The 49,384-nt window shown below is 58.7% G+C and carries 34 protein-coding genes; 5 read left to right on the top strand and 29 right to left on the bottom strand.

Annotated elements, in window-relative coordinates:
* Nucleotides 1-341: 341 nt before the first annotated feature.
* The 9 genes from rpoD to ABHR75_RS02780 all read right to left on the bottom strand — a co-directional run bounded on the left by rpoD (nt 342) and on the right by ABHR75_RS02780 (nt 11,874).
* Nucleotides 342-1,682 carry an RNA polymerase sigma factor RpoD gene (gene rpoD / locus ABHR75_RS02820; protein WP_271759519.1) on the bottom strand — a complete coding sequence of 447 codons (1,341 nt, stop codon included), beginning with the start codon at nt 1,680-1,682 and terminating at the stop codon, nt 342-344.
* A gap of 110 nt (nt 1,683-1,792) precedes the next feature.
* Entirely contained in the window at nt 1,793-3,922 is a 2,130-nt protein-coding gene (gene dnaG / locus ABHR75_RS02815; RefSeq protein WP_346963561.1) for a DNA primase, read from the bottom strand.
* Nucleotides 3,915-4,922 (bottom strand): riboflavin biosynthesis protein RibF, encoded by a 1,008-nt coding sequence (gene ribF, locus ABHR75_RS02810; protein WP_346963560.1) that lies wholly within the window; start codon nt 4,920-4,922, stop codon nt 3,915-3,917. The genes dnaG and ribF overlap by 8 nt, the downstream gene beginning before the upstream one ends.
* Nucleotides 4,919-5,851, bottom strand: a complete 933-nt coding sequence (truB, locus tag ABHR75_RS02805) for a tRNA pseudouridine(55) synthase TruB (protein ID WP_346963559.1) — start codon at nt 5,849-5,851, stop codon at nt 4,919-4,921. Before truB ends, ribF begins: the two co-directional genes overlap by 4 nt.
* 15 nt (nt 5,852-5,866) lie before the next feature.
* Nucleotides 5,867-6,910: a DHH family phosphoesterase gene (locus ABHR75_RS02800; RefSeq protein WP_346963558.1), complete on the bottom strand. Its 1,044-nt coding sequence runs from the start codon at nt 6,908-6,910 to the stop codon at nt 5,867-5,869.
* Nucleotides 6,903-7,313: a 30S ribosome-binding factor RbfA gene (rbfA, locus tag ABHR75_RS02795; protein WP_346963557.1), complete on the bottom strand. Its 411-nt coding sequence runs from the start codon at nt 7,311-7,313 to the stop codon at nt 6,903-6,905. The genes ABHR75_RS02800 and rbfA overlap by 8 nt, the downstream gene beginning before the upstream one ends.
* 11 nt (nt 7,314-7,324) lie before the next feature.
* Nucleotides 7,325-10,039, bottom strand: coding sequence for a translation initiation factor IF-2 (gene infB, locus ABHR75_RS02790; protein WP_346963556.1), 2,715 nt, complete (start codon nt 10,037-10,039; stop codon nt 7,325-7,327).
* A gap of 91 nt (nt 10,040-10,130) precedes the next feature.
* Nucleotides 10,131-11,378 (bottom strand): transcription termination factor NusA, encoded by a 1,248-nt coding sequence (gene nusA / locus ABHR75_RS02785; protein WP_022094169.1) that lies wholly within the window; start codon nt 11,376-11,378, stop codon nt 10,131-10,133.
* Nucleotide 11,379: 1 nt separating this feature from the next.
* Complete coding sequence (locus ABHR75_RS02780; RefSeq protein WP_346963555.1) at nt 11,380-11,874, bottom strand: ribosome maturation factor RimP; 495 nt, start codon at nt 11,872-11,874, stop codon at nt 11,380-11,382.
* A gap of 367 nt (nt 11,875-12,241) precedes the next feature.
* Between ABHR75_RS02780 and ABHR75_RS02775 the strand changes: the two genes are divergently transcribed.
* Nucleotides 12,242-12,814 (top strand): hypothetical protein, encoded by a 573-nt coding sequence (locus ABHR75_RS02775; RefSeq protein ID WP_195568049.1) that lies wholly within the window; start codon nt 12,242-12,244, stop codon nt 12,812-12,814.
* Between the two features lie 104 nt (nt 12,815-12,918).
* On the opposite strand, the gene leuS is transcribed toward ABHR75_RS02775, so the two are convergent.
* Both leuS and ABHR75_RS02765 read right to left on the bottom strand, forming a co-directional pair.
* A complete protein-coding gene (gene leuS / locus ABHR75_RS02770; protein WP_195568047.1) occupies nt 12,919-15,495 on the bottom strand; it encodes a leucine--tRNA ligase in 2,577 nt (858 codons plus the stop codon).
* Between the two features lie 370 nt (nt 15,496-15,865).
* The gene (locus ABHR75_RS02765) at nt 15,866-17,377 is read right to left on the bottom strand and encodes an IMP dehydrogenase (RefSeq protein ID WP_195568045.1); all 1,512 of its coding nucleotides are present in this window, start codon (nt 17,375-17,377) and stop codon (nt 15,866-15,868) included.
* 193 nt (nt 17,378-17,570) lie between these two features.
* Here ABHR75_RS02765 and ABHR75_RS02760 point away from each other — a divergent pair, with 193 nt between their 5' ends.
* Nucleotides 17,571-17,915: a winged helix-turn-helix domain-containing protein gene (locus tag ABHR75_RS02760; RefSeq protein WP_195568043.1), complete on the top strand. Its 345-nt coding sequence runs from the start codon at nt 17,571-17,573 to the stop codon at nt 17,913-17,915.
* A 132-nt stretch (nt 17,916-18,047) separates the two neighbouring features.
* On the opposite strand, the gene ABHR75_RS02755 is transcribed toward ABHR75_RS02760, so the two are convergent.
* The 12 genes from ABHR75_RS02755 to ABHR75_RS02700 form a co-directional block, all read right to left on the bottom strand.
* Entirely contained in the window at nt 18,048-19,040 is a 993-nt protein-coding gene (locus tag ABHR75_RS02755; protein ID WP_346963554.1) for a PLP-dependent transferase, read from the bottom strand.
* A gap of 95 nt (nt 19,041-19,135) precedes the next feature.
* Nucleotides 19,136-20,677: a glycoside hydrolase family 32 protein gene (locus ABHR75_RS02750; protein WP_346963553.1), complete on the bottom strand. Its 1,542-nt coding sequence runs from the start codon at nt 20,675-20,677 to the stop codon at nt 19,136-19,138.
* A gap of 107 nt (nt 20,678-20,784) precedes the next feature.
* Nucleotides 20,785-22,185, bottom strand: coding sequence for a PTS transporter subunit EIIC (locus ABHR75_RS02745; RefSeq protein WP_195568037.1), 1,401 nt, complete (start codon nt 22,183-22,185; stop codon nt 20,785-20,787).
* 183 nt (nt 22,186-22,368) lie between these two features.
* Nucleotides 22,369-23,340 (bottom strand): LacI family DNA-binding transcriptional regulator, encoded by a 972-nt coding sequence (locus ABHR75_RS02740; RefSeq protein ID WP_229066751.1) that lies wholly within the window; start codon nt 23,338-23,340, stop codon nt 22,369-22,371.
* Between the two features lie 272 nt (nt 23,341-23,612).
* Complete coding sequence (locus tag ABHR75_RS02735) at nt 23,613-24,278, bottom strand: DUF4956 domain-containing protein (RefSeq protein ID WP_346963552.1); 666 nt, start codon at nt 24,276-24,278, stop codon at nt 23,613-23,615.
* Nucleotides 24,279-24,281: 3 nt separating this feature from the next.
* On the bottom strand, nt 24,282-25,073 hold the full coding sequence (locus ABHR75_RS02730) for a polyphosphate polymerase domain-containing protein (protein ID WP_195568031.1): 792 nt from the start codon (nt 25,071-25,073) through the stop codon (nt 24,282-24,284).
* On the bottom strand, nt 25,060-26,829 hold the full coding sequence (locus ABHR75_RS02725) for a CotH kinase family protein (RefSeq protein WP_346963551.1): 1,770 nt from the start codon (nt 26,827-26,829) through the stop codon (nt 25,060-25,062). The genes ABHR75_RS02730 and ABHR75_RS02725 overlap by 14 nt, the downstream gene beginning before the upstream one ends.
* Nucleotides 26,819-28,363, bottom strand: coding sequence for an exopolysaccharide Pel transporter PelG (gene pelG, locus ABHR75_RS02720; RefSeq protein WP_346963550.1), 1,545 nt, complete (start codon nt 28,361-28,363; stop codon nt 26,819-26,821). The genes ABHR75_RS02725 and pelG overlap by 11 nt, the downstream gene beginning before the upstream one ends.
* A gap of 3 nt (nt 28,364-28,366) precedes the next feature.
* Nucleotides 28,367-29,794 (bottom strand): GT4 family glycosyltransferase PelF, encoded by a 1,428-nt coding sequence (pelF, locus tag ABHR75_RS02715; protein ID WP_346963549.1) that lies wholly within the window; start codon nt 29,792-29,794, stop codon nt 28,367-28,369.
* Nucleotides 29,791-31,671, bottom strand: coding sequence for a DUF2194 domain-containing protein (locus ABHR75_RS02710; RefSeq protein WP_346963548.1), 1,881 nt, complete (start codon nt 31,669-31,671; stop codon nt 29,791-29,793). The genes pelF and ABHR75_RS02710 overlap by 4 nt, the downstream gene beginning before the upstream one ends.
* Entirely contained in the window at nt 31,668-32,573 is a 906-nt protein-coding gene (locus ABHR75_RS02705) for a hypothetical protein (RefSeq protein WP_346963547.1), read from the bottom strand. Before ABHR75_RS02705 ends, ABHR75_RS02710 begins: the two co-directional genes overlap by 4 nt.
* The gene (locus ABHR75_RS02700; RefSeq protein WP_346963546.1) at nt 32,570-34,744 is read right to left on the bottom strand and encodes a DUF4118 domain-containing protein; all 2,175 of its coding nucleotides are present in this window, start codon (nt 34,742-34,744) and stop codon (nt 32,570-32,572) included. Before ABHR75_RS02700 ends, ABHR75_RS02705 begins: the two co-directional genes overlap by 4 nt.
* Before the next feature lie 606 nt (nt 34,745-35,350).
* On the opposite strand from ABHR75_RS02700, the gene ABHR75_RS02695 reads away from it, so the two are divergent.
* The gene (locus ABHR75_RS02695; protein ID WP_117840058.1) at nt 35,351-36,733 is read left to right on the top strand and encodes an RNA/DNA-binding domain-containing protein; all 1,383 of its coding nucleotides are present in this window, start codon (nt 35,351-35,353) and stop codon (nt 36,731-36,733) included.
* A gap of 937 nt (nt 36,734-37,670) precedes the next feature.
* On the top strand, nt 37,671-38,999 hold the full coding sequence (locus ABHR75_RS02690; RefSeq protein ID WP_117840059.1) for a hypothetical protein: 1,329 nt from the start codon (nt 37,671-37,673) through the stop codon (nt 38,997-38,999).
* A gap of 186 nt (nt 39,000-39,185) precedes the next feature.
* Here ABHR75_RS02690 and ABHR75_RS02685 read toward each other — a convergent pair whose 3' ends face one another.
* The 6 genes from ABHR75_RS02685 to ABHR75_RS02660 form a co-directional block, all read right to left on the bottom strand.
* Nucleotides 39,186-39,890, bottom strand: a complete 705-nt coding sequence (locus ABHR75_RS02685; protein WP_346963545.1) for a hypothetical protein — start codon at nt 39,888-39,890, stop codon at nt 39,186-39,188.
* Between the two features lie 74 nt (nt 39,891-39,964).
* Nucleotides 39,965-40,300 carry a hypothetical protein gene (locus tag ABHR75_RS02680; RefSeq protein WP_117840060.1) on the bottom strand — a complete coding sequence of 112 codons (336 nt, stop codon included), beginning with the start codon at nt 40,298-40,300 and terminating at the stop codon, nt 39,965-39,967.
* A gap of 93 nt (nt 40,301-40,393) precedes the next feature.
* The gene (locus tag ABHR75_RS02675; RefSeq protein ID WP_346963544.1) at nt 40,394-44,050 is read right to left on the bottom strand and encodes a P-loop NTPase; all 3,657 of its coding nucleotides are present in this window, start codon (nt 44,048-44,050) and stop codon (nt 40,394-40,396) included.
* A 325-nt stretch (nt 44,051-44,375) separates the two neighbouring features.
* Complete coding sequence (locus ABHR75_RS02670; protein WP_158558625.1) at nt 44,376-46,211, bottom strand: P-loop NTPase fold protein; 1,836 nt, start codon at nt 46,209-46,211, stop codon at nt 44,376-44,378.
* Nucleotides 46,212-46,379: 168 nt separating this feature from the next.
* Complete coding sequence (locus ABHR75_RS02665) at nt 46,380-48,029, bottom strand: DUF262 domain-containing protein (RefSeq protein ID WP_117820302.1); 1,650 nt, start codon at nt 48,027-48,029, stop codon at nt 46,380-46,382.
* A complete protein-coding gene (locus ABHR75_RS02660) occupies nt 48,019-48,150 on the bottom strand; it encodes a hypothetical protein (protein WP_255413097.1) in 132 nt (43 codons plus the stop codon). Before ABHR75_RS02660 ends, ABHR75_RS02665 begins: the two co-directional genes overlap by 11 nt.
* Nucleotides 48,151-48,598: 448 nt before the next feature.
* Between ABHR75_RS02660 and ABHR75_RS02655 the strand changes: the two genes are divergently transcribed.
* A complete protein-coding gene (locus ABHR75_RS02655; RefSeq protein WP_346963543.1) occupies nt 48,599-49,312 on the top strand; it encodes a hypothetical protein in 714 nt (237 codons plus the stop codon).
* Nucleotides 49,313-49,384: the final 72 nt, after the last annotated feature.

Raw genomic sequence — 49,384 nt, 5'->3', positions numbered from 1 at the left:
ATAGGTGCGTGCTCTCAAGCAACGAAGTTTATTATACGGACGATTGAGCGAAGGGCAAGAACTTTTTTAAGAAATTTTCCGACCTAGTCATTGGGGACGTTCTTAAACGACTAGTCATTCAAGAACGTCCCAACGACTAATCAACCAGATGCCCAGGGTAGTCTTTTTGGGACGGGGCTTTTTTAGCTACCCAATCTGAAACCTTTAAAGCTTGAGCCGCTCATTGAGATAGGGTAGCTAAAAAAGCCCCGTCCCAAAAAGACTACCCATGTCCCAACTGCCGGCCCTTGTTACATGAAAGCGCCCCCAGGCAGATGTGCTTGAGGGCGCCTCTTGCTTGACTAGCTTTCGATGTAGTCCTTCAGCTTGCTCGAGCGGCTCGGGTGGCGGAGCTTGGCCAGGGTCTTGGACTCGATCTGGCGGATACGCTCACGCGTGACGCCAAACTCGCGACCGACTTCCTCGAGCGTGCGGGGATGTCCGTCGACGAGACCAAAGCGCAGCTCGATAACCTTGCGCTCGCGATCGGCAAGCGAATCGAGCACCTGGGTGAGCTGCTCCTGCAGCATGGAGAAGCTGGCGGCATCGGGCGGAACGATAGCCTGGGAGTCCTCGATGAAGTCGCCCAGCTGGGAATCCTCTTCCTCACCGATCGGGGTCTCGAGCGACACGGGCTCCTGCGAAATCTTCTGGATCTCGCGGACGCGGTCGGCGCTCATGTCCATCTCAGCACCGATCTCCTCAGGGGTCGGGTCGCGACCCAGATCCTGGAGGAGCTGGCGTTGCACGCGGACGAGCTTGTTGATGGTCTCGACCATGTGCACGGGAATACGGATGGTACGGGCCTGGTCGGCAATAGCGCGCGTAATGGCCTGACGGATCCACCACGTGGCGTACGTGGAGAACTTAAAGCCCTTCTGGTAGTCGAACTTCTCGACGGCACGGATCAGACCGAGGTTACCCTCCTGGATCAGATCCAGGAACAGCATGCCACGGCCGACATAGCGCTTGGCGATGGAGACGACCAGACGCAGGTTTGCGCTAATGAGCGCCTGCTTGGCCTCAAGACCAACGTTCTCGATACGCGTAAGACGACGCATCTCGGAGCGTGTGAGTTCAATCTCGCCCGCATCAGCAGCCTCGAGCTTCTCGGTAGCCTCGAGACCGGCCTCGATCTTCATGGCCAAATCGACCTCTTCAGATGCGGTCAGCAGGTCGACCTTACCGATCTCCTTGAGGTACATACGAACCGGGTCGCCGGTCAGCATCACCGTGGAGGCATCGATGCCGCGCACGCGCGAACGCGAACGAGACGTGCGCACGGTGCGCTTCTTCTTGCTCTTGGAAGAGCCCATCTCGGCGTCGGCCTGGCGGGCCATCTTAAGCTCGTGATCGTCGAGCGAGCCGGAATCGTGCTCGTCATCGTCGAAATCGTCGGTATCGTTATCGTCATCGTCGACGGCCATCGGGGCGTCGTCGTTTCCGCTCGCGGAGATAATCTGGATGCCGCTGTTGCGCAGCGCGGAATACACCGCGTTGAGCTGCTCATCAGAAACATCGATATCCTTCAGGGCGACCTGAATCTCGTCCTCGGTTACCGAAGTCCTGTTTGAGCCGTTGCCCATGAGCTTTGCAACGTAGGATTCCAGCCCAGTACCCGTGCTCTCAGTCTTTTTTGGCACAGATTCTCCCTTCGTAGTCCACAGGACTCAATACTTTAGCACACACGTAGACCTCTATACCCAAAATAAAGACAGGATATAGGCGAGAATACGCTGGTTGACCACAACATCTAGGCCTGATCGGCACCTGCGGTCTCCAAACCGATCAAACGGAACGGGTCGGCCACGCCACCGATCGACTTTTGGAGCTCGCGCTGGCGCTGTGAATCTTGCACCGCCTGCATCGTCAGCACGCGACGAGCCTCATCGTCGAGTGAACGGTCCTGACGCAACTTGGCCTGCGCGGCTCGCATGCGACGTTTGATGGTGTAGAGCTCGAGCGTATCGAGCATAAAGACGATGTTCGTCTCGGTCGGGTGCTTGCTCGTCGCCGAGATGCGCCCGGCGCTGACAAGCGACGCCGCCTCGGGACACACCGCCCGCGCCGCATCCATGCATGCCGCAGGATCGGTTCCCGGCGGCGTTGCCAGCACGGCCCACGCAATGGACTCGTGACGCGGGTCGACCCACTCGATAGAACAAATGCGATCGGCATACGTGCGGAACAGATCGGGGTAGCTCGTGAGCATCGTCAGCAGCTCGCGCTCCCCCGCCAGGGATTTCCGCTCCAAATCGGTCAAAACAACCGGCATCGACGGAGCTGCCGCCGCGCTTGAACTATCGGCAACGGACGCAGCGCTTTCCACCCCCGCTGGCACATCGATTGGCGGCAGATCCTCGTCGGCCTCCACCGGCGCGGCCCCATAGGCATCAAGCGGAACGTAGTCGTACGGGTCCTCCTCGACCGGTGCGGACACCGGCGGCGTCGCACCCGCGGCCCAGGCACCGCGACCGGCACTGCGCGCACCAGCCGCACCGCCGCCCGAGCTTCGTCCCTGCGAACCGCCCGCGCGCTCAGCTTGCGCGCGTTGACGCTCGTAGCTCTGCTCACGACGTCGCTCCGCATCCTCACGCTTGGCGACATCGCGAAACACACGGCCCGAACTCGCGCGCACGGTCTCCAGGTCCAAACCCAGCAGATCGGCAATCTGGATAAAGTACGTGTCGATCATATAGCTGTTGCGCAGCGGATAGATGAGCGTCAGCGCATCCTCGAGCGCTTTAGCGCGACCGCCCGGTGTGGTAATGTCGCTCGACTCCTGCAGCGAACGGTACACAAAGTCCATGAGGGGCTCGGCGGCATCGATGCGCGCCTGAAGTGCCTCGCCGCCATGTGCCGTGATGAACTCCATGGGGTCGTTGCCGTCGGGCAGCACCACGCAGCGCAGGTCCATCGAATCCTGTTCAATAAACTGAATCGCGCGGCGAGCGGCCTTTTGACCGGCGGCGTCGCCATCGAACATATACACAATGCGCTTGGCAAAGCGGGTTAGCGTCTTTACGTGATGCTCCGTGAGCGCCGTGCCCAGCGTGGCGACGACGTTTTTGATCCCCGCCTCCCAGCAGGCGATGCAATCGGTATAGCCCTCCACCACGATGGCGGTATCCTGCGCGACGATAAACTCCTTGGCCCAGTTAAAGCCGTAGAGGTTTCGCTTTTTATGAAACACGCTCGTCTCGGCGGTGTTGAGGTACTTAGGCTGACCATCGCCCATGATGCGCCCGCCAAAAGCGATGTTATGACCCTGCTCGTCAAAAATGGGAAACATCACACGGTCGTAAAAACGGTCGGCGAGCTGTCCGCGCCCACGGCTCACGGCCACGTTGGCGTCGATCATCTCCTGCGGGGTAAAGCCCGCTTGAGACAGATGAGAAACCAGCGCGTTGCGACCCGGCGCAAAACCCAGGCAGTAGCGTCGACAGACATCGCCACCCATACCGCGGCTGGCAAAGTACTCGCGTGGACGGCTGTCCTTACCGCGCATAAGCATGGTGTGGTAGAACTGGGCCGTCTCGGCGCACAGGTCATAGATGCGGGCACGCTTGGTGCCGCGATCGCGCTGCGCACCGGTATCGTGCAGTTCAATGCCCGCACGATCAGCCAAATAGCGGATCGACTCGGGAAAACTCAGGTTCTCGCGCTTCATGATATAGGTGAAGACGTCGCCGCCCTCGCCGCAGCCAAAGCAGTGCCACACCTGCGTAGCAGGGATAATGTGAAACGATGGGGTCTTTTCGCCATGAAACGGACAGCAGCCCCAAAACTCATGGCCGCGGGGCTTGAGCTCAACCGTTTCCTGCACGATGGCAACCAAGTCTGACGCCGCGCGTACCTGATCTTTTTCCTCATCGCTAATCACGGATACTCACCCCCTGCTCACCCAAGTTATGACGGATATCGTCGATATTACCCTCGACGGTCGCGATCAACTCGTCCAGGGAATCGAACACGCGAGACGGACGCAGCCAGCGCGTAAACGCCAGCGACACGGAAGCGCCATACAGGTCGCCCGCATAGCCGATCAAGTTGGCCTCGAGATGCGCCGAGGCGGCATCATCGGCATAGGTCGGCGGCAGGCCGACGTTAACGGCAGCAGGCCATACGGTATCGTCGACCAGCACCAGACCCTCATAGACGCCATCGGCAGGCACTTGGATGCCGTCGGGCACCTGGATGTTTGCCGTGGGAAAGCCCATGTCGGAGCCCTCGTGACGGCCAGCCGCCACAACGCCGCGCAGCATATAGGGACGGCCGAGAAGCTCGGCAGCCAGCTCCACATGACCCTGACCCAGCTCATGGCGGATGCGCGTGGCGCAGACGGTCTGCCCGTTAACGCAGAGCAGGTCGTGACCGTAAACGTCAACCCCACGCTCAGCGCCCCAGGCGCGCATCTCGGCAACGCCCGAAGCGCCGCCGCAGCCGAGCCTAAAGTCGCCGCCTACGCGAATGGAGCGAATATCGACAACGCGCGACAACAGCGCCAGAAACCCGACATGGTCGAGTGCCGCCACGGCGGGCGTAAAGGGAACGGCCACCACCGCATCGACCCCGGTTTGAGCCAGGGCATGCAGGCGGTCGGCCGTCGTCATCAATTTTTGAGCGGGCGACGGACTCACCACGACGTCCGGATCGGGATCGAAGGTGACGACGACCGCTTTGCTACCGTGATCATGTGCATCGCGAATAACCGCGTCGATCAGCTCTTGGTGCCCACGATGCACGCCATCAAACACGCCAATGGCGATCGACGCGGCACCGAGGAACTCGCACCCATCAAATGCATCGGCAGAAACGATACGGGCCTCATCCAACTCACCCGCGAAAAAGACACGCGCGAGCTCGTGGGGCGCCAGCATCATCGAACACCGCCGATCGCCTGCGGAAAGACGTGCTCCATCACAAAGCGGCCGCCTTCGATTCGGGCAAGCGCCTTCAATCCCCCATCGAGTACGAGCGCGAACGGCGCCTTCGCCGTATCGAAGTCCGCAAGCGCGCGTTCAACGGGAATGCGGCGGCCACAAAGCAGGTCGTCTGCAAGATTACCCGGCAAATCGACTCGCGTGGCACCAAGAGCGGCGATGGGATCCAGAGCGAAACCGGCAGCGGTCTCGGCAGAGAGCTCCTCTACCGCATGACAAGCGCCAATGGAAACCACGCCGGAGGCCGTACGGCGCAGCGCGGAAATATGTGCAGCACTATCGCAGGCACGACCCAGATCGCGAGCGAGCGCGCGAATGTAGGTGCCTTTGCTTACCGAAAACGCCACGGTCCAGACGCACGTATCGCCCTCGCCGCTCACGGCGATCAGGTCGGCGGCATAGACCTCGACGGGGCGCGGGGGCAAGTCTACCGCATTGCCCTCGCGAGCACTCTTATAGGCGCGAACGCCATTGACCGAGATGGCCGAAAACGCCGGCGGCACCTGCATCTGCGGGCCAAGCATAGCGGCGAGCTGCTCACGGGCGTAAGCGAGATCGCGCAGCTCGGGGGCAACGGGCACCGTGCGGACGGCCTCGCCCTCCGCGTCATCGGTATTGGTCTCGACGCCAAACGAAATGTCGGCGACATAACTTTTGGTATCGAGGGTTAGCATGCCCAGCAGACGGGTCGCCTGGCCCACGCCCACCACCATGACACCCGAGGCCATGGGGTCGAGCGTACCGGCATGGCCGACGCGTCGCTCATGGAGGGCGCGTCGGCACTGCGATACCACGTCGTGGGACGTACAGCCCACCGGCTTATCGACGGCGAGCAGCATATTCAATTGAGAAGGCGTACGACGAGCCATGTACCATCCAAAATGTTAGAGCTCGACGGTCACCGAAGCGGGATCCTCCCCTACCAGCTCGGCCAGCATGGGAAGTGCCACGGCGAGCGTCTCGCGAATCGTTCCGTTGTTGGAAAAGCCGGCGGCGGCATGATGCCCGCCACCGCCAAAGTTGGCAGCGATCTCGGACACATCGAGGTCACCTTTGGAGCGCAGGTTGCCGCGCACCTTGGTATCGCCGTCGATGCCCTTTAGGAACAGACAGACCTCAACGCCCATCACCGAACGCACCACATCGACCAGGCCGTCGCACTCGTCCGAAGTGACGCCGCAGGCCTCGAGGTCGCTCTGGTACGCATAGCTATACGCCACGCGACCGTGCGCCACCGTCTTGATGCGGCCCATAACGATGGACTTGAGATGCAAGAACTCTACGCGCATGCTCTGGTAGACCTCGAGCGCAACGCGCGCGGGATCGGCACCGTGCGCGACCAGGCGCGAGGCGGCATGGAACGCAGTGGCATCGGCGTTTTGGTACTGAAAACGACCGGTATCGGTCACCAGACCGCACAGCAGGCAGGTCGCGACACCATTACGAGCCACAATGCCGCAATTGTCCAAAAAGCGGTCGATGATCATGGCGCAGGCCGCGGCGTCGACGCATCTCAGGCTCAGCTCGGCAAATTCCTCGCGCGCCGGATGGTGATCGAAGCACACCACGTGCGACGAGCGGCGGAGCACCTCGGCAGAGTTGTTCAGACGCTCGACGACTGGCACGTCCACCGAGATGAACAGGTCAGGATTGCCGACATACGCAGATGCGGGCACCAGGCGGTCAGCGCCCTCCATAAAGCGGTAGATGCGCGGAACCGGGTCATCGTCTGCCAGCAGCAGGGCAATGTCCTTGTTGGGAAAGAACTTCATAAGCGAGAGGCCCAGACCCAGCACGGAGCCCAGGGCGTCGCCATCGGGAGACGTATGTCCCGAAATCGCAATGGAGGACGCACCCTCGATGAGCTCGAGGATGCGTCGCTGAATATCTGCAGACTCGCACGATGCGAGGTCGGCGGAATTACTCATCTAAAGCTGCCTCCTGGGCGACATCCGCAATTGGATAGCCGTCCTCGTCCTTTTCGATCGCAAGCGTGGCGGGAACGTTTTCCAGCGCACGCGTGATGCGCTCGGCCTCATCGGTCGAGCGATCGATGCGAAAATCGAGCTCGGGCGTGACGCGCCAATCGAGCGAGCGGGCCAACAGACTACGGATGCGGCCCTTGGCGCTGGCGAGCGCCTCCATGACCTCGTCGTAGCGGCTCGCATCACACGACACGTACACACGCGCGAACGAACGGTCCACCGCGACCTCGACCGCGGTCAGGGTGACCAGGTCGAGACGCGGATCGGAAACCTCAAAGAGCAGGATATAACCAAGCTTCTCGCGAAGCTGCTCGCCCAGACGGCGGGTTGCCTGCGTTTGCTTCATAGCGCTACCCCCTACTCGGTACGGGCAACCTGGTCGATGCGGTAGCCCTCAATGGTGTCGCCAGGCTTGATGTCCTGGAAGTTCTCCAGGCCAATGCCGCCCTCGGAACCGCTCTTGAGGCTCTTGGCCTCGTCCTTGTAGTGGCGCATCGAGGCGATTTTACCGTTGAAGACCACGATGCCATCGCGCACCAGGCGCACGGAATCGGTCGCGGCGATCTCGCCCTCTTCGACGCGGACACCGGCGGCGATACCGACCTTGGGCACCTTGAAGGTGTCCAGGACGGTCGCAGTGCCCGTGGAGACCTCAACCTCGGTGGGCTTGAGCATGCCGATACGGGCAGCGTCGAGGTCCTCGAGGCACTTGTAGATGACGTCGTAGCAACGGATCTCCACGCCCTCGCGCTCGGCGGCGGAGCGGGCCTTGCCGTCGGGACGGACGCCAAAGCCGATGATGATAGCGTTGGAGGCGTCGGCCAGGACGACGTCGGTCTCGTTGATGGCACCAACGGCGGAGTGGATCGTGTTGATGCGCACCTCGGACTGATCCATCTTATCGAGGGAGTCCTGAAGGGCCTCGATGGAGCCCTGGACGTCGGCCTTGATGATCAGGTTGAGCTCCTTGACCTCGGCGTCGGCGATGGTCTCGAAGAGGTTCTCGAGCGTCACGTGCTTCACGCGGCTCTGCTCCTCGATACGGGCCTTGAGCGAACGCTCGTCGGCCAGCGCACGTGCCTCGCGCTCGTCCTCGAACACGCGGAACTCATCGCCGGCGTTGGGGACGGACTGCAGGCCCAGGATCTCGACGGCGTCGGAGGGACCGGCCTCGGTGACGGCGTTGCCCTTGGGGTCGAGCATGGCACGGACGCGGCCATAGGTGAGGCCGGCGACCAGTGTGTCGCCCACGCGCAGGGTGCCGCGGGTCACGAGCACGGTGGCAACCGAGCCGCGGCCCTTATCGAGCTTAGCCTCGAGGACGTTGCCCGAAGCGAACGTATCGGGGTTGGCCTTGAGCTCGAGCACGTCGGCCTGGAGCAGCACGGTCTCGAGCAGGTCGTCGATACCGATCTTCTGCTTGGCCGAGATGTTGACGAACATGTTCTGTCCGCCCCACTCCTCGGGGATGATGCCGTACTCGGTGAGCTCCTGGCGCACGCGGTCGGGGTTGGCGCCCGGCTTATCGATCTTGTTGACGGCGACGACGATGGGAACGCCGGCGGCCTTGGCGTGGTTGATCGACTCGATGGTCTGGGGCATGACGCCGTCGTCGGCAGCCACGATCAGAATGACGATATCGGTCACCTTGGCGCCGCGGGCACGCATGGCCGTAAAGGTGGCGTGACCAGGGGTATCGATGAAGGTGATCTTGCGGTCGTTGATCATGACCTGCGAAGCGCCGATGGCCTGGGTAATGCCGCCCGCCTCGCCGGCAGCGACGCCGGTGTGACGGATGGCATCGAGGAGGCTCGTCTTGCCGTGGTCGACGTGGCCCATGACGGTGACGACCGGGGCACGCGGCTTAAGGTCGGCGGGATCGTCGTAGAACGAGAAGGTGTTCTCCTCCTCGGGGGTAATGATCTTGATCTGGCGGCCCAGGTCGTCGGCAACGAGCTCGACGAGGTCGTCGGACATGGACTGCGTCATGGTGAGCGGCGTGCCCAGCAGGAACAGGCGCTTGATGATGTCGTTGGCCGGAACGTCGAGCGCCTCAGCGAGCTCCTGGACGGTAACGCCCTGGGAAACCTTGATGGCGTCGAGCTCCTCGGGGTTCACGCCCTGGGCCAGCGCCTCCTCAATCTTGCGCTCTTCCTGAGCCTTTGCGGCCTCGCGCTCGCGCTTCTCCTTGCGCTTTTTGCGGCGACCAGTGGACTCGCGAGAGGCCTCCTCGACGGCGGCACGAGCCTCCTCGAGCACCTTCTCGCGGCTGTACTCCTCGGCCTCGCGAGCCATGCGGCTGTAGTGGTCCTCTTCGTTGTTGTGACCGCCCTTGCGCTTCTTGCCCTTGCCCTGCTTGTCGGGGTTGGGGAAGTCCATGCCGGCAGCGACGTTGTTGCTGGCGTTGGTGCGATGGCTGTGGGGGCGGTTCTCGGAGGCGTTACGCTCGGAGTTGTTGTCGGAGGCATTGCGATCGTTACGACGGCCACCGCGACGGTCGTTGTTGCCGCCACGACGGTTGCCGCGCTCGGCAGCGCGCTCGGCCTTGGCCTTCTCCTCGGCGTCCTTCTTCTCCTTGAGCACGGTCTCCTGTGCGGCGATCTGGTCGAGCAGCGAACGGAAACGCGAACCGGAGTCGGAAGCGGGGACGGCGCGGCGCTGGGCCTCGCGGGCAGCCTCCTCCTTCTCGCGGGCAAGGCGCTCCTGCTCGGCCTTCTTCTTAGCCTCGGCCTCGGCGCGGGCGGCCTCCTCGGCAGCCTGGGCCGCGGCGAACTGGCGGCGCTCCTCCTCGCGTGCCTTCTCGGCGGCGATGCGCTCGCGCTCTGCCTCGGCAGCGCGCGCTGCCTCCTCGGCAGCAGCGGCCTGCTCCTCGGCCTGCTTGGCGGCCTCGACTTCCTGGGCGCGGGCCTCGATCACCGAGGCGAGCTGCTTGCGGACCATAGCGACGTAGGCGTCCTCCAGGGCGGAGGAAGCGGACTTGGCGGGAATCTTCATTTCGGCGAGATGACCCATCAGTTCCTTGGAGGTCATGCCGAACTCTTTGGCCAGGGTGGACACACGGACTTTTGCCATATGACTTCACCTACCCTTTCTGGCACCTTGGGTGCCTAGAGACTGAACGAGCGTGGGGTATGCGCCGGGACCCGCCCGGCGCGACCGCGCGCTAGATCAGGTCCTCCGCATCATCGAAGGCGTCGGTGTCGTGGACACCGCAGAAACGGGAGCCGGGACGGGCCTGGTTGCGACACTGGATGCCGTCCTCGGACACGAACTCGCAGCGACGGACGTCCTCGTCCTCCTCGTCACCGATCAGGTCGGCGGCGGGCTCCTCGTGAACGGGAACGTTCTTGAGGATGTCGGCGGCAAGGGTCTCGGACTTAATATCGATATGCCAGCCGGTCAGGCGCGCGGCGAGGCGGGCGTTCTGGCCCTCCTTGCCGATGGCGAGGGACAGCTGGTCGTCGGGCACGATAACGCCGGCGTAGGCCTTCTCCTCGTCGATAAGGACGCGGGTGACCTTGGCGGGCGACAGGGCGTTGGCGACGTAGACGGCCGGATCGGCATCCCACAGGATGACGTCGACGCGCTCGCCACGGAGCTCGCCCACGACGGCGCGAACACGGCTGCCCTTGGGGCCGACGCAGGCGCCGACAGGATCCAGACGATCGTCGAGCGAGTGGACGGCGACCTTGGAGCGCTGCCCGGGCTCGCGGGCGATCGACTTGATCTGGACGGTGCCCTCATAGATCTCGGGCACCTCCTGCTCAAACAGACGACGCATAAGCTCGGGGTGGGTACGGGAGATGACAATCGGCGGACGGCTGTGCTCGCCACGAACCGGCTGCAGGTTGGAGTTGGGGTCGCGAACGTCGATGATCACGGCCTTGATGTGCTGGTTGTGCAGGTAGCGCTCGCCCATCGGACGCTCGTTGCGCTCGTTCTCGTAACGGCGCTGGTCAAAGTGCGGAAGCTCGGCCTCGACGCCCTCGCGAATCTTGACGATCGTGAAGTCGGGCGTGGACTGCAGCACGGTACCGCTGATTAGGTCACCGATGCGGCCGGAGAACTCCTCGTAAATCTGCTCGCGGGCGGAGTTGCGCACGATGGCGTTGATCTCGGCCTTGGCGTGCTGGGCGGCGATGCGGCTCGTGTTCTTGGGAGTGACGTCGATCTCCTCGAACTCGGTGAAGTTGCCCTCCTCGTCCATGGAATCGTCGATCGGCTCCAGACGGTAGACGTAGATCTTGCCGGTGGTGCGGTCGATGGTCACCTTGGCGCCCCACTCAAGATGCAGGATCTCGGCATAGCTCTTGGCGAGCGACTGCTCCAGGCGGTCGATCAGGTAGAGCTGGTCGATGTGCTTCTCCTGGCAAAGCTCCATCAGGGCGGACATCATGTCGGATGCTGCCATCTTACTTTCCTTCCTTCGCGGGCTTGAAGTCATAGGTGGGCTTCAACTTGCACTTTTTAACATCAGAGAAATCGAGGGTAACGGACTCGCCGTCCTCGAGCTCGAGGGTCACGTTCGTCTCGGCGGCGGCGGCAATCTTGCCGGTATACTTGCGACGGCCCTCGGTGGCGGTGGAGGTGAGCTCGCAGTTCTCGCCCACAAAGCGGGCAAAGTCACTCGGGCGGCGCAGCGGGCGCGCCATACCCGGGCTCGACACCTCGAGCGTATAGCTCGAAGAGATGGGGTCGAGCTCCTCAATCACATCGCCGACCCATTTGGTGTTGGCCGTGACGTCATTGAGCGACAGGCTCTGACCCTCGGCACCCTCGATACGCACACGCACGCAGGGGGCCTTGGTGGCACCCACGAGCGCAACGTCGACGATGTCGACATCGTGCTGGGGAGCAACGGCCTCGAGCGCGTCGATAATCGCCTGCTCGGTCTTGGTCTTGATCATTGCGGCACCTCCATCCATACAAAAAAGAAGCGGGGCCGAAACCCCACTTCTTTCAATTACAACTTCATTTGCAAGCAAACTATACCAATAGCTGCGGAAACGTGCAAGCACAACGCAAACTTGCAGATGAGTGCAAGCACAGGTTCTCCACAAGAAACGGATAATTGGGCGAGAACCCCCATATGGCGCTCCCCAAAAGGGCCAAAACGGGCCAAACGTCCCAACCCGCCAAGCGAATCGGGCCCTATGGGCATTCCGCTCTTGGGTGCACATCGGCCAGACTACAGCTAGGGACATTCTGCAGCAAAAGGCCGGCCGCGCGCATTGGCCGCACAACCTTCCAAAACCCTACGGCAAGGAGGCACCCATGAAACGTCTCGGCACCCTCTGCACGACCGCGCTCGCCATCGCAGTCTGCTCGTTCGCCCTGATGGGATGCAGCAATATCGATGGCAAAACCGGGCCATCTGAGCCGACTCCCGGAAGCACCGAAGCTGCCGAGGAAACGACGCCACAGGGTAGCTTCGATAAAATCAACGAAGACGAAATCGATCCCCAGGGCCTGGGTCCCGATTCCCAAGAACAGCTCCCCATCGACCTTGAGGTAGACGATAACGTCCATGTAACCTGCGTGGGTAAGGACACCGACGGCTACGGCGACGCCGCGCTCGTCTTTACGGTGACCAACAACACCGGTGCCGACATGATGTTTGGCGATGTGGACTCCTATGCCTACGTCAACGGCGTGGTCCGCGATGTGCGCATGCGCCAGCAGGTCGCAGCGGGCGAGGAAACGCGCGCCATGCTCACCTTTGTGGGCACCTTTGACGATCCGGACTTTGATGTGAACAAAGACCTCAACGACATCTACCTCAACATCTGGATGTTCGAAGAGGCAACGGGCAACGTTTACTTTAGGGACCTGGTACACATCCCGTAGAAGACGGTGCGACGCAATGATTAAGCAGGGCATACAACACAAAACGAGGGACGACCCAACCGGGCCGTCCCTCGTTTATTGCATGTCAGCTTTGCGCGCAGTGCTTACTTGACCACCAGGTTGACCAGCTTGCCGGGAACGCAGATGGCCTTGACGACCGTCTTGCCCTCGAGCCACTTGGCGACGGCGGCCTCGGCGGCAGCCTGCATATCCTCATTGGAGGCATCGCGGGCAACGTCGACGCGGCCGCGGACCTTACCGAGCACCTGGACCACGATCTGCACCGTGTCCTCAACGGACTCGGCCAGGTCGAACTCGGGCCAGGCGGCGGTGTAGGCGTTGCCCTCGCAGCCGAGGGCCTCGTGCCACAGCTCGTCGGCCCAGAACGGGCAGATGGGGGCCAGCACGCTCACGATATCCTTGGCCACGCCGTAGCACAGCGCCTTGTCGCGGGCGGCACCCTCAGTGGCATTGAGGTAGGCGCTCGCCGCGTTGACGAGCTCCATGACGGCCGAGATCGCGGTGTTGAACTGGCCGCGGTCGAAGTCCTCGGTGCACTTGGCGATGGTGCGGTGACGCTCGCGATAGAGCTTCATAGCAACCTCATCGAGCGCGGACTTGTCGAAGGCCACGTTGGCGTCGCCGGACTGGACGAGCTGCCAAACGATACGCCAGGCGCGCTTGATGAAGCGATTGGCGCCCTCAACGGCCTTGGGATCCCAGTCGAAGTCCTTCTCGGGCGGAGCGATAAACAGGATCGCCAAACGCATGGTGTCGGCGCCGTAGGGCTCGATGACCGAGCTCGGGGGCACGACATTGCCCTTGGACTTGGACATGGTGTCACCGTTCTCGTCCTTGACCATGCCCTGGCACAGCAGGTTGGTGAAGGGCTCGTCCACACTCAGCAGGCCCAGGTCGCGCAGTGCCTTGGTAAAGAAGCGGCTGTAGAGCAGGTGCAGAATGGCGTGCTCGATGCCGCCGATGTAGTTATCGACGGGCATCCAACGGTCGGCGGCCTCGCGGGAGAAGGGCAGCTCGGTGTTGTGCGGATCGGTATAGCGCAGGTAATACCAGCTGGAGCAGGTAAAGGTGTCCATGGTATCGGTCTCGCGCTTGGCCGGGCGGCCGCAGACCGGGCAGGTGGTCTCGTAGAACTCCTTGCACTCGGCAAGGGTCTCGCCAGCGCCCAGGTCCAGGTTCTCGGGCAGCGTCACCGGCAGCTGATCCTCAGGCACGGGCACAATGCCGCAATGCTCGCAGTGGATGGCCGGGATGGGGTTGCCCCAATAGCGCTGGCGGCTGATGAGCCAGTCGCGCAGGCGGAACTCGACCTTACGACGACCGCAGCCCATGGCCTCGAGGTCGGCCACGATGGCAGCCTCGCCCTCGGAGTGCTTGCCGCCGCGCATACCGGTGTACTTGCCGGACTGGACGAGCGTGCCCTCGGCAGCGTGGGCGCAATCCCAGTCGACAGTCTCGGCATGGAAGGTATCGATGGTCTCGCCGCTGGCCTCGACGGCAGCGCGATCGTCATCGTCCAGGATGATCGGCACGATCGGCAGGTCGTACTTACGGGCAAACTCAAAGTCGCGCTGGTCGCCACAGGGAACGGCCATAACGGCGCCGGTGCCGTAGTCGGCAACGACATAATCGGCAACCCACACGGGGACCTTCTCGCCGTTGACGGGGTTTACCACATAGCGGCCCGTGAAGGCACCGTGCTTCTCGAGGGTGCCCTGGGCACGCTCGACGGCAGAGATGTGCTTGGAGTCCTCGACGATCTTGGTGACGGCCTCCTCGTACTCCGTGCCCTCGACGAGCTCGTGCAGGCCGGCGTACTCGGGAGCCAGGACAAAGAAGGAAACGCCAAAAAGGGTATCGGCACGCGTGGTAAAGACGGTGATCTTGCCCTCGTCGCCCTCGATAGGCTCGCCGTCCTTGTCGCACAGGGTAAAGTCGACCTCGGCGCCCTCGGAGCGACCGATCCAGTTGGCCTGCATCTGCTTGACGCGCTCAGGCCAGCCGGGGAGCTTCTCCAAGTCGTCGAGCAGCTCCTGAGAGTACTCGGTAATCTTGTAGTACCACTGCTCAAGGTCGCGCTTCTCGGGCTCGGTGCCGCAGCGCCAGCACTTGCCCTCGGTGACCTGCTCGTTGGCCAGAACGGTCTTGCAGGTGGGGCACCAGTTGACCGGGTTCTTCTTGCGATAGACCAGGCCCTTTTCCCACAGCTTCTCAAAGATCCACTGACCCCAGCGGTAGTAGTCGGGGCTGCAGGTCTTGACCATGCGATCCAGATCGTAGGAGAAGCCCATGCGCTTCATCGTGGCGAGCGCCTGGTCCATGTTCTTATACGTCCAGGCGGCAGCCTGCGTGTTGTGCTTGATGGCGGCGTTCTCGGCAGGCAGGCCAAAGGCGTCAAAGCCGATGGGGTGCAGCACGTCGTAGCCGCGCATGCGGGCCTGACGGGCCATGGCATCGCCGATGGTATAGTTGCGTGCGTGGCCCATATGCAGGTCGCCCGACGGATACGGGAACATCTCGAGCACGTACTTCTTGGGCTTGCTGTCGTCGGTGTCGACGGCAAAGAGGTTGGAGTCCTCCCAGGCCTTCATCCACTTGGACTCAATGGCCTGCGCGTCGTAGGCAGGGATCTCATCCTTATGATCTGTGCAATCGCACATATCAGCTCCTTTAATCTTAGCTGGGGTCGGTCGGCTTAGCTTTGTTCGCTACTGCGGACAGTCCTGCGCAAGACGAAGAGCACATTAAGTGCTCTTCTTTGCGTGCGGAACTTGTAGCGAACAAAGCTAAGCCGACCGACCCTAAGGTTAACTTGACTGATGATAGCAAATACGACAAGCGAGATGCCTGCAACTTACAGGCATCTCGCTTTATCTAAATAACGTGGTTGTGAATCAACCTTTGTCTGAAACTCGTTCTAGCACGAACGGGTTTTCCAGGTGCCGCAGATTGCCGTGAAAGAGGAGCGACGCGTACTTTGGTACGCGAGCGACGGTTTGAACGGCAAGGTGCGGTGCTTGGGAAAGCCGCTTATCGATAGGAAACGCTCTGCTGGGAATCCTTGACGACTACGTCGTGGGCGCCACCTTCGACGATCGAGGTCGAGCTGACCAGCGTTAGGCGTGCCTTTTCCTGGAGCTCGGGGATCGAGAGGGCGCCGCAGTTGCACATCGTTGACTTGACCTTGTAGAGCGTGCCGCCCACGCCGTCCTTGAGGGAACCGGCGTAGGGAACGTAGGAGTCGACGCCCTCGACGAAGCTGAGCTTCGCAGCGCCGCCCAGGTCGTAGCGCTGCCAGTTGCGGGCACGCGCGGAACCCTCGCCCCAGTACTCCTTCATGTACTGGCCGTTGACGTTGACGCGCTCGGTCGGGCTCTCGTCAAAGCGAGCGAAGTAGCGGCCCAGCATCATAAAGTCGGCACCCATGGCCAGGGCGAGCGTCATGTGGTAGTCGTAGACGATACCGCCGTCGGAGCACACGGGCACGTAGACACCGGTCTCCTCGTAGTACTCGTCGCGAGCGCGGCAGACGTCGATCAGCGCGGTAGCCTGGCCACGGCCGATGCCCTTGGTCTCACGGGTGATGCAGATGGAGCCGCCGCCGATACCGACCTTGATGAAGTCGGCACCGCAGTCGGCCAGGAAGCGGAAGCCCTCGGCGTCGACGACGTTACCGGCACCGACCTTGACGTCCTCGCCGTAGTTGGCGCGGATCCACTCGATGGTGCGCTTCTGCCACTCGCTGAAGCCCTCGGAAGAGTCGATGCACAGGACGTCGGCACCGGCCTCGATAAGCAACGGCACGCGCTCGGCATAGTCGCGGGTGTTGATACCGGCGCCGACCATGTAGCGCTTGTCGCCGTCGAGCAGCTCGTTGGGGTTGGTCTTGTGGCTGTCGTAGTCCTTACGGAAAACGATGCCCATCAGGTGATCGTTATCGTCGACGATGGGCAGGGCGTTGAGCTTGTTGTCCCAGATGACGTCGTTGGCAACCTTGAGGCTGATGTTCTTGTCGCCCACGATGAGCTGCTCACGCGGGGTCATGAACTCAGAGACCTTCGTCTGGTGGTCATCGCGACTGGGGCGATAGTCACGGCTGGTGACGATGCCCAGGAGCTTACCCTTGGGAGTGCCGTCGTCGGTGACCGGCATGGTGGAGTGACCGGTCTTCTCCTTGAGGGCGATGACCTGCTCCATAGTCATGTCGGGGGTCAGCGTGGAATCGGACTGAACGAAGCCGGCCTTGTGATCCTTGACGGCCTTGACCATGGCGGCCTCGGACTCGGCGCTCTGGGAACCGTAGATGAAGGACAGGCCGCCCTCGGTAGCGAGCGCGACACCCATGTCGACGCCCGAGACGGACTGCATGATGGCGGAAACCATGGGGATGTTCAGGGTGATTGCCGGCTTCTCACCGCGCTTGAAGCGGGTTAGCGGCGTCTTGAGAGAGACGTTGTTGGGGATGCACTGCGAGGACGAGTAACCAGGAACCAGCAGATACTCCGAAAACGTGTGGGACTCACCGGGAAAGAACGTAGCCATGTTTCTCCTTTTTCCATGCGACCGGTCGGCTGCAGGCCTCGTAGGACCCAGCCCAACCTTGGGCGCCCAATACTGGGGAAGTATCTTAACGCACTTTGACTGCTACAATGCATGATTTAAGAAGAGCACACGAGGGCTTGACGCAGGCTTTGCGTTTGCCCAGCAAACACTTTAGCGGGGAGACGTGGAGCGTATGAAGTACAAGACGACGGCAAAGCTGGTCATTCAAGCGTGCGACAAGGATCTGCCGGGCGTGTTTGGTCACGGCTGCGTCTTGCTGCTGCAGGGTATTGCCCGCGAGCACTCGCTGAACCGCGCCGCCAAGAGCATGGGCATGGCGTATTCCAAAGCGTGGCGCATTGTGAACGAAGCCGAAGGCCAGCTGGGCTGCAAGCTCATAGAGCGCGACGGCGCCCGCGGATCCACCCTCACCCCCGCCGGAGAGCGCGCCATAGCGGTCTACGAGAAGCTGCAGGCCGACATAAACAAGGTCATTGCCACCAAAGCCGACGCCCTCATCGCCAGCATCAAAGAATAGCCAATTTGGGACGGGGCTTTTTAGCTACGCAACCCCCTCTCTAAGTTGCGGTGAAATAGGGACTGTTTATGCCGATAAAGCCGTAAATCAATCCATATTTCACCGCAACTTATGGAGTCGAGGATGATTTAGCTAGTTGCGGAGGGCGTTATCTAGGGCGGACGCTACGACCAGGGGGTTGTCGGTGCCGGCGAAGAGGCGGATGGTGCTCCCCTGCTTGCCGCGCGTGGCCGAGAGGCGCGTCGTTGCGCCGCCGGCGGGCGATGTACGAAACTCCCCCGGCAAAGCATCGAAGAAATCACCCGCACTGCGCTCGATAAGGTCAAACTCAACTGCCGGGCCAAAGCCGTGCTCGAGGATTCCTGTCGCAACCGCATGGTCGGGATGCGAGCTCAGTCCGGGATAGCGCACGTTGCACACCATCTCGTTGGCGGCCAGATACTCGGCCAGCGCACGGGCGCGGTCGAAATGCGCCTGCATACGGACGTCGAGCGAGTCCAGTCCCCGCTCCAGCACACCGGCCTCGTCAGCAGTCAATTCAAACTTGGCCAAGCCACAGCCCTCAAGCAGGGTATGCGCGCACTCGGCCGCGGCATCCACACGATGGCGCTTGAGCTGCGAGCGCGCGACCGATACGGCAACCAACTTGCGCGGAGCATCACCGGCGCATACGCGATCGAGCGCCTCGAGCGACAGCGCAGAACCCAGCCGCAGCGAATTGCAGCCAAAAGCTGACGCCACGGTGTTGTCCACAACCAGCAGCGCATGGGCCTCACGCGCCGCCCGACCCAGCGCACGAAGATCGGGCACGCGCAGTCCAAACCCGCCAATGGAGTTGACGAACCACCACAGGTGCGGCCCCTCGGCATCAAACGAAGCATCAAAGCCATCGGACGCAGCAGCAAACGCCGCAACCGACGACTCCTCCACCATAGCCACGTCGCAGCCATCAAAGCCGCGCGCAAACGCATCGGCAAAGTCATCCGCAAAGGCCACTAGGCGGTCACCGGGACGCACAATCCCCAGCTGCGACAGCGCTGCCGGCACATGCGGGGCCGCAAGCAACCGCGCCTCACGCGCGCCGGCCCTCAAAGCCCAGGCCTCTTCTAGCTGCTGTACGCCCATACGGCACCGTCCCTTCAAAACAAAAACCCACGATGCGGGTGTTCCCCGCATCGTGGGCAACGGCTGCAGTATAGCGCCGATATGCGACGAATCGCTTAGATGTTGAGCGTGTGATAGTTCACGCTCGTGCCCGGAGCGTCAACGGTCACGCCATAGGCCTCGGGATAGATGCGCGTCGAAAACACGAGCGCGCCATCATTCACGAACACCTCGACCGACGAGACATCGCCAACAATGCGCACGTTACGAACCTCGTCGACGGGCTCCCAACGCACGGTACGACCGCAGCCGGCAGAAGCGCGACCCTCATCGGTAAATCGCATCTCAAAGCGCGAGGGCAGTTCGCCCTCGGCGGGCACAAACTCCAGCTTCAGCTCGTCATCAACGGTCGCGGTAAACGCGCCATCGACACCGTCAACAACAACGTCAAAGCAGGTATCGTCGGCAACCTCCAACGAGCCCTGCCCCACACGCACCGAGGCATAATGGCGCTCGATCTCGCGAGCCGGCTGCTGCAGCACCACGCCGCCGGCGCCGGCTGTAAGCTCACGCGGCACCGTCATGCAGTGCTGCCAGCCACACGCCACGGTGGGCGCGTTGCCATAGGTCGGCTCATCGGGCATGCCCATCCAGCCGATCAGAATGTGGCGACCATCCTCGGACGTAAACTCCTGCGGCGCATAGAAGTCAAAACCGGCATCCCACAGGCGGAACTCGCCCAGCTCATAAGCGTCCTTGCCACCAGTGATGTCGCCCGATACAGGCATGTAGCCAGCGGCATACACATTGCCGCGGTCCCAACGACCGCCCTCAAGACCCTGGGGCGAGAAGGACAGCCACTTCGCCGGTACACCGCCATCCGACTCAAGCTCAAAGTATCCCGGGCACTCCCACATAAAGCCAAAGCGCTCGGGCGTGGAAACGCGGCTTTCGAGCTCCCAGCTCAGCATATCGGCCGAGCCATACACCAAGATCTCGCCCACATCGCGCCCGGCACCTTCGCCGTGCATCGCACAAAAACGGCTTTCGACATGCGGCCCGTCCACGCGACGACGCGCGCCCAGCACCATGTGGTAACGCCCATCATCATCGCGCCACACCTTGGGATCACGCACGTGGCAGGTCAGATCGTCGGGATAATCATCGGACGCCAGCACCACGCGCTTTTGGCTGAACTCCCGACCGGCAAGGCCATCAACGCTCTCGACATAAACAGTATCGGCGCGACGGCCGGTATTGACGTAGTCGTACGTGCCGTCCGCATCGGAAAGCTTAACGTTGCCCGTATAGAGCACGCGAATGCGGCCGTCCTCGGCAAGCGCGGAGCCTGAATACACGCCATGGCAATCGAACGGCTCGTCGGGCAGCAGCGGGGCGCCAACATATTCCCAGTTCATAAGGTCGCGGCTTGTGGCATGGCCCCACATCTTTACGCCGCCGTTCACATCAAACGGGGCATACTGGAAGTACGCGTGAAACACGCCGCCCGCTTGGCAAAGACCGTTGGGGTCGTTGAGCCAGCCCGCCGGCGGCATAATATGGAAGCGCTGGCCATACGCGCCATGACCGCACTCAGAGGCGGCGGCGTCAACAGCGGCGACCAGCTTTGCAAGGTCGCGACCAAGTGCATTAGACATATCAAAGTCCTAACGGATCGAAAGTAACAAGACACCAGAGATCGGCACCAGATACGGAAAACGCCCGCGAGCATACGACCCGCGGGCATCCCCTCAATCAAAAGCTCTTAGGCCTGCTCGGAAGTCATGGACTCGTCCTTGTACAGGACAAACGAGACGGCAAAGGAAACCAGCGCGGCGACCGCAAACATGATCGCGTACTGCACGGGCTGGGCCAGGCACAGCAGGATACCGAAGATACCCGTAACGCCCGTGCCGGAGGCAGCCAGCGAAGTGAGCGCGCAGACCAGGGCGCCGCAGCCACCGCCGATGCAACCGGCGATGAAGGGCTTAAAGAAGCGCAGGTTCACACCAAAGATGGCAGGCTCGGTAATGCCCATGAAGGCGGACAGAGCCGAAGGAAGCGCCAGGCCCTTGATCTTGGCATCGCGGGTCTTAAAGGCAACGGCGAGTGCGGCACCACCCTGGGCGATGTTGGCGGCACTGGCGATGGGCAGCCAATAGGTCACGCCGTACTGGGCGAGCTGGCCCAGGTCGATGGCGGTGTACATCTGATGGATACCGGTGACGACCGTAGGCGCATAGAACAGGCCGACGATAAAGGAACCGATGCCGAAGGGCAGGGTGAGCAGGGCCTGGATCAGACCGAGGACGGCGTTCTCGGCCCAGACAAAGATGGGGCCGACGGCAACGAGCGTCACGAGCACGGTCACGAACACCGAGACGAGCGGGGTCACAAAGAGGTCGAACATCTCGGGAACGATCTTGTGCAGGCGCTTCTCGAGGAAGGCCAGAATGGCGCAGGCGATAACGATGGGGATCACGTGGCCCTGATAGCCGACCCACTCAAAGCTGTACACGCCGGGAATGACGGTGACCATAGTCTGCACGCCCTCGGAGGCAACCGTGTAGGCGCTCTGCAGCGAGGAGTTGATGAACGCACCGCCGACGACAGCGCCCAGATACGGGTTGGCGCCAAAGGCCTTAGCCGCGGAGTAGCCGATCAGAATCTGCAGAATGCCAAAGGACGTGCCCGAGACCAGGTCGGCAATCTTGTAAATAAAGTTATTGGTGTCGAGCGCGACAAAGCCGTTGGAGGCCATAAAGTTGAGGGCGCTCATAATGCCCAGCAGCAGACCCGAAGCCACGATGGCGGGGATGATGGGAACAAAGACGTCGCCGAGCACCTTAATGGCACGCATAAAGATGTTCTGCTGCTGTGCCGCGGCCTCCTTGACCTCGGCCTTGGTGGCAGCCTCGACGCCGCTGAGCGCGATGAACTCTTCGTAGACCTTGTTGACGGTGCCGGTGCCAAAAATAATCTGGAGCTGGCCCTGGGCCTCAAAGACGCCCTTGGCGCCGTCGATATTCTCGAGGGCATCCTTGTCGACCTTGGCGTTATCGGCAATCACCAGGCGCAGACGCGTGGCGCAGTGTGCGGCCGAAACAACGTTGCCGGCGCCACCGATGTTGTCGAGCACCTCTTGGGCTGATTTGCGGTAGTCCATGACTTCCCTTTCCTCAAACGGGCGCACGTGCACCCGGCCGTCTTTGACACTTACACTGTAATCGATTTCAGTTTCATATGTCTGTAATCGTTTTCATAGTAGGGTGAACGGTAGGAAATAGCCGGCGAATGGTAGTTTTGAGACAAACATAAGGGCTCAGAGGCAGGCAGACGTGCCCAAAATCTAGACATTCATAAGCTGATGGCCGAGTTTGAGCGTCTTTAGACCGCTCTCCCCCTCCACGCCATCGAGCGTGTTGAGCAACATATTGGTCGCCTCGACGCCACTGGTCAGGTAGCCATAATGCACGGTGGGAATACCGCCCGTCAGCGCGCGCAAAAATGCGTTGTCGCCAAAACCGCTCACGCGACGCACGCCCTCGCCCATGCCGCGCACCTCGTCAAGAGCGCGCAGGGCGCCGGCCGCCATAGTGTCGGTCGCGCACGCAATAAACGAAACATCGGGGGCATCGGCAAGCAGCTCGCGCGCAGCGCGATAGCCCGAGTCAAGCGTAAAGGATCCCTGGCGAATCAGGCTCGAATCAAGCACCACGCCCGCAGCAAGAAGCCCCGCCTCAAAGCCGCGACGACGGTCGAAACCAGCCGCGCGGTCCTCTTCGGTAACTCCGATGTAGGCGATCTTGCCATCCACCCGACCCGCAAGCGCACGGCCGAGCTCAAAGGCAGCCTCGTAATCGTCGTGATAGACACATGCCGCGCCCTCGACATGTTGGCCGATCAACACAATGGGCACGCGGCACGACTCAATCGCGCGACGGTGCTCGTCGGTGATCATGGTTGCCACCAGCACAATGCCATCGACCGGGTGATTTTGGAATAAATCAAGGTATTCGAGCTCGCGATCGGCCGCGTTATCGGTATTGGCAAGCAGCATCTGGTAGCCACGACGACCGAGCACCTGGCCAATACCGGCGGTAATGCGGCTCACAGATTCCGAGTTGATCTTAGGCACGATAACGCCGATGAGCTTGGTGGAGCCGGTGCGCAGCGCGCGAGCCTGGCTGGATCGCACGTATCCGGTCAGCTCAATCGCCTGCTTAATGCGCTCGGCCTTGTCCGCCGAGATATATCCACCGTTGAGGTAGCGCGAGACGGCGGCGCTCGAAACGCCCGCCAGCTCGGCCACATCTTTCATCTTTACCACGAGCACCCCTGTCGTTGAAATCGCTTTCACCATGATACCCAACCCTCGCCCGAAAAATATTCGACTGAAAAGGTCTCAGCGGATCATTTCAACCGCCCAGGTCGAGCAAGCGTCAGCGAGCGGGCAGCTGTCGTGGCGAGGTGCCGCGAAAGAGGAGCGAAGCGTACTATATGTACGCGAGCGACGGTTTGAGCGGCAGATCGCCCGGCAGATGCCCGCGCAGCGTCGACCGGTCCGGCGTTCGTTAGAACGCCGGAACATAGTTAGCCGTGGTACTCGCCGTTGTACTGGATGAGCGTCAGGTCCTCCACGCCATCGAGCGCGCGAATGGCGTCCGCATAGGGCATGTCAACGCCGTCCGAGAACACCTCCACGGCCATCTCGACCTTGTCACCACGCATGGTCTTGGACTTCACCGTAAACTTGGTGCGCCCAAATGCACGCACGATATCGTCGCCGGTGGTCTGACCCGTGTAGTGGATGACCATCATGTACACGCGCGCCTTGTCCTGGTGGCTCGCAAAGCCGGCGATCATGGCCACGATCACCACTGCCGTGAGCCCCACGAGCGCATACATGCCGGCACCCGCCGTAATGCCCGTGGTAATGGCCCAAAACAGGTACAGCAAGTCGAGAGGGTCCTTGACCGCTGTACGATAGCGGACGATGGACAGAGCACCGACCATACCGAGCGAGATGACCACGTTCGTCGAGATCGCGAGCGTGACCATGCAGGTGAGCACACACATGCCCACGAGCGTCACGGCAAAGCTGCGCGAATACACCACGCCGGTAAAAAAGCGCTTGTACACGTAGTAGATCAGGATGCCCATGGCGAGCGCCACGAGCAGCGAAAGGCCAATCTTGGCGGGGTCGACCTGGCCAAACGCCTCCAAGACGGAGTTCTTAAAAAAGTCCCTGGCGCTCATGGTCTAAATATCCCCTCGGTTCTCAAAATCCGATTCCCAGTAATTAAATCCGCGAAGGTAGGCGGTCTTTTCGTAACACAGGCAGTACTTGGAGACCGCCGTAAGCTCGGCCGCTCCCGGCGGCACCATATCGCGCACCAGCTGCGGGCAAAACTCCGTAAACTTGACCTCCATCACCTGCTTGCCGGGCTCCAGGACCGGCAGCGCGGGCAGCGTCGCGTCAAAGATATCGAAGCTTCCCACCGCGGCACGCACGTTCATGTCAAACGTGATGCGCACGGTGCCCTCATCCATCACCCACGGCTCGCGCTCGTAGTCCACGATGGTCCGCGGGCGCATCATATTGCAGATGCACTCGATGTAGAACTCGCGACAGAGCGGATAAGGACTCCTCAGCAAAAAGTCGTAGTCGCCAGCCAGAATCTGCTCAAACTCGCCACGCGTGAGCGGCGCGTCCTCCTTGTAAATCCAGCTGCCGTACTTCTTTTTGCGCTCGAGCTTAATCACCTTGTCGCTGCCGTTATAGATGCGCACGCGATACTTTTTGCGCATGAGAATGCCGGCGTCTTTTTCCTCGTAGGCCGAGTTGCAGTAGTCGTCAAAGTACAGGCTGCGAATGGTGTAACCGCCTGCCCGCGCATGCTTGTCCAGCTTAAAAACCGGCGCCATGCGACAGGCAAGCGCAGCGTGCTCGCCCTCGTTAATGAGATATTTGAGCTCGTGGCGGTAACGCTCCTGCGTGGCACGCACAGGCGGGGCCGCCAAGCGCTCAAGCAGCGCGCTAGCCCTCCTCATACGTGTCCTCCACGACCTTACCGCCGTCTTGCACGTAAAAACACTTCATGCCGTAGTGCTTGCCGTCGTCGGTCACATAGTAGTCAAACGCATCTTGCGTATAGCCGTCGGAGTTGGTGGCACGCACGCGCACAAAATACTGGCCGGTATCGGGCGCATCACAGGTCACCTCGGGAAGCAGCACGTCCTCGGCCTTAAAGACCACGTCGCTTATGGCATAGTCACGCGCAAGCTCCACGGTGTAGCGAATGTCGCGCGCCTCAAAGTCGTAGGACGCATCCCAGTTAATACGCAGCTTACCGTTATCGATCTGCGGCACGCCGATGTAGAACGGCATGGGCTTATTAAAACTCTCGCGAAAGCTCTTGTAGTTCTCCTCGATCTCGGAGGGAATCGCCGCGGCGATCTGCTCGTATTGGTCCTTGGTGACAGGCAGATGGTCGATATCGGGCGAAGCAAAGACCAGCGATTCAGTAACCTCGCGGTAGTGCTTGATCATCTTGCTCAGGCGTGCCTCGGTCATATACGAACGCAGGTCCTTGACGGCGCGGTCGAGCTCGCTGCGGAACGATTTGCTGCGCAGCGCACGATTGAACAGTACGTTGCCCCAGTAGTTGCTTGCGCCGCGCTCCCAGCTCGCGTAGTCCGAAAACCCGGTAAGAGAAAGCTCCAGCTTACGCAGCATGCCGTCGTTATCCCAATCTAAAAAGTACCAGGTATTTGAGTTGAGCGGGCTGTACAGATAGCAGTTACGGTTCTGCGTATCGCAGTTGCCCGTCAGGATCTGAAACGCCAACCAATAGACCAGGTTCTCGATATCAAAGTAGGTGTCGAGCACGTCATCGATCTTTTGCGATTCGTCGTTGAGCGCATCGAGCATCTCGATGAGCTTGGTGTGGTCCGTATCGCCCTTAATCTCAAGCATGCCTTCAAAGCTTGCCTGGTTGTAGTCGGGATCATCGGCAAGCTTAATGGTGTCCTCGTAGCGATGGAAATCAAAGCTGTTCACCTTGTACAGGTGCCCGCTCTTATCCAGGCCATGTGCCTTAAGCGCCGTCTTGTTGAGCTGCTCCACCTGCGTAAACAGGCCGTAGTCCTCAAAGGTATCGTTGGACTTTTCGGTCTGGTCGCACACCCACAGATGCACAAACTGCGTGCGCAGGCCCATCATCTGGGGAATCCCGCGGATAAGGTCATAGGCCATCTTGTTGCGAAAACGCATACCCTCGCCCATGTGCTTGTTGAGCGCAATCGCACGCTGCTGGCGCCAGGTACCTTTTCCTTTTTTGAGCTCCACCTTGTAATTCTTTTGCGAGTTCATGCTCGAAGTCTGACCGCGCACCTGCACAGTGGCATTGGGCGCTTCATCGCCATAGCCAACCTCGCCGGCCACCGGGCCGTCTTCGTCGCCCGGCTGCAGCAGGCCCATAACCTGATAGCGCGTCACGGCCATGTCGGCATAGTCATACACCGAGTACGTATTGATCTCGGCCCAGCTGTGGTCGGTGTTCTCGGAGCTGTTACCGCGCGAGACCGTCAGGTACATGGTCACAATACCCGAGTCGTCGTAGACCTCGTACAGCTCGTCCTTATCGCGAAGGTGCTTGGACTGGTCGGAGGCCTCGGCCTTTTTAATCTTGTCCTGCTTTTTGACCTTTTTAGTCGAGGATTCGTCCTGAGACGAGCAGCCCGAAAGCAACAGCGCGCCGGCAGCCGCCTCGATCAGGCAGCGGCGAGACATCAACTTATCGATCATCAGAACCTCCCCAATGGTTGCGATACACGCGAACTACTGCGCGCTCAAACGCGCCGTGCGGCACGCCCTTATGGCGACGTTCCTCATAGCGCTGTTCGGCACGGTCGAGCACCCGGCCAAGTTCGGTAAACCAGCCCGTTTTGTCGGTCGCCACAATGGGCTGCTGGCTCAGGATACGATACGGCAAGTTGGCGGTATAGGTATCGAGCCGCAGCAGCGCCACGATAAAAAACACCGCCGCGCCCAACAAAAAGCCAAAGCCGTAAAATTGCTGCGGCAAAAGCAACGACACGGCAGTCGCCAGCCCGGCCACACCGGCAAACAGGCCCGAGGCCAGCACGGCTCCCTTGTAGTCGGTAAAGTACAGCAAGATAAGCATCACCGTATTACCCACGGCATACAGGCCATAGCCCACGCACAGCGTGCGAAAATACCCGTGCATCAGGTTGTTAAAGCCCAGCGGCAGAGCCGAGAGCACCGTGGTCTCGAGCGAAATGACCGCCGCGGTCACAAACAGCTGCTTGAGCGCACAAAAGCGCAGTTCGCTGTTAAGCGTGGAGAGCATCTCCTCCTCGGCCACCACAATGTCGCCAACTACGCCGCCGTCATTGAACAGGCTGTAGTAGTCGCGGTAGCGCGGATAGAAGTTGACCTCGACCGAGACCACAAAGTTAACGGTCGTGACCAGGATCGTCAAAAACGCAATGAGCGCCGGCACATCGTAGTAGGGCGCACCATAAAACAAGCCCTTGACCTGCACGCCAATAGGACCGGCCCAAATAATCACCAGGTGTGCAAAGAGTCCCAGATTGGTTAACAGGCCCGTGAGCGCCAGCGGCATAAACTGATCGAGCCACTGCAAAAAGGGCCAGGGGCTGCGGTCGCTCTGAGGAAAATACCGGTACAGCAGTACCACGTCCCAGGCGAGCATGACGCCGTAGCCCAGAGCAATTGACGCCAACAAGCCCTCGACCGGCGGCAGTCCCAGCGCCAGCGCGGCCAGGGCGCACAGGCACGCCACGCCAATGGCAGCCGCAAAGCTGCACAGGATGCCGCGGTAATCCTTGATGGCCGTGAGGTAGCTCATGCCGTTCCAGTTGACGATCATAATGTTGAACAGCCACAGGCACAGCAGCCCCTGCAGCAGCGTGGCGCCCGAGAACAGCAAAAAGACGCCGTAGAGCACCGTGCCCGCAACGAGCATGATGGCGTTGGAGCCCCAAAACGAAGGCAGTATCTCATCCTCGCGCTCGGCAAACAACATATCAGCCAAAAAGCGCGTGACCGGCATGGAGAAAAAGCTCGTGAGCAAAAGTGAGGCCAGCAGTGTGTAGGTCACCATGCACACCAGCAGATCCTGGTTGGCACGGCCCACACCCCACAGACCGCACAGCATCAAGACACCCACCTGGAGCAGCACGCCCAACAGCATGGGACCCGTGCACACAATGCCGGCGTAGCCGTAAGCGCGCATCGTGGCAAACAGGCCCTTGCGCCTAAACAGGCGCTTGAGCTCAAAACCAATTCCGGCCACCGGCTACTCCCCCTCTCTGGGCAGGTTAAACGCACACGCCGTCTCGTCGTACAGCGCGCGATAGTTGGCGAGCATCTGCTCGTGCAAGAAGTACGTGGCAACGCGACGCTGGCCGCGCTCCCCCATCTCAATGCGACGAGCGCGGCTTGTGCACATGCGTTCCATGGCATCGGCCAAGCCCTTGCGATACATAGGCGGCGTCACAAAACCCGCCACGCCAAAGTCGTCGCCCGGGGCGCCTTCGAGAAGCTCGCGACAGCAGCCCACCTCAGTCGTCACGCAGGGACGGCGCGCTGCAAGCGACTCCAGCACGCTGAGCGGCTGGCCCTCGGAGATGCTCGTCAAAATGGTAAAGTCGAGCTTTTCCATGTACTCGACCACGTTGACGCGGCCGGTAAAGATCAGGTCGCGCACGCCCAGGGTTTCGACCAGCGCGTGGCACTCGGCGCCGTACTCCTCGTCGTCCACGCCGCCCATGATGTGCAGGCGCACCTTGGGCAGGCGCTCGTGCAGCTCAAAGAAGGCATAAATCATGGTCTTGACATCCTTGATGGGCGCCAGGCGCACCACCGCGCCAATGTCCACCCAGCCGTCCTCGGTCTTTAAGGGAATATCCTTAAAGCGGTCGAACTGGATGCCGTTGGGGATGACCAGGCATTTGTCCGCATCGCAGCCCATATCGACCTGCGTCTTGCGGGCGTTATGGAACAAACTGGTCACGCGGAAGGCACGGCGGTAGATCTCCTCCGAAAGCAGGTAGAAAAAGCGAATCCAGCGGTCCTTAAACGACGGCACCACCCAGTCGGCGCGAATGATCTCTTCCTCGCGCTCGCGGGTATAGATGCCATGCTCGGTCAGCAGCACCGGCGCATGGTGAACGCTTGAGCCCAGGCAGGCGAGCAGGCCACCGTAGCCGGTCGAGATGGCATGGTACACATCGGCCACCGGCACCTCGCTGCCCAACAGGTAGAGCACGGGCAGCAGCATGGAGCGCATGGTGTGGAATGCATCGGCAAAGGGCGTGTAGGGATACTCGGCCAGGCACACGTCGCGAAAGATATCCATAAACGTGCGGCTCTGCAAAAACGAGAGCGGATGCACGCGACGGCGGTGGAAGATATCGAATAACACGTCCCAGTCCGGATTGGAGAGCGCCACCAGACGGCGTAGCGCCTCGCGCTCACGGTCGTTAAAACTGGCTTCATGTTGCTCGCCCGAAAGCCGCAGGGCATCGTCCAGGAACACCTCGTGCACCTCGACCACGTTGCCGGGCAGCTCGTAGACAAACTTGCCACGGTCGGCAGCATGCGCGCCGATCACCCACAGCACAAACTCGTGCTCGGGCATGGCCTGGATATACCCATGCATCCAGGTAGATACGCCGCCGTGCACATAGGGGTAGCAACCCTCGAGTACCAAGCAGATTCTCATTTATCGCCGCCCTCCTTGCGCTCGATCGTCACGGTCTTATCATTTGCCTTGAGCAGATACAGATTGCCCGTAAGGTGCGTCAGTTCGCCACCCGTCACCGCACCCGGCTCGCCATTATTGGCGCGGAACATGAGCCACGCCTCGTCGTGGAAATTGCCCAGGCTGAGCGTCCAGGCATCCGCGCTGGTATCCACGCTCACCGTCACGGACGAAAAGCGCTGGATGGCACTGGAGCACTCCGACGCCGTCTGGTGCCGCAGGTCGAGCGCGGATTTGGTAAGCCACTCCAGGTAGTCGACCAGGCCGCCCTTGTAGACCTCCCAGCCCTCCTTGGCTCCGCGATCGGGGTCCAAAAGGTCGTCTGGGTGCATAAAGTGCGTGCTCACGTAGTGCATGTTGAGCTCGGACACGGCTGCCAGGCGCATATAGGAATCGTCGACCATGCCGCCCGAGACAATACGTGGCTGCTCCACAATGCCATCGCTCGCCACGCCAAACTCCTGTACGTACGGCAGGTCGGTGCCGTCCTCAAAATACGTGCTGGCGATGGTCTTAATGCGCGGAACGTCGGTGCCGATGAGCTTGCGCGCTCGGGCCGAAAGGATATTCGACGGCGGCACGTAAACCGAGCCATGAGCGTTGGGCAGGACCTCGTCCTGAAACGCGATAAGTTCGTTGAGCGAAGCGACGAGCGTCTCTTTGTTCTTCCAGGTCTTGTAGACGTACAGCGTGCCGTAGTCGGTGTCCCAGAGTGCCAGAGGCTGATGGTTGTAGCCGTGAAAGCCCAGCTCTCCGCCCATCTGCAGCAGCATGCCGCCAAAATAGCGGAACTGCGTGGTATCGGGTTGGCGCGCGGGCTCGGTCTGGTTGACCGCGTCCTCGTAGTTTTCGATCATCACGCCGGTATAGCGAATGCCGTATTTTTGCGCGAGCTTTTGCAGATCGGGCCACCAGACCTTAGTGTAAAAATCCGCAATGGAAAGGCCGTAGTCACGCTTGATATAAGTACCATCGCCCGAGGGCACGGGGCTAGGAAAGTCGTCCAAATAGAACACGGCGCTGTTGATGACCGGATAGGCCGTGGCATCACCCAGCAGGCTGATCGCCGCGGCGTAAAAACCGCGCATGACCTTGTCATAGATACCGATATTGCACACCACGGTGCGCCCGCTACCGCAGTCATTGGACCAAATGAGCGGGGCGCCCGCATCGCCGGTCATAGCCCACACACGAGCCGTCTCGCGCAGCGATACCGAAAGCGACGAATCAAAGGGGTCCGAGAGCTCGTAGCGCTCTCCCCCGCCCAGCATAAAGTCCTCGCTCGGCACAATGCTTTCGGCTTTTACATAGTCATATCCGGCCGATTCAATGCCAAGCTTGGAGGCAATCACTTGCAGATAGCTCGAGTTATCCGGCGGCATGGCGAGCATAAGCGAACCGCCGGCACTCACCCAACTCATAATGTCGGTCAGATGCGTACTGAGCCCATCGAGCGACGGCATGAGCAAAATCACGCGATCGAAGGAGGTCAGCGAGGGAATGGCATCCGCGCCATCCAGGGCAAGGTCAACGTCGCGGTGCGCGATCTTCATGTCCAGCAAAATCTGGTCGAACTGGTCTTTAACGTCGTCGACGCCATCTTGGTCCGAGTCGGTAATGACCAGGCACGTGGGCTTTTGGCCAAAGATTGCCGAGCTTGCAGGCGTAGCGTCGTTGGCGGCGAGCATGCCCAGCTTGTGCTGTCCAGCGCTGTACTGCACGCCGGCACGCTCCACCAGCAGCACGGCGGCCATGGCAATAAAGACCGCCCACACCACGAGGAGCCCCATCCAACGAAAGCGGCCTGCACGGTCGCGGATATGTTGCGCCACGTTCATCGGGCCTCCTCCCCGTCGCGCCAAAACGCCAGCTGCTCGCGGTTGGCGGCACTCAAATACACATGCTGATTGTCGATCGCATCGATTACACGGTGGACCTCGTCACCGTCGCGGCGCATCACGGCCAGGCGCAGGCAAAGCATCCAAACCTCCTGCTCCTCGGGCACGTCGAGCACCAGCTGGTCAGTCACGGCCTGCGCCTCGTCGATCTGTCCGACATCGGCCAGCGCCGTCGCGTATCGAATGCGCAGCTCAAGGGTATCCTCGCGCTCGCAGCGACGCGCAAGCAGGAGCGCGTACTGTTGGCGCTGAATCTGTGCAACGCGCCCCTCAGCCAAGCCCGAGCCCAAGTATTCACCAAGAAAATCACAGTATTCGTTGAGGTTTTGCGCGCTCGGGTCCGTCTTGAAGGCACGCTCCAGCTGCTGCAGTTTAAGGTCAGACTCCTTGGAAATCTGCGCCACCGCCGTCGCGGCATAGTGCGCCACCTCAACGTCGTCGTTAAGCTTAGCCGCCTGCAGCTGCGCCAGGTACGCGTCGGGCTCCTCGGTGAGCATGGATAGCATTAGGCGGCGCCGGTATGCCGGGTCGTTGACGATGAGCGCCTCCTCGAGCGGCACTACGCCTGCATCGTCCTCACCACTCGGTACCGACATACTACGATGCAGGTCGTCGTTGAAGCGTAGCAACTCCAGCGCAGACTCTTTCAGCCCCTCGCCAAACACCGCGCTGCGGACCGACAGCAGAACCACCAGCAACGGGCCCCACAGCGGCACCAGCACTATCACAGCCAGCATGTGCCCGCGCACCGGCAGCAGGCCCAACTTCATGAGCGTCCACAGCATCAGGCAAACCAGCGCATGAATCAGCAGCAAGACGGCAGCAGCGACAAGCGAGATCAAGCGGCACCCCCCTCACCGTCAACGGTGTAAGAGATGTGCTGCAGCAACGCCACGATGTCCTCGCCATCGACGGGCTCCACCGTAATCTGCTTTACGCTCAGGCGCTCGCGGATAATGGGAAGATCGCACGCCTTTGCCTGGCGCATAAGCAGGTAGAGCACGTTGCCGTCGACCAAGCCCGCCGCGTCGCTCTCGCGGATTGCTGACCCAATTGAGCCCACCAGCTCGTCGACAGGCTCCATGCCCGGTACCACGCGAAGGAGCAAAAAACTCCCCATCTTGCTATCTGCCAGAGCCTGCTCCGCCGCGAGCTCTTGGCCAAAGGCAGCCTGCTTGAGCACGCAAGTTCCGTCAACGCAGCGTTTATCCTGCGCCACCGCCTCATAGTCAAAGGCACGGCTCAGCGCGCTTTCGACCAGCCCGCACAAGATGCGGAACAGGTTTTGATAATAGAGGGTCATTTGGTTTTCGGCCGCACTACGCACAAAGATCAACACGGCGGGTGCCCCGTCGCGCTCGATCGTGTATCCAAACATGGGAAGCCCCGGCGTCAGCTCGCGGTTCACCCACAGGTTCGAACGACCCCCGTCGCCCAAAAGAGGTGCAAGCTGCTCAAGCGTGAGCGAGCGTGCGGCATCTTCGGCAATCGCGGGACTTGCTGCCACCAGGCGTGCAAATGCCCCGCCCGAAACATGATAGATCGCCACCGAATCGTTCTCGAGGATCTCGCCCAGAAGCTCACAGCACTTGCGATAGATGTCGCGTGGGTTGAGCACGTCGAGCTCCTGCGTCACGGCAAAGATCTTGCCAAAGCTGTCGTGGCGACCCACGATCTGGCGCCTGTACGCGCGCTTGTCCTCGATCGCGTCGTGGTAGAGCTGCGTAAGGAACGTATTGCGGTTGCGCACGAGCTCGTTTTGATCGCGCTTCGCCCTAATGGCTTCGCTGTTGCGCAGCTGCACATAGCCGCAAACGGCACCCACCACAAAGTACGCAATAAACGGCAGCCAGTTGGACGGCTCGTAGAACAGGCCCTGGAAGGTATAGCCGTACTGGGTAAAGTAGCTCGCGGCCAAGCCCACCGATGCCAGCAGCGCCGCGACCAAGCCAAAGTCCAGGCCATACAGCGTGCCGATCAGTACCACGTACAGCAGGCGGTAGTCGAGCACGTTAAGCTGAGCAGACTGCGAAAACACCAGCTCCAGGCCCTCAAAGAGCACCCAGGCCAGCGCGGTCTCCAGGCATTTGATGGGCAGTGTCCGCCCGCGCATGCGGTCGATGGCGGCACGCAGCGGATGGCGCTTGCCCGCGAGGGTCTGCTCCCAGCGGGCGTGTATGGTCGAAAGATCGCGCAGCACGTCATAGCGCTGGAACCACCCGTAGCGCGTGCGGACGGTATCGCTCGGAGCAATGGAGACGACGGCGTCCCCGTCGTAGGTAATGTCGAGCCCCGGGAACAAGCCCTTGAGCGCCTCGCCCAGGTCTCCCACGGTGTGGGCAAAGCTATCCGGAACCTCGAGTTCCTCGAATGTGGCATCCCAGCTGTCGAAGATGCGACGCACCAGAACGGCCAGCTCCTCGGCGCAGAGGGCACCGAGCGGTGAGTCCGCCCCAGCCCTCATGACAGCAGAGCCTTGCGAGCACGCCTCGAACAGCGGGGTCAAAATCGGGTCTTCCAGCGTGGGCGAGGCGGTGTACAGATACGGCACGCGCAAGATCTTGGCCTGAATGCCGTCGCGGACCGCATAGTAGCGGCACAGGTCGTTGGCCGCACGGGCAATGATGCCCTTGCCGTTTTGCCCCGCAGCGTCCACCGCACCGTCCGCTCCCATGGGACCAGTCACAAACAGCAGCTGAATCTGGCGACCCATGCAAGCTCGAAAGACGGAGCGCAGCAGCTCGATGTCGCCAACGGCCTCGGTATGCGGCGTGAGATAGGTAGAGAGGTAGACCACACGGTCGAATTCGTAAGCCTGGTCCAGGTGCTGCAGCAGCTCTTTCCAAGACGCATGGAGCGACGACCCGTCGCGGCGCGCCTCGTTGGCCGCCACGACCTGAACATGGTCACCGGGAAACGCCTTGGCACAAAAGTCGTCATCGACATACACGGTATTGCCAACAACCAGCACTTCCACCGTGCGCTCCCCCTCCCCAAATTTAGCTTTTGCCATGGTAAACATGCATATTGTACGCTGTCAATGTAGGCCAAAGGCAACTTTAAAGCTGTTTTAAGAACTTTTTCAGACGGGAAGCGACTCGCGCCTGAGCCAGAGAGCCCTACACGTGCCGCTGCACGGCGGAGAAAGGCGAATCCACTACCCCTCAGGCATAATTCCTGAGCAAAATCAAGCAGAGCACACGGCTTTTTGCGCCACTTTAAGACGTAATCGGGATGTGGCGAGAGGCCAAATTCGGAAGTGCGGGGAAAACCAAAGGAATGCTGACCAGACCCCCGTTTTAGGCTTCCGCGACCTGCGGTTTTGATACAAAAAAACCGCGTTGTGCTCGAAGGTTTTCGATTTTTCCCCGCACTTCTGTAATTACATCTCTGGATCGAGGGCGCAGGCAATGGTGACGACATCCACGATAGCGCCCCCCTATGCCTGATACCAAAATCGTTCCATAGGGACCCGTTTCCCAATGGGATGATTCTTCACAAAGGGCATTAAGGCGCATGAGAACATGGTAGAGGCAAGCAAGCGCGCTTCCACGTTTTCGCCCATGGTGACCACGGTATAATCCAACGAGACAAGCAACGAACGGGAAAGGCAGCGCGGATGAACCTGGGCAGCGAGAGCGAGACCGTCGAGTTCAAGAAGTCCACTGGCGAGCATAAAGAAGCACTGCAAGCCATCAGCGCCATGCTGAACAAGCACGGCCGCGGCGAGCTCTACTTCGGCGTGAAGGACAACGGCGATGTCATCGGCCAGGATGTCAGCGACGCAACGCTGCGCCAGGTGACGTCGTGGGTGTCCGACAAGATCGAGCCCGCGGTGTTCCCGACGGTCGAGTGCCTCGACGCCGATGATGGGCTGCGATACATCAAAATTGCCTTCTCAGGTGCCGACGCCCCCTACTCCGCCGACGGACGCTACTTCACCCGCGTGGGGACTTCGAACAAAGCGCTGTCGGCCTCGGAGCTGAGCGCCATGGTCGTCAAGCGTGAGCGCGCCCGTAGCCCGTGGGACTCGCTGCCGTCCGGCAGGCCCGTCTCCGACGCCGACGAGCAGGCGGTGCGTGACTTCGTCGCGCGCGGCGGCAGGGCCGGACGCGTGGGCGGCGGGTTCGCCGGCGTGGAGGACACCTTGGCAAGGCTCGACCTCGTCGCGCCCGACGGCAGCCTAAGAAACGCCGCGGTGGAGCTGTTCTGCGAGGGATCCGACACCTACCCCAGGATGAAGCTGGGGCTTCTGGGCGGCAACACCAAGGCCAAGATCCTCGACCTGCGCCGCGAGAGCGGCACCATGCTCAAGCTGCTCGACTTCGCCGAGTACTTCGTGACGTCGAACATCAGGCGCGAGTTCGTCATCGGCGAGACGGGCATGTACCGCAAGGAGATCCCCGAGATCCCGGCCGAGGCCATCCGCGAGGCGGTTGCCAACGCGCTGTGCCACCGCGACTACACCACCGGCACCGCCGTCGAGGTCAACGTGTTCATGGACACCGTCCAGATCGTGAGCCCGGGCCTGTTCCCCGAGGGCGACTCGCCGCAAGAGCACCTAGACGGTACCGCGAGCGAGTTCGGCCTCCGAAACCCCGCGATCGCGCGCACCCTGTTCCGCGCCGGCGTCATCGAGCAGTACGGCACGGGCATACCGCGCATCAAGGAGGCCTGCGAGGCAGCCGGCGTGAGGTTCCGCTTCGAGCAGACCGTCAACAGCACCGTCGTCGTCTTCGAGCGTCCTGGGTTGCAGAAAGCGGCCTTCAGGAGAACCGCGGCCGACAACCGACCGCTCCTCAGCGAGCGCGAACGAGCAGCGATGGCAATTGCCGCCGCTCAGGGGAAAATCACGACCTCCGACCTCGCGCGGGAGTCCAATGTCGGTAGGAAAACGGCCTCGAAGACTCTGAAAGACCTTGCCGGTCGAGGCCTGTTGGAATGGGTAGGGAAAAGCCCGAAAGACCCGCACCAGTTCTACAGGATGCCAAGCGAAGTTTGAGGCTGCAGGTCCTAGCCGGGAAACAGGCCCATTGCGTTTGCTGCCCTCCCCCTGCTGGGCACTACTGAGTAATCTACTGGGCACTGCTGAGTAATCTACTGAGTAGTGCCCAAGCGCGAGTTGGCAAGTCCGCCGAAGCCCAGAGAAACGGCTCCGAAGAATATACTGACCGCTACTGACCGCTACTGACCGCTACTGACCGCTACTGACCGCTACTGACCGCTACTGACCGCTACTGACCGCGGCATTCGGCAGGCCCGCCGAATGCCGCGGTCTCCCGAGACTAGCAGAGCCGCCCTTATTGTTAGCGCTGCCGAAGCAAGCCCTACTTCAGCAGCAACTTGAATTTTCGTGCGATGAGCCTCCCCGGAGCCAAGAGCCTTTTGCCCTAATCACAACACCGCAATTCAAGCACCGCAGAAAACTCCATTAGCGATGAACCAGCCACTTGAAGACGTGATCAAGGTGCGGCAAGGGGTCAAATTCGGAGGTGCGGGGAAAATCGAAGAAATGCTAACCAGGCCCCAGTTTTCGCTTCCGCGAACTGCGGTTTTGGTGCTAAAAATCGCGTTGTGCTCGAAGGTTCTCGATTTTCCCCGCACTTCCGTAATTACATCCTTGGATCGAGAGTACAGGCAACAATGACGTCATCCGCGATAGCACCCAACAGTCACGGACGTACAAAAGGCCGTTGCCGGAAGCCTCCATACAACGACTCTTCTTTGCGCGCGCCACGCTCGCAATGCTCCATTAAATGTAACTAATTGATTTGCTATATACCATTCATAATGGCACATAGCAAATCAATTAGTTACATGTGGAGGCAGAACATGAGGGAGTACGTCGAGAAGCAGCTGCACACTAGAGTCGATTGCGAGCCCAACGACGCCTCGGAAATAACGACGCAAAACTCTTTCCGAAAGTGTAGGTGAGCGAAATGGCGACTCATGCATACGATGACCTTTATTCTTATCTAGCCGCATTCAAGAACAGCTCTCTTGCCGAAATAATTGCGTACCTAGAAGAACTGGGGCAAAGGAGGTTCGACGCCTTTATTAGGGGCCTTGCACCCCTTATCCCAATCGAAAAAATCGAAAATCAATCCCTGTTCAATTTTTCTGTTGACTCCACCCTTGAAGGAGGCAAATTCCCCTGCACTGACTATGCCTGTCGAGAGCAAAACATTTACCATTTGGCAAAGTTCTCAGCATTGTATGCAGATAAAACACTGATTCATTGCCCTATAGAATCGGCATTCGAAATGGGGCACGATGATTATGCCTCAGTCGATGAACTTGCATTCGGGATCTATTTGACCATGCGAGTCGAAGACATAGTCAAAGCTGGAATACTCGGATTTTCGAGCAATTACATTCCTCTTTGCAAAGATTGCCTAGCGCGACAAATCGAAAGAGAATCAAAAGCAAAAGGATTGATATCGAGTTATTGGGATGAACTCGTACGACAATTCTGTTCCTCTACCTCGTGCACTTTAAAACAAGCACCAGATGGGAATCTGTGTGTAGCGATTGAGGGAATGGATGCATATGGGTCCCATGATGAGATGGATGTCGATTTCCTGGTAATCCCGTCTGAATACGAATCGCTCTATGCAAGCCAAGGCGAAACGCGATTGGATAGAGACATGCTGGAGAAAGGCGGCATCTCGACTATCCTACTGCCTTTGTTGGACGATTGCTTTCAAGCCCTCGTCAATCCCTATTTTTCGAATAGCTCGTATTTAACCACTCGTCCAGCTCAGATTGAGTTCCTCGAGTCCGCAACTTCCACCCTTTATCCTCGAAAAGATCAGACCATACCCATTCGCCGGTTATCTTGCCCCCTCCCCATTGCTGAAAATGCAACGTTGCGTAGCATCCTTGATTGCCGCATTAGAAACGAAGAGTCGTTTCTTGTGTTTAGGGATACCTTGTCCAAAGGCCTGAGCGAAAGGCCCATCGACACCTCGACATTAGCTGACCTGAAGAACGACCTAATAGAGCCCGAGCTTCACAAGATATCTTTAGTGATGAAAAACGAGCGATCCCGATTAGTCACCTCCGCAGGCATTGAAGCCGCTATCGGAATTGCGAGCTTTACATTGGGGCAATACGGAATCGCATCACCTTCTGATGCCATGGCCTTCCTCGGGGCTGCCGGCATAGGGGCCGTTGCATCTCAATCCGCAGATTTCTTGCGAGAAGCCAAGGCAAAAGAGAACCCCATGTATTTCCTTTGGAAGCTCAATAGAAACAACCGTCTGTAACCTAAGGGGCAGAACACCGCAGTCGCCGAGCATATCTCGATCATTAAATAAAGGCAGCACTAGAAAGGATGCGAATCGTGAAGAACCGATTCCCTTTCCGAATGCCTAATGCAGTAAAAATCACTGGTAGATCCGAGCAGTTTAACCAAGACGACAAGAGCGCGCTCAGATTGTTGTCTGCAGTAGCTAGCCAAGTATAGATACCATCCTGTTTCCAAATTCGGTCCTACGATAAACCCTTTCTTCTTTCTCAATTTCGTCGGGATCGTCGAAGATGAGCGTCGTATCTACTACGTCCCACTGCTGCCGATGGATATCCTCAATCAGCAATCCCAGCCCGGTTAATCGAAGAAGAACTTCTGCATCTCTGCCTCTGAGCGTCTGAAAAGTTTCCTTTTCTCGAAGCATTTCGTAGTCTCCAGGTAGAAATCTGTCCAAAGTCTCTGCAAACAAACGAAGATCGTCCCAGCTAATTTCTTTATCTAGGTAGGCCTCATAAATCTTTGCTAGTCGTCGCGCTTTGTCCTCCTCAATGTATCTTTCGAGCAGGATAAGCAGGTACTCAATATCGCGCTTCCTATTTGACTCTTCAAAGTATTGCTTGTACTTGTTCCATGAGCCATTTTCAAAAGAGTCGCGGTTGAACTCATCGAGGAAACACGCATACTTCTTCAGCAGATACGCATTGTGGATATTGTTTCCGATTTTGTAGATGCTCACTAGGCTTGAGATGACGGGGATGTCCTTCAAGAACTCGTTTTGGAGAATTTCGTCCAGGCCAACCTCTGCGATATTCGAAATAAGTTCGAGAGAGTCGCTGCAAATAGTCGGCCTTGCGTCGTCTTGCAAGCGCGATAGACCGGCCTTAGTTGATTCCTCTGCGTTTACCATAAGATTACCTTTCATAATAATTTGCCAGTTTTGGCATGCGTTTGCAGCGCCGCTTTTCTGAAAGTGGCTCCAATTTAAATGCCATCCCCCGAATAGGCGCTCAGGTTCGATTCAACAAGTGCATTGGTTGAAAAGAGCTTTAGACCCCCTTCGCGGTAGAAGTCGCCTGTGCAGAGCAACCAAATCATCTTGTCGAGCTTGCAGGCAGTGGACTCGGGGTCCACGCCGCCCTTCCGCGCCGCGCGCGCGGCTTCGAAATGGCAACGAGCCACTTCGGCCTCGCTGTCAGTGGTAGCGTAAAACTGAACAGTATTCAGCTGGCCGTTGACACAAACATCGACGAGTGGCTGCTGAACAAGCTCGACGACCTGATCAGGGCGATGCAGCTCGAGCTCATGGAGCTGCACCACGGTTCGTCCTCGACTGTCTTCTGCACGCAGTGCAGGTCGAAGGGCTAGGCAGGAGCCCCCGAGGCTTTTCCTAATTCTAGGTGTTAAAGTCGATTACTGCCTGCCGTGGAATAGCCTCCACTTTTCGTCTTCGATGTCTCTTTCAATTGAAGACCTCACTTTTAACAGCCATTCTCTGTGTTTTAAATATTCAACACCTGCGGGCAGCTGAGCAGCAATCGATTCAATCGCCTCAATCTCCTTGAGCTTTGCTGGAATAAAGCCTTTTTCTGGAGACCCGCTCATTGAAGATCGACGGAGATCCAAATCGTTGATCGATATCCCGTCTTTATCGAGCGACAGAATGAGGGTGATAGCCCTGACCCTCGCCTCGTCATTGCAATCGGACAAGGCCCAGCTAATTCTATCGAGACTATTTGCGTCGGCGATCCTTTCGCGGATGATATATTCCAGGCGCTCCCAAAAAATATCGCTCGAGAGCGCATTTGCGTCACGAACGGGAAACAAAGCGGCTATTTCAAACCTACCGAGTGGTTCGCTCAGCACTTCATCGATCAATGCTTTCAGCAGATTCCAAGCACGATTGTCCTGGACGGTCCAAAACGAGCTGATTCTTCGCAGGAGATCGTGCCTTTGTCGGTAGTCGAGGCTGGCAGCGTATTCCAAAAAACGGTCAATCATTGAACTGTCAAGGCGTAAAAGGCAGCGTAGGAAAGCGAGGTTATAGTCGAAAGAAGGGCGTCCTTCAAGTGCGAGAAAATACAGGTTGATAGCCGGTAAGGGATTGGATCCGAAGTACGAATCTAGAGCGGAGACGCGCTTTTCGTCTCCGCAGTTGCCGAAAAACCGCCAAACCCCATCATTGTGAGTGCGTTCGGAAAACCTAGAAGCATATTTGAGGATATAGCCAGGATGCTTTGGCTCGACTATCTCCAAATCTTCCAAGCAGAGATGCGTTCTGCCGTCATCGAGTCTTGCGAGGATCTCGTCGAGCTCCTCCTTGTCGGGCCCGTTCTTTATTGCTAGCAAATCAAGATAGTCAAACAGGGCCGGATGGTCACTCACGTCGATCACCGCGCCCAGCTCGTTTCTAAGGACCTTCCTGCCGATGGTTTCAGCAAGATGGTCAAGTGCTTCGTACGGGACGGGGATCGTCGAGGGCGACGAAGCGATATTGCGTGCGATTATGCTTGAGGCAGTATCTGGGGTCCTTTTGGCGATTTCCAGAAGGACTTTTCCGATAGCCCTGCCCGACTCCCACTCTTTATCGGAAATCTCATAATCTTCGGCTAGCTTTCCCAGGGCTTCGGTCAGTCGTTCTAGCGGTAACTCTTCCGCGGATATCCTCGGTTCTTTCTCTACGAGAGACTCGGAGTTCTCCAGGCCAAGTGCGTCGAATGTGCTCTGGCGGAACCCATCGAGGCTCAGAGGGGGATTCTGCGCGCATGTTTCGTAAATCTGGTTGATGCTTAAGCTGCATGAGAGATCGATTGTCGAGTCTTCGCTTATATATTTGGGGAATAGATCTTCGATCATCGAGAGCACCGAATGCATGTTTTCTGCATGCTCCGCTTCAGGTTCTTTGCCATAGAACGAGAAGTGCTGCCGAAAGGTGGATCTAACTTGCCTGCTGAATTCGGTTTCGACTAGAACGGAGAGCGCCCGGAAGCAATGGGCGTGGAGCTCGGCCAGCTCTGATGTGAAATTAAAGATCAGGGTGTTGTATGTGTACGTTATGCCGTTTTGCCGAACGCGCTGGACCCTTGAAGAGAGGTATGAACTCGTCAAGACGATCAGACATGCTGCAACATTGCGGGAATGCGATTGTTGATATTTTTGAGCGAGGGCATCGAGTTTGCTGTTTTCCAAATCGAATCCCGTACGATCGAAATCGTAAGCGAAAGCGCCGTCTTGCCCGCATGCCCAGTTGTACTCGGCCGCCCGCTCTGTGCCTCTTTCTACACACTTCACGAACAACTCGGAGGCTGTTTGCGAATACTCGCTCGAGTTCATCAGGGATACGGAAATATGCAGGGGCATAGATCCGTCCGATGTCAAATTCATGCCGAGAATTTCTTCCGATACGTCAGCGCAAGCAGCACTTTCGATGCGGTTTGAGGCAAAGGCGAGCGCCTGTACGGGGAGGAGTTGATTGAATGTGATTATGAACTGATCGGCAATTCGCTCATCCCGATTCTTTATTTCATCCCAAGCTTTCTCGCATTCCCTTCGAAGATAGTCGTACACGCTCGCACTTCCGCATACTTCAGCCATTGACTTGGCGGCTTTGAGATACGGCGCGTTCGGCATTTCTGCGGTATGCAGAATGAAATCTGCAAAACTGCCGTTCCCTTCTTTTGCGAAGTGGCGGCATATCAAGAAGTCGCGAAGATTCTGCTCTTCCATCCTTATGGCTAGCACGCCACCGGCTGAGGTAAGGATCGTAACGATTTCCTGGTCGTTCAATCTGGATGCAAAATCCCGAATCTCGGCGTCGTCGTACCCCAAGCCCAAGAGATCCTCATAACAAGGGTCTCCTTCAATAAGATCGCAGCAGTCGTAGATTGCAAGGATCTCTGCGAGACGTTGCTCTCTGCTGGAGTACCCAGCTAAGGCGGAATTCATATAGATGTTCAGAAGATCGTATGGCTCTTGGATGGCTTCGAAATTGCCGTCTGCTATGGGGCTTGCTGCCATGATAGCCAAGCGCAGGTTTCCGTTTGCGATTGCCGATACTCTCTCCCTCAGTGCTATGTTTTTTATGTTGTATTCGGTCTCGAGTATCGCTTCTATATTTTCCGCGGTTAGAGGCTCCAGCTCTATTTCTCTGAAATTTAGATAACTGCCGATTTTTGCGGTCAACTCGCTTCGGTGCATCTTCCTGCAGGTGAGGACAATCTTTAGCTTTTTGTTTTCCAAACAGATTCCCAGCAAGTGCTCAAGTGACAGGTTGCCGTTTGCATCATCGACTAGAAGGATAATGTTTTCCGACTCCGACAAAATCAGCTCGATATCATCGTCGAGATGCGATGAATACCTAGAGTCCAAGATAAGAAGATCCCAGTGATGCCGTTTGCTGAATGAGAGGCATGCGTCGAGGGCGATCTTGGTTTTCCCCGATCCAGACTGCCCCTGAATCACCACTGCCTTGTTTTGCTCTATCGATTCGACGATGACTGAAAACTCGGAATCCCTGTGCATGAGGAGCTTCGACAGGTCGGTTGAGAAACGGTCGTTCAGGCTTCGCTCGATGAAGCGGTCTGGGGCGATGAATGATCCCTTTCCGAGTGGAACGCCCAATACCGTATGCGCTAGCGCAGGGTATTTTCCATCAAGGTCGCTCGCAATTGTCTCTGGCCCGATTATTTCTATCCGTGGATCGATGGCACGGACCTCCTCGAGTACCAGAGGTGAAAGGCGAAAGTATGTGTGGCACAGGATGATTCGATCTATGAGTTGCGGATTGATTCCGGTTTTGCTCCTGTCGAGGCAGTCTTTAGCATCATTTAGCAGCTTATTGCGGATGTCGGAATTAGAGGTTGTGTATGCCGCGAAGAGGTAGTGTCCATTCTCTCCTACGGAGTACATGTCTGGCACTCCGGTCGTGGTTTTATCCGTGCCGCATTGGGATCCTAATTCAATGATGTTGTTAAGCGAATATCTCCTATATAGATACTGATTTGCTAGTGTTTGAAAACGCCCGCCTTCGATCTGCCTTAGCTCTTCTTGGATCTGATTTATTTGGGACATTTTGCTCCTCGCGATAAATTCGCCTTTTGATTTCTCTTTTCTTACTCTAGTCCGCCTACCTCAGCAAGCCTTACAAGCTCGAGGGACGAGTCGACGACGTCCTCGAAGTCAAGCCCCGCCGCATAGGCCCTCGGATAAGGCGAGCGGAGGGCGCGTGACCCCGTCGGAAATGGCCGCCGTTAGGTGCGTGTTCGAGAGCTGCGCGGCGGAGCTGGATGGAGCCTGGGCAAGGCATTAGGGCATCCTCGTCCTTGTCGTAAGACTGCCATTAGAAGATCTTCTGCAAATCCTAAGCCACGTTTCAACTTGGCAAAAGCTGCGGATCCTAGATATCGGCAAGACATTCGAGACTCTTGGATATGGCGTCGAAATAGATCCTTTGGTAATACTCCATGGTCTCGACCTTGCCGATCTCCGATCCGAGCCTCTTGGCCCAAGCTACGAGGGCCTTCCTGTCCTCGCCCTCGAGCGAGGCCGTGCACGACCTCATGTGGTCGCCCGGAAAAAGGACACTGTGCACAAGCCGAATATCTTCGGGAGGCATCTTCTCCATCGCCCTCGCGAGGAGGGAAGTGTCGAGGGAAATGAGCGACAGGATGGGTTCCGACCAGTCATCTGATTTCGAGAAAGCCAGATAGAGCTTCGTCGCGAATTGGTCGGGGGCGTTTTTCAGGACGTTGCCAAGAGACTCCGACTCCCGTTCGCGTAGCGTCGTCAAGGCGAGCTCCCTCAGCCTGTCGACCTCCTCCAAAGCCGGAATCTCATGCGCTTCGCTCGAGTCGAAAGGGATCTCCTGCCATTCGACTCGATTCTTTCCGATTGACCTCACTGCAGACTCGGGATCCCGTCCAATGGAGGATTCCATCGCCTTGACGAGCGGCGCGACCCCTTCGGGAAAGGCGTCAGCAAATTCCCCCGCAATGCCTTTGACGGCACGCAGGACGTCGGGATAGACGTCGAACGACAAGCCGCGGCTCCCGTCCCCGGGGACAATCCCGGCGACTATAGTCTCCACCATGCCAGGGACATCGGCATCGCGGAAAGTGGCGTGTCTGATGCCGTCGATACATTCAATAGCTTTCCGCGCGGCCGGCCCGTCGGGATGAAAGGTCGCAAGGTAATCTTCCAGGCAGGAACGAACATGCTTGGAATCGACCCCCTCACACCTCTCGAAAAAGCGGGGGATGAAGTCCAGAGCGGCGTATTTGAGCCGGCGCGACTCGAAAATGCCACCCCTAAGGATGGAATCCTCCCGGCTTGACGGAGGCCCGATGCGCATCCCCTTCGCCGCCCCCGCTGCAAAGCCGAAAGCCTCTTTGAAAACTGCCCTGGCAGACTCCGGGTCGGTGGGTTCAGCGAAGAACCCGGATTCCTTCATCCCGACCAGCACGGGGCGCATCTTGCTGAGGGATCGCAAGTTCGGCGATTCGCTTCCTTCAATCGCCGAAACGGCGTCCTCGAGCGCGCCTGGGTAGATGCCGCCCAGCACGCCTCCCAGAACGCGTTCCACAACCGAGCCGACCGAGGGCCTGAACCGGCACTTCCGCCAGACGGTCTTCTCGATGAGGCTCTCGTACTCCCTGGTCGTCCCCTTCTCCCCCTTCGGTCCTAGCCCTTTCCTCCACTCATCCTCGTTGCAGACGAGGAGGACCTTCTTCCTGCAGCCGACGACGAGGTGGTCGACCGCCCCGAGCAGCTCGCGAATGCCCATGTCGCACCTCTCCACGTCGTCTATGACGAGGAGGGTCTCGGGGCCGATGATGAGGTTCACGGCATTCAGCGGCGCCATCTTGAGATCGACGCCCGCCTTCTTCTCCAGCTCCCTGATCTTTTTCCCGAGGAACGATATTCCCGTGTCCTTGGCGAACCCGACGAGTGAATCCCACCTGCCCCTCTCCCCGCCGGCCGCGCACCCTATGGCGTATTTCGAGATGAAACCAGACTCAATCGCCCCGCAGAGCTCCGCTAAGTCCTTGGCGCCGTAGGCGGACGCCACCACGACGGGATGCCGGCTCTCATCCTCCTCCAGCTTCTCGGTCAGTGCGTGCTCGACAAAGTAGGTTTTCCCGCATCCCCATTCCCCGGTAAGCATGAGGGCGTACGAGTTCTCCTTGTCCTCGAGGTACTCCCTCACGACGCCGATGATGTCATCCTCGTTCACCTTGGTCGCTCCTTGTCCGCCATCGGTTTCCACCCTTACCTTTCCTATGGCCACGCGAGAGCCTACTCCAGCGCTTTCGGATCCCATTCGAACCCTTCGGCCTGCCGCCTTATCGCCGGGTCGATGCACTTCTTGACGAGCTCAAGCGCCGCGGCCGCGCGGTGCAAGCTAGTGGATGACCATTTCAAACAAATCTTTCGCGATAAAATCAACGCGCTTCTTAACGTCAAAACAACCATTCGCATAGCGTTTAGCAAAAGCTCTTGTAGTGGCATAACGCGATTCAGCGTATATGGGCAGCTTTTCCTTAAGCGATTTGTCTTTACATTTCGCGTTAAGTCGCTCTTCTAGCATGAGCAAGTTCCCAATAATCGAGTTTTCCTGAGCCTGCGAATCCGGAAGAATGTGCTCTATTGTGAATGCCTCAGAAACCCTAACACCAGACTTAAGCTCCTCGAGCAAGGCAAGGACCAACTTGCAGCGATCCTTCAACTTTGTTTCGCTATACAACGGCCACGAATGAGACCATCCAAGCGAAAGGAGATTAATTCGAAATGTTTCTTCTGAAGGCAGTTTTTCGTTAAAACTATTTTTCCACTCATCTAACACTTGCTGGGTGCAGTTCAACTCGATTGCGTATGAGTGTTTCACGATCGAATCCGATAGGTGGTTCGACTCCATTCCCCCGATTATCTTATAGCAAATATAGAACCGGTAAATAAATCCAATCGCATCATCATACTGCTCGCTCGTTAGCTGCTCTATTTCGCGAGCGTGCATTAAACTCATAAGAAGCGGCCTGAAGACGCGGACATTGTGTGTTCTTAAGAAACTCAAGATTTCCGCATTTCTGTCATCGCTGGTTGGCTCGACAATCTCTGCATAATATCCGGCTTTTAGCCTTAAATCATAGAGAAGATCAGCAGCCTTCTTTGGATCCGTAAAATCCCTTATTTTCTTATATGCTCCATCCTTGTCGCCTTGACCTAGGCGATATTTTTGAATTGCGTAGTGACGCAAAAAAGCTTTCATGTTCGAGCCGACTGTTGCTTCAATTTCCGACCATACCTGTTTTGCATCATCGCGCTTTTCTATAGGATGGATATAGCGCATAATATAGTTCTTCAGAAGCTCATGGTCCTCAAGCTCGATACCTCGCGCATTCAATATTTCGAATATTGTGTACGAATCTTCCTCAGACGATGATTTGATGTTTACATATGCGACAGAAATGACCGCATCCCTGAAGGCCAGCAACTCCTCATCCTTCATCTTGGCGAAACTTGCACTGAAATATTGGAAGGCTTTAACGATCAGTTCGTCTTTTGATCCGGACGCGCGTTTGCTCTTCGAGAAAGCCACAGCAGACATGGCAGCCGCATCTTCAGGAGAGATAGCAATTACTCCTTCGACGATCCTCGTTAATGATAAGTGATTCTCCGGAGCGACGATCGCGTGCTCAACATCCTTAGTATCTATCGCCACTAGATATTTTTTTGTGCCATTAGCGTGGTTAATCATATTCCTTTTCTTGAAAGCGAACATGAGGCTAGACAGCAAGAGCGTTAGGGTAATAACTCTTTGTTGACCATCAATTATTGTAAAAACCCCGAGGCTGTCTTCTTCTTCTTCCTCCATCAGCACTATCGAACCGATGAAATGCGACGTAGCAACTTCCTCTGTCACAAGCTTGATGTCTTCGAATAGATCTTTCCAGTTATGCTCATCCCACACGTAAGCGCGCTGATTGCGAGGGATTCTATAGATTGAGTCATTAAGCAGCTTTCCAACCGTACTCTGACGTGCTTCAAATGCCATGTTGATCCCTTGCCTTCGCAATAGTTTTGTCGGCCTTGCCGCCTCTCGGCGTCACCAACGCCTTCGCTACAATAAAAGTCGGCACATCGCCGAGCAGGGCCGCCTTTTCGCTCGCGAACATGCCGACTGCCCCAATCAATCTCCGTCGCTGCCATCATCGTCGATTAACCAACATGTCAGCAGCAGGCAATCGTCACGTCCACAGTCCATTCTATATGCCGGCTGAGCATGGGGCGAATCTTAATCGCCAAGATATCCAGGAAGCCCGAGCTTCCAGGGAAATGCCTTCAGACGCCTTACGTTGGGTAGGCCCCCTACAGAGATCTATTGGCCGTGCACCGCAAACAACGCGTTAGGCCGTTGCACGCAATCGGCCAGCCACCCAGCATCCCCAATCCGCACCACAACTCCCTACCCCGCTCCAGCCATCGTCATCTCCATACAGTGTCCAAACCCACACCAATAAAACCAACCCACTCAACAAGCAGCCCTCGCTTAGCAACCCAAACACCACCACAAGCCAGCAAGCAATCACCAGTCTGCGTTCGCAACATCGCTTGGAACGGCAAATGCTTACCGCGCCCTTGAAACACGCCAAACTCGTCTACAACCTGCGGTTTTTCGTTTATACTGCAATCGTTGAAATGCCGGTACGCTTGCAGAATCGTACCTGTTCCGATTACAGAAAAGGGGCCGTCATGCGTAAGCCTGCCTCCTGCGTCCTTTCCATCGCGCTCTCGCTCGTAATGACGGTTGGTTTTATCCCGTCACCCGCGCTTGCCGAAATCGCCAGTGCGCCAGAACCCGCCGCGCAAAGCGCCGGCAAACCTAACGAGAGCCCAGCCGAAACCACGTCGGGCCAAGCCCGGGCAAACGATCAAATCAGCGCCGCCTCCGGCACCAATGTAACGGCCAACGCAACGCAGCCGATCGACGCCAGCATGTTCAGTATCGAGGACACCGACATTCGCTACACGGGCAATCCCGTGATGCCCACCGTCACGTCGTCGACCGTGCCGAGCGACCAGTACACTGTCGCCTACGAGAACAACGTAGCCATCGGTCAGGCGACCGCCGTTGTGACCGCCGACGACCAGAACTACAGCGGCACCTGCGCGATCCCATTTGAAATCAAACCGGCGAACGCGGCCGCGAACTACCAGCACAGCACCACCGCGCAAAGCGGCGACATCACGCTCACCGTCCAATGGAACGACCCGAGGCTCGGCCAGGAGACCACGTTCCATGTGACTGCGACGGGCGGAAGCGGTGCGTACCGGTAATGTCGAGAAAGTTGGTGTAGCGCCCGATCCGAAGTGAGTCGGCCCGGCGTCCTGGAATCTGGAATACGGTTG

The sequence above is a fragment of the Collinsella aerofaciens genome, from assembly GCF_039752955.1.
Taxonomy (GTDB): domain Bacteria; phylum Actinomycetota; class Coriobacteriia; order Coriobacteriales; family Coriobacteriaceae; genus Collinsella; species Collinsella aerofaciens_BI.
This window is presented reverse-complemented; position numbering and strand designations above follow the sequence as displayed.

What these genes read in the sequence shown, in the direction of transcription:
- ribF (WP_346963560.1), bottom strand. Translation starts at nt 4,922, where the DNA reads ATGATGCTGGCGCCCCACGAGCTCGCGCGTGTCTTTTTCGCGGGTGAG.
- truB (WP_346963559.1), bottom strand. Translation starts at nt 5,851, where the DNA reads ATGGCTCGTCGTACGCCTTCTCAATTGAATATGCTGCTCGCCGTCGAT.
- ABHR75_RS02800 (WP_346963558.1), bottom strand. Translation starts at nt 6,910, where the DNA reads ATGAGTAATTCCGCCGACCTCGCATCGTGCGAGTCTGCAGATATTCAG.
- rbfA (WP_346963557.1), bottom strand. Translation starts at nt 7,313, where the DNA reads ATGAAGCAAACGCAGGCAACCCGCCGTCTGGGCGAGCAGCTTCGCGAG.
- infB (WP_346963556.1), bottom strand. Translation starts at nt 10,039, where the DNA reads ATGGCAAAAGTCCGTGTGTCCACCCTGGCCAAAGAGTTCGGCATGACC.
- nusA (WP_022094169.1), bottom strand. Translation starts at nt 11,378, where the DNA reads ATGGCAGCATCCGACATGATGTCCGCCCTGATGGAGCTTTGCCAGGAG.
- ABHR75_RS02780 (WP_346963555.1), bottom strand. Translation starts at nt 11,874, where the DNA reads ATGATCAAGACCAAGACCGAGCAGGCGATTATCGACGCGCTCGAGGCC.
- ABHR75_RS02775 (WP_195568049.1), top strand. Translation starts at nt 12,242, where the DNA reads ATGAAACGTCTCGGCACCCTCTGCACGACCGCGCTCGCCATCGCAGTC.
- leuS (WP_195568047.1), bottom strand. Translation starts at nt 15,495, where the DNA reads ATGTGCGATTGCACAGATCATAAGGATGAGATCCCTGCCTACGACGCG.
- ABHR75_RS02765 (WP_195568045.1), bottom strand. Translation starts at nt 17,377, where the DNA reads ATGGCTACGTTCTTTCCCGGTGAGTCCCACACGTTTTCGGAGTATCTG.
- ABHR75_RS02760 (WP_195568043.1), top strand. Translation starts at nt 17,571, where the DNA reads ATGAAGTACAAGACGACGGCAAAGCTGGTCATTCAAGCGTGCGACAAG.
- ABHR75_RS02755 (WP_346963554.1), bottom strand. Translation starts at nt 19,040, where the DNA reads ATGGGCGTACAGCAGCTAGAAGAGGCCTGGGCTTTGAGGGCCGGCGCG.
- ABHR75_RS02750 (WP_346963553.1), bottom strand. Translation starts at nt 20,677, where the DNA reads ATGTCTAATGCACTTGGTCGCGACCTTGCAAAGCTGGTCGCCGCTGTT.
- ABHR75_RS02745 (WP_195568037.1), bottom strand. Translation starts at nt 22,185, where the DNA reads ATGGACTACCGCAAATCAGCCCAAGAGGTGCTCGACAACATCGGTGGC.
- ABHR75_RS02740 (WP_229066751.1), bottom strand. Translation starts at nt 23,340, where the DNA reads ATGAAAGATGTGGCCGAGCTGGCGGGCGTTTCGAGCGCCGCCGTCTCG.
- ABHR75_RS02735 (WP_346963552.1), bottom strand. Translation starts at nt 24,278, where the DNA reads ATGAGCGCCAGGGACTTTTTTAAGAACTCCGTCTTGGAGGCGTTTGGC.
- ABHR75_RS02730 (WP_195568031.1), bottom strand. Translation starts at nt 25,073, where the DNA reads ATGAGGAGGGCTAGCGCGCTGCTTGAGCGCTTGGCGGCCCCGCCTGTG.
- ABHR75_RS02725 (WP_346963551.1), bottom strand. Translation starts at nt 26,829, where the DNA reads ATGATCGATAAGTTGATGTCTCGCCGCTGCCTGATCGAGGCGGCTGCC.
- pelF (WP_346963549.1), bottom strand. Translation starts at nt 29,794, where the DNA reads ATGAGAATCTGCTTGGTACTCGAGGGTTGCTACCCCTATGTGCACGGC.
- ABHR75_RS02710 (WP_346963548.1), bottom strand. Translation starts at nt 31,671, where the DNA reads ATGAACGTGGCGCAACATATCCGCGACCGTGCAGGCCGCTTTCGTTGG.
- ABHR75_RS02700 (WP_346963546.1), bottom strand. Translation starts at nt 34,744, where the DNA reads ATGGCAAAAGCTAAATTTGGGGAGGGGGAGCGCACGGTGGAAGTGCTG.
- ABHR75_RS02695 (WP_117840058.1), top strand. Translation starts at nt 35,351, where the DNA reads ATGAACCTGGGCAGCGAGAGCGAGACCGTCGAGTTCAAGAAGTCCACT.
- ABHR75_RS02690 (WP_117840059.1), top strand. Translation starts at nt 37,671, where the DNA reads ATGGCGACTCATGCATACGATGACCTTTATTCTTATCTAGCCGCATTC.
- ABHR75_RS02685 (WP_346963545.1), bottom strand. Translation starts at nt 39,890, where the DNA reads ATGGTAAACGCAGAGGAATCAACTAAGGCCGGTCTATCGCGCTTGCAA.
- ABHR75_RS02675 (WP_346963544.1), bottom strand. Translation starts at nt 44,050, where the DNA reads ATGTCCCAAATAAATCAGATCCAAGAAGAGCTAAGGCAGATCGAAGGC.
- ABHR75_RS02665 (WP_117820302.1), bottom strand. Translation starts at nt 48,029, where the DNA reads ATGGCATTTGAAGCACGTCAGAGTACGGTTGGAAAGCTGCTTAATGAC.
- ABHR75_RS02660 (WP_255413097.1), bottom strand. Translation starts at nt 48,150, where the DNA reads ATGTTCGCGAGCGAAAAGGCGGCCCTGCTCGGCGATGTGCCGACTTTT.
- ABHR75_RS02655 (WP_346963543.1), top strand. Translation starts at nt 48,599, where the DNA reads ATGCTTACCGCGCCCTTGAAACACGCCAAACTCGTCTACAACCTGCGG.